Source organism: Streptomyces sp. NPDC041200, from assembly GCF_055591805.1.
Genome location: NZ_JBVIZF010000031.1, coordinates 1 through 57,671, shown reverse-complemented (window position 1 = coordinate 57,671; position 57,671 = coordinate 1). Strand labels below are relative to the sequence as shown.

At 72.0% G+C, this 57,671-nt stretch carries 45 protein-coding genes and 3 pseudogenes (1 of these 48 running past the window's edge); 33 read left to right on the top strand and 15 right to left on the bottom strand.

Annotation, left to right across the window (positions count from 1 at the left end):
- Positions 1-823: the 5' portion of an MFS transporter gene (locus tag ACZ6CL_RS35520; protein WP_468943711.1), read on the bottom strand. The gene continues 728 nt to the left of window position 1, outside the view; only the first 823 of its 1,551 coding nucleotides appear in the window; the start codon lies at positions 821-823; the stop codon falls past the left edge of the window.
- Positions 824-920: 97 nt separating this feature from the next.
- Between ACZ6CL_RS35520 and ACZ6CL_RS35515 the strand changes: the two genes are divergently transcribed.
- Complete coding sequence (locus tag ACZ6CL_RS35515; RefSeq protein ID WP_468943708.1) at positions 921-1,652, top strand: TetR/AcrR family transcriptional regulator; 732 nt, start codon at positions 921-923, stop codon at positions 1,650-1,652.
- A gap of 18 nt (positions 1,653-1,670) precedes the next feature.
- Here ACZ6CL_RS35515 and ACZ6CL_RS35510 read toward each other — a convergent pair whose 3' ends face one another.
- Both ACZ6CL_RS35510 and ACZ6CL_RS35505 read right to left on the bottom strand, forming a co-directional pair.
- Positions 1,671-2,333, bottom strand: coding sequence for a response regulator transcription factor (locus tag ACZ6CL_RS35510; RefSeq protein ID WP_468943705.1), 663 nt, complete (start codon positions 2,331-2,333; stop codon positions 1,671-1,673).
- A 36-nt stretch (positions 2,334-2,369) separates the two neighbouring features.
- Positions 2,370-3,584, bottom strand: coding sequence for a sensor histidine kinase (locus tag ACZ6CL_RS35505; RefSeq protein ID WP_468943703.1), 1,215 nt, complete (start codon positions 3,582-3,584; stop codon positions 2,370-2,372).
- Between the two features lie 107 nt (positions 3,585-3,691).
- On the opposite strand from ACZ6CL_RS35505, the gene ACZ6CL_RS35500 reads away from it, so the two are divergent.
- From ACZ6CL_RS35500 to ACZ6CL_RS35455, 10 genes are all read left to right on the top strand, one after another.
- Complete coding sequence (locus ACZ6CL_RS35500) at positions 3,692-4,618, top strand: ABC transporter ATP-binding protein (RefSeq protein WP_468943700.1); 927 nt, start codon at positions 3,692-3,694, stop codon at positions 4,616-4,618.
- A 14-nt stretch (positions 4,619-4,632) separates the two neighbouring features.
- On the top strand, positions 4,633-5,367 hold the full coding sequence (locus ACZ6CL_RS35495; protein ID WP_468943697.1) for an ABC transporter permease: 735 nt from the start codon (positions 4,633-4,635) through the stop codon (positions 5,365-5,367).
- A gap of 150 nt (positions 5,368-5,517) precedes the next feature.
- Positions 5,518-6,051 carry an EF-hand domain-containing protein gene (locus tag ACZ6CL_RS35490; protein ID WP_468943694.1) on the top strand — a complete coding sequence of 178 codons (534 nt, stop codon included), beginning with the start codon at positions 5,518-5,520 and terminating at the stop codon, positions 6,049-6,051.
- Positions 6,052-6,317: 266 nt separating this feature from the next.
- Positions 6,318-7,949, top strand: a complete 1,632-nt coding sequence (locus ACZ6CL_RS35485) for an acyl-CoA dehydrogenase family protein (protein WP_468943692.1) — start codon at positions 6,318-6,320, stop codon at positions 7,947-7,949.
- Positions 7,946-9,316 (top strand): cytochrome P450, encoded by a 1,371-nt coding sequence (locus tag ACZ6CL_RS35480; RefSeq protein WP_468943689.1) that lies wholly within the window; start codon positions 7,946-7,948, stop codon positions 9,314-9,316. The genes ACZ6CL_RS35485 and ACZ6CL_RS35480 overlap by 4 nt, the downstream gene beginning before the upstream one ends.
- Positions 9,317-9,369: 53 nt before the next feature.
- Positions 9,370-10,299: a cyclase family protein gene (locus tag ACZ6CL_RS35475; protein ID WP_468943686.1), complete on the top strand. Its 930-nt coding sequence runs from the start codon at positions 9,370-9,372 to the stop codon at positions 10,297-10,299.
- A gap of 119 nt (positions 10,300-10,418) precedes the next feature.
- A complete protein-coding gene (locus ACZ6CL_RS35470) occupies positions 10,419-13,274 on the top strand; it encodes a SpoIIE family protein phosphatase (RefSeq protein WP_468943684.1) in 2,856 nt (951 codons plus the stop codon).
- A gap of 82 nt (positions 13,275-13,356) precedes the next feature.
- A complete protein-coding gene (locus tag ACZ6CL_RS35465; protein WP_468943681.1) occupies positions 13,357-14,892 on the top strand; it encodes a sugar ABC transporter ATP-binding protein in 1,536 nt (511 codons plus the stop codon).
- A complete protein-coding gene (locus ACZ6CL_RS35460; RefSeq protein WP_468943678.1) occupies positions 14,889-15,899 on the top strand; it encodes an ABC transporter permease in 1,011 nt (336 codons plus the stop codon). Before ACZ6CL_RS35465 ends, ACZ6CL_RS35460 begins: the two co-directional genes overlap by 4 nt.
- Entirely contained in the window at positions 15,883-17,022 is a 1,140-nt protein-coding gene (locus ACZ6CL_RS35455) for a substrate-binding domain-containing protein (RefSeq protein ID WP_468943675.1), read from the top strand. Before ACZ6CL_RS35460 ends, ACZ6CL_RS35455 begins: the two co-directional genes overlap by 17 nt.
- 94 nt (positions 17,023-17,116) lie before the next feature.
- On the opposite strand, the gene ACZ6CL_RS35450 is transcribed toward ACZ6CL_RS35455, so the two are convergent.
- The gene (locus tag ACZ6CL_RS35450; RefSeq protein WP_468943673.1) at positions 17,117-17,293 is read right to left on the bottom strand and encodes a hypothetical protein; all 177 of its coding nucleotides are present in this window, start codon (positions 17,291-17,293) and stop codon (positions 17,117-17,119) included.
- A gap of 475 nt (positions 17,294-17,768) precedes the next feature.
- Here ACZ6CL_RS35450 and ACZ6CL_RS35445 point away from each other — a divergent pair, with 475 nt between their 5' ends.
- From ACZ6CL_RS35445 to ACZ6CL_RS35420, 6 genes are all read left to right on the top strand, one after another.
- Positions 17,769-17,969: a hypothetical protein gene (locus ACZ6CL_RS35445; protein ID WP_468943672.1), complete on the top strand. Its 201-nt coding sequence runs from the start codon at positions 17,769-17,771 to the stop codon at positions 17,967-17,969.
- A 100-nt stretch (positions 17,970-18,069) separates the two neighbouring features.
- Entirely contained in the window at positions 18,070-19,611 is a 1,542-nt protein-coding gene (locus ACZ6CL_RS35440; RefSeq protein ID WP_468943669.1) for a glycoside hydrolase family 3 protein, read from the top strand.
- A gap of 104 nt (positions 19,612-19,715) precedes the next feature.
- Positions 19,716-20,753, top strand: a complete 1,038-nt coding sequence (locus ACZ6CL_RS35435) for a phytanoyl-CoA dioxygenase family protein (protein ID WP_468943666.1) — start codon at positions 19,716-19,718, stop codon at positions 20,751-20,753.
- Between the two features lies 1 nt (position 20,754).
- A complete protein-coding gene (locus tag ACZ6CL_RS35430) occupies positions 20,755-22,074 on the top strand; it encodes a DUF6271 family protein (RefSeq protein ID WP_468943663.1) in 1,320 nt (439 codons plus the stop codon).
- Positions 22,071-22,634 (top strand): GNAT family N-acetyltransferase, encoded by a 564-nt coding sequence (locus ACZ6CL_RS35425; RefSeq protein ID WP_468943660.1) that lies wholly within the window; start codon positions 22,071-22,073, stop codon positions 22,632-22,634. The genes ACZ6CL_RS35430 and ACZ6CL_RS35425 overlap by 4 nt, the downstream gene beginning before the upstream one ends.
- The gene (locus ACZ6CL_RS35420) at positions 22,634-23,818 is read left to right on the top strand and encodes an MFS transporter (protein WP_468943657.1); all 1,185 of its coding nucleotides are present in this window, start codon (positions 22,634-22,636) and stop codon (positions 23,816-23,818) included. The genes ACZ6CL_RS35425 and ACZ6CL_RS35420 overlap by 1 nt, the downstream gene beginning before the upstream one ends.
- On the opposite strand, the pseudogene ACZ6CL_RS35415 reads toward ACZ6CL_RS35420, so the two are convergent.
- Positions 23,797-24,264 (bottom strand): annotated as a pseudogene (locus ACZ6CL_RS35415) (phosphotransferase family protein); the annotation flags it as partial. The gene ACZ6CL_RS35420 and the pseudogene ACZ6CL_RS35415 overlap by 22 nt on opposite strands.
- A gap of 168 nt (positions 24,265-24,432) precedes the next feature.
- Between ACZ6CL_RS35415 and ACZ6CL_RS35410 the strand changes: the two are divergent.
- Positions 24,433-24,951: a cupin domain-containing protein gene (locus ACZ6CL_RS35410; RefSeq protein WP_468943654.1), complete on the top strand. Its 519-nt coding sequence runs from the start codon at positions 24,433-24,435 to the stop codon at positions 24,949-24,951.
- Here the strand turns inward: ACZ6CL_RS35410 and ACZ6CL_RS35405 are convergent.
- From ACZ6CL_RS35405 to ACZ6CL_RS35395, 3 genes are read right to left on the bottom strand one after another with little or no spacing between them, the layout of a single operon-like run.
- Complete coding sequence (locus ACZ6CL_RS35405) at positions 24,915-25,928, bottom strand: MsnO8 family LLM class oxidoreductase (RefSeq protein ID WP_468943651.1); 1,014 nt, start codon at positions 25,926-25,928, stop codon at positions 24,915-24,917. The two genes, ACZ6CL_RS35410 and ACZ6CL_RS35405, sit on opposite strands and share 37 nt — an antisense overlap.
- 37 nt (positions 25,929-25,965) lie before the next feature.
- Positions 25,966-28,686 carry a caspase, EACC1-associated type gene (locus tag ACZ6CL_RS35400; protein WP_468943650.1) on the bottom strand — a complete coding sequence of 907 codons (2,721 nt, stop codon included), beginning with the start codon at positions 28,684-28,686 and terminating at the stop codon, positions 25,966-25,968.
- A 2-nt stretch (positions 28,687-28,688) separates the two neighbouring features.
- Positions 28,689-29,093, bottom strand: a complete 405-nt coding sequence (locus tag ACZ6CL_RS35395) for an effector-associated constant component EACC1 (RefSeq protein WP_468943647.1) — start codon at positions 29,091-29,093, stop codon at positions 28,689-28,691.
- A gap of 282 nt (positions 29,094-29,375) precedes the next feature.
- Here ACZ6CL_RS35395 and helR point away from each other — a divergent pair, with 282 nt between their 5' ends.
- Positions 29,376-31,541, top strand: a complete 2,166-nt coding sequence (helR, locus tag ACZ6CL_RS35390; protein WP_468943774.1) for an RNA polymerase recycling motor ATPase HelR — start codon at positions 29,376-29,378, stop codon at positions 31,539-31,541.
- Here helR and ACZ6CL_RS35385 read toward each other — a convergent pair.
- Entirely contained in the window at positions 31,538-32,287 is a 750-nt protein-coding gene (locus ACZ6CL_RS35385) for an AraC family transcriptional regulator (protein WP_468943772.1), read from the bottom strand. The two genes, helR and ACZ6CL_RS35385, sit on opposite strands and share 4 nt — an antisense overlap.
- 78 nt (positions 32,288-32,365) lie before the next feature.
- Between ACZ6CL_RS35385 and ACZ6CL_RS35380 the strand changes: the two genes are divergently transcribed.
- Positions 32,366-33,490, top strand: coding sequence for an MFS transporter (locus ACZ6CL_RS35380; RefSeq protein ID WP_468943769.1), 1,125 nt, complete (start codon positions 32,366-32,368; stop codon positions 33,488-33,490).
- Here the strand turns inward: ACZ6CL_RS35380 and ACZ6CL_RS35375 are convergent.
- The 3 genes and pseudogenes from ACZ6CL_RS35375 to ACZ6CL_RS35365 all read right to left on the bottom strand — a co-directional run.
- Complete coding sequence (locus ACZ6CL_RS35375) at positions 33,487-33,711, bottom strand: helix-turn-helix domain-containing protein (protein ID WP_468943644.1); 225 nt, start codon at positions 33,709-33,711, stop codon at positions 33,487-33,489. The two genes, ACZ6CL_RS35380 and ACZ6CL_RS35375, sit on opposite strands and share 4 nt — an antisense overlap.
- Complete coding sequence (locus ACZ6CL_RS35370; RefSeq protein WP_468943767.1) at positions 33,711-34,055, bottom strand: DUF2975 domain-containing protein; 345 nt, start codon at positions 34,053-34,055, stop codon at positions 33,711-33,713. The genes ACZ6CL_RS35375 and ACZ6CL_RS35370 overlap by 1 nt, the downstream gene beginning before the upstream one ends.
- A gap of 6 nt (positions 34,056-34,061) precedes the next feature.
- Positions 34,062-34,865: pseudogene (locus ACZ6CL_RS35365) on the bottom strand (ADP-ribosylglycohydrolase family protein); the annotation flags it as partial.
- Positions 34,866-34,993: 128 nt separating this feature from the next.
- Here ACZ6CL_RS35365 and ACZ6CL_RS35360 point away from each other — a divergent pair.
- From ACZ6CL_RS35360 to ACZ6CL_RS35305, 12 genes are all read left to right on the top strand, one after another.
- The gene (locus ACZ6CL_RS35360; protein ID WP_468943641.1) at positions 34,994-36,388 is read left to right on the top strand and encodes an APC family permease; all 1,395 of its coding nucleotides are present in this window, start codon (positions 34,994-34,996) and stop codon (positions 36,386-36,388) included.
- On the top strand, positions 36,385-36,987 hold the full coding sequence (locus ACZ6CL_RS35355) for a TetR/AcrR family transcriptional regulator (RefSeq protein WP_468943638.1): 603 nt from the start codon (positions 36,385-36,387) through the stop codon (positions 36,985-36,987). Before ACZ6CL_RS35360 ends, ACZ6CL_RS35355 begins: the two co-directional genes overlap by 4 nt.
- 51 nt (positions 36,988-37,038) lie before the next feature.
- Positions 37,039-38,868 carry a flavin-containing monooxygenase gene (locus ACZ6CL_RS35350; protein WP_468943637.1) on the top strand — a complete coding sequence of 610 codons (1,830 nt, stop codon included), beginning with the start codon at positions 37,039-37,041 and terminating at the stop codon, positions 38,866-38,868.
- Positions 38,865-40,535, top strand: coding sequence for a hypothetical protein (locus tag ACZ6CL_RS35345; protein ID WP_468943634.1), 1,671 nt, complete (start codon positions 38,865-38,867; stop codon positions 40,533-40,535). Before ACZ6CL_RS35350 ends, ACZ6CL_RS35345 begins: the two co-directional genes overlap by 4 nt.
- Before the next feature lie 22 nt (positions 40,536-40,557).
- A complete protein-coding gene (locus ACZ6CL_RS35340) occupies positions 40,558-41,325 on the top strand; it encodes an SDR family NAD(P)-dependent oxidoreductase (RefSeq protein WP_468943632.1) in 768 nt (255 codons plus the stop codon).
- A gap of 151 nt (positions 41,326-41,476) precedes the next feature.
- Entirely contained in the window at positions 41,477-42,130 is a 654-nt protein-coding gene (locus ACZ6CL_RS35335; RefSeq protein WP_468943630.1) for a TetR/AcrR family transcriptional regulator, read from the top strand.
- 145 nt (positions 42,131-42,275) lie between these two features.
- Positions 42,276-42,476 (top strand): ferredoxin, encoded by a 201-nt coding sequence (locus ACZ6CL_RS35330; protein ID WP_385437402.1) that lies wholly within the window; start codon positions 42,276-42,278, stop codon positions 42,474-42,476.
- Entirely contained in the window at positions 42,473-43,684 is a 1,212-nt protein-coding gene (locus ACZ6CL_RS35325; protein WP_468943626.1) for an NAD(P)/FAD-dependent oxidoreductase, read from the top strand. Before ACZ6CL_RS35330 ends, ACZ6CL_RS35325 begins: the two co-directional genes overlap by 4 nt.
- A complete protein-coding gene (locus tag ACZ6CL_RS35320) occupies positions 43,681-44,961 on the top strand; it encodes a cytochrome P450 (protein WP_468943625.1) in 1,281 nt (426 codons plus the stop codon). Before ACZ6CL_RS35325 ends, ACZ6CL_RS35320 begins: the two co-directional genes overlap by 4 nt.
- Positions 44,962-46,141: 1,180 nt before the next feature.
- On the top strand, positions 46,142-49,999 hold the full coding sequence (locus tag ACZ6CL_RS35315) for an nSTAND1 domain-containing NTPase (RefSeq protein ID WP_468943622.1): 3,858 nt from the start codon (positions 46,142-46,144) through the stop codon (positions 49,997-49,999).
- 481 nt (positions 50,000-50,480) lie between these two features.
- Positions 50,481-51,731, top strand: coding sequence for an amidohydrolase (locus tag ACZ6CL_RS35310; RefSeq protein ID WP_468943620.1), 1,251 nt, complete (start codon positions 50,481-50,483; stop codon positions 51,729-51,731).
- Positions 51,732-52,009: 278 nt separating this feature from the next.
- The gene (locus ACZ6CL_RS35305) at positions 52,010-53,251 is read left to right on the top strand and encodes an extracellular catalytic domain type 1 short-chain-length polyhydroxyalkanoate depolymerase (protein ID WP_468943764.1); all 1,242 of its coding nucleotides are present in this window, start codon (positions 52,010-52,012) and stop codon (positions 53,249-53,251) included.
- On the opposite strand, the pseudogene ACZ6CL_RS35300 reads toward ACZ6CL_RS35305, so the two are convergent.
- The 3 genes and pseudogenes from ACZ6CL_RS35300 to ACZ6CL_RS35290 all read right to left on the bottom strand — a co-directional run.
- Positions 53,229-53,750 (bottom strand): annotated as a pseudogene (locus ACZ6CL_RS35300) (VOC family protein); the annotation flags it as partial. The gene ACZ6CL_RS35305 and the pseudogene ACZ6CL_RS35300 sit on opposite strands and share 23 nt — an antisense overlap.
- Before the next feature lie 409 nt (positions 53,751-54,159).
- Positions 54,160-54,747, bottom strand: coding sequence for a tellurite resistance TerB family protein (locus ACZ6CL_RS35295; protein ID WP_468943617.1), 588 nt, complete (start codon positions 54,745-54,747; stop codon positions 54,160-54,162).
- A 134-nt stretch (positions 54,748-54,881) separates the two neighbouring features.
- Entirely contained in the window at positions 54,882-55,850 is a 969-nt protein-coding gene (locus ACZ6CL_RS35290; protein WP_468943615.1) for an endonuclease/exonuclease/phosphatase family protein, read from the bottom strand.
- Between the two features lie 206 nt (positions 55,851-56,056).
- Between ACZ6CL_RS35290 and ACZ6CL_RS35285 the strand changes: the two genes are divergently transcribed.
- Positions 56,057-57,671, top strand: a 1,615-nt coding sequence (locus ACZ6CL_RS35285; protein ID WP_468943613.1) for a type I polyketide synthase, incomplete at its 3' end; no start/stop codon positions are given.

Below are 57,671 nucleotides of genomic sequence, written 5' to 3'. Positions count from 1 at the left end.
CCGCCACCGCGAAACTGGCCCCGGAAAACCGCCGGTCCCGGTACAGCCGCAGATCGACCATCGGCGCCGGGGAGCGGGCCTGCCGTATGCCGAAGGCGACGAGCGCCGCCACCGCCACCAGCGCCCCGGTCAGCACCGCGGCGGAGGTGTACCCGTACGCCGGGGCCTCGATCAGGGTCCACACCAGGCCGGTCATCCCCACGGTGACCAGCACGGTGCCGGGCAGGTCCAGCCGCCGCCCGTCCCCGGCCCGCGTCTCGGGCACCAGCCGTACGATCCCCACCAGGGCCACCGCCACGACGGGAACGTTGATCAGGAAAACCCCCGCCCAGCTCCACGCGTCGACCAGCGCCCCACCGAGCAGGGGCCCGGCGGCCATGCCCACGGACGCGACCGCGCTCCACACCGCGAAGGCCCGCGGGCGCTCCGCTCCGGGGAATACCGCGACGAGCACCGCGAGCGTCGCGGGCATCACCAGCGCCGCGCCGACGCCCATGAGGGCCCGCATCGCGATCAGCCAGCCTACCGACGGGGCCGCCGCGGCGAGCGCCGACGCCACGCCGAAGACCAGCAGCCCCACGACGGCGGCGCGCCGCCTGCCGTACCGGTCGGAGAGCGTCCCCGCGGTGATGAGGAGCCCGGCGAAGACCACGGCATAGGCGTCGACCACCGCTTGTAACTGTCCTGTTGAGGCCTCGAAGGCGTCGCCGATGGCGGGCACCGCGACATGCAGAACCGTGTTGTCGACGACGATCACGAGAAGGGCGGCGCACAGCGCCACCAGGATTGCCCACCGGCGCGGATGACCTTCTTCGTTGCTCATGGTCCTCCCTCGTTCCTGTTTCCCCTACAGTGTTGGATAGCACTACACACTGTAGGGGAGCGAGGGGTGTGGGGGCGGCGAGATAGGCTGCGGCCTCGTGAGCGCGAAGCCGGAGAACGGGAACCAGGGGAAGAAGACGCCGGAGAACGCACCGGGATCGGTCTGGTTCCGCACGAAAAAGGCCTCCCGCACCCGGCCTCAGCTGTCGCACGAACGGATCATCGCCACCGCTGTCGAGCTACTGGACCGCGACGGCGTGCAGAAACTGAGCATGCGTCGGCTCGCGGAGCGGCTCGACGCCCATGCCACCAGCATCTACTGGCACGTGGCCACCAAGGACGACGTCCTCGACCTGTCTCTCGACGCGGTCTTCGCCGAACTCGACCTCCCCGAGGAGCACAGCGCCTCCTGGCAGGCGGACGTCGAAGCGTTCATGACCGGGCTGCGTTCCGTCCTGCTGCGGCACCCCTGGGCCGCCGCCCTGGCCAGCTCCCGGCCCCTCATGGGCCCGCACGCCCTGCGCTCCTCGGAGTTCGCCTACACCGCGCTCGCCACCGGCGGTTTCGAGGGGGTGCACCTCTCGTCCGCCGCGGCCACGATCACCCACTATGTGATCGGCTCCGCCTCCTCCGAGGCGGTGTGGCGCGAGCGCACCGACGAGGCGGTCACCCGCTCGGCCGTGGACGCCCACCTCCGCGCGCGTATCGACGCGTACCCCACCCTCGCGGGCCACTTCCCGCTCCTCGACGAGGATGACTGGGACGCCCACTACCACCGCGGCATGCGGCTGTTGCTGGCCGGTCTCACCTCGCCCGAGGCCCGCGGATAGCCGGCCGCGGCCGCCGGGTCACCGGCCCGGTGACACGAAGCCCGACTCGTACGCGGCGATGACCGCCTGGGTGCGGTCCCGCGCGCCGAGTTTCGCCAGCACGGAACCCATATGCGACTTGACCGTCTCGGTGCCCACCACCAGGCGCGCGGCGATCTCCGCGTTCGACAGCCCGCGGGCCACGAGGCGCAGTACGTCCCCCTCCCGCTCGGTCAGCGCGGCGCGCGCCAGGGCCGCCCGGCCCTCGGCGCTGCCGTGGGTTTCCCCGTACGCGGCGGCCAACTGGCGCACCGCCGCCGGGAACAGCAGGGAGTCGCCCTCGGCCACCAGCCGTATGGCGTGCACGATCTCCGCCGGGCGCGCCCGCTTGAGCAGGAACCCATCGGCGCCCGCGCGCAGCGCCCCGTACACGTACTCGTCGTTCTCGAACGTCGTCACGACGATGATCTTCGGCGGGTCCGGCACCGTGCGCAGGACGGTCCGGGTGGCCTCGATGCCGTCCATCAGCGGCATCCGTACGTCCATGGCGATGACATCGGGGCGCAGTTGCCGCACCAGGGGGATCACGGCGGCGCCGTCGGCCGCCTCGCCCACCACCTCGATGTCCGGCTGCGCCTCCAGTACGGCGCGCAGGCCCGCCCTCACCAGAGGCTCGTCGTCGACCAGGAGAACGGTGAGCATCCGGCCAGCATAGGGGGTGCCCAGGAGGTGTCTTGATCACCGCACCGGCAGATCGACACGGACCAGCCACTGGCCGCCGTCCCGCTCCGTGCGGGCCTCGCCGCCGAGCAGCGCCGCGCGCTCGCGGATGCCGCGCAGCCCGCTGCCACGGCCTGTGACGGCCGCCGCGGCCGCCGCGCTCAGGGGGTTGCGCACCTCCAGCCGCAGCCGCGCCTCGTCCACGGCGATGCGCACGCCGACGGGGACGGGGCCCGCGTGCCGCAGCACATTGGTCAGCGCCTCCTGGAGGATCCGGTAACCCTCGCGGGACACCGGGCCCGGCACCCGCTCCAGCGGGCCGGTGACCTCGGCGTCGATCCGCGCGCCCGAGGACCGGGCGGACTCCAGCAGCCGGTCCGCGTCGCCGAGGGCGGGCCGGGCGCCGGGCGGGGGCTCCGTTTCGCGCAGGACCATCAGGACCCGTTCCAGATCCTCCAGCGCGGCCCGGCCCGACTCCTCGATGGTCTCCAGCGCCCGGTCGGTGAACTCCGGCTCGCGGGCCGCCCGGGCGGCGCCCGCCTGCACCACGGCCAGCGTGAGGGCGTGGCCGAGGGAGTCGTGCAACTCCCGGGCGATGCGATTGCGTTCGAGCAGCCGCTCGGTGCGTTCCTCCAGCTCGGCCAGCCGTTCCTTGGCCGACGGGCCGAGCAGCCGCCGGGCGGCCGCCGTCATCAGGGTGCCCGCCCCGGCGGCCAGGGCGACCAGCACCAGCAGGGGCACCGGTATCAGCAGGGCGTTCGCCCAGCCCGTACCGGACCCCAGCAACGGCGAGTCGCTCACATCGGGATCCCCGGCGGCCGCCCCGGCGAGGGACAGGGCCAGGGCCATGAGCTGTCCCGTCACCAGCGCGAAGGCGAGCCCCGCCTCCAGGCGCAGCACCAGCCAGACACCGGTCCTGGCCCGGTCGCTCCACGAGGCGGACACAGCGGCGGAGACCCCCGGATCCTCGTCGCCGCGCACCCGCGCGTTCGGCCCGGGGAACAGCATCAGCCGCGCCTGCAGCCCCTCCGCGCGGCGCGTTTCGGGCACCATGGCCGCCGCCAGGGCCAGGGGGACCGGCAGGACCGCGACCAGGCCCCAGTCGGCCGCCGACGGCCGGACCAGCCCCGGATGGATCATGGCGCAGACGAACGGCACGATCGACCCCACCAGCAGGTGAAGCCAGCGGGTGTACGTGACCGCACGCGTCAGCGGCAGCAAGAGGCCTGGCATGCGGTCATCGTGGCAGAGCGGGCGGTGCGGCGGCTCCCCCGCGCGGGGGAGACGGTCTCCTCCGGCGGGGGATGCCCGCCCCCGGGCCGTACGGCCAGGCTGAAGCCATGACCAGCATCGACGTACATGACCTGACGAAGGAGTACGGCAACACCCGGGCCGTCGACCGGCTCACGCTGAGCGTCGGACCGGGCCGGGTCACCGGGTTCCTCGGCCCCAACGGCGCGGGCAAGTCCAGCACCATGCGCCTCATCCTCGGTCTCGACCACCCCACCTCCGGCACCGCCACCATCGGCGGCCGCCCGTACGCGACCCTGCGCGAACCCCTGCGCACGGCCGGGGCCCTGCTCGACGCGCAGGCGGCCCACGGTTCCCGGACCGCCCGCGACCATCTGCGCTGCCTCGCCGTCAGCAACCGCCTTCCGGTCCGCCGCGTGGACGAGGTGCTGGAGGAGACCGGTCTCGCCACCGTGGCGGGCCGCCGCATCAAAACCTTCTCGCTGGGCATGCGCCAGCGTCTCGGCATCGCCACCGCGCTCCTCGGCGACCCGCCCGTACTCCTGCTGGACGAGCCCGCCAATGGCCTCGACCCGGAAGGGATCGTCTGGATCCGGCAGTTGCTGCGCCGACTCGCCGAGGAGGGCCGCACGGTCCTGGTCTCCAGCCACCTGATGAACGAGACCGCGACGTATGCCGACCACCTCGTCGTCCTCGCCCGGGGGCGGCTCCTCGCCGATGTGTCCACGCGCGACTTCATCGAGCAGCACAGCCAGGCGCGGGTACGGGTGCGCACCAGCGAGCCCGCCCGGCTGAGGGCAACGCTGGTGGCGAGCGGATACACGGTGCTGGGCGGTGAGGACAGCGGATGGGTGGTCGAGGGCGCCAGGGCCGAACAGATCGGTGCGATAGCCGCCCGCGAAGGCATTCCGGTGTCCGAACTCGGCACTGACCGCGCCTCGTTGGAGCAGGCCTACCTGGCCCTCACCGCGGACGAAGCGGAGTTCACCGCCGCCCCCGCGTACCCGACCACCTGACGGGAGACCCGACCATGACCGTCACCACGGTGCTGCACTCCGAGTGGATCAAGATCAGATCCATCCGGGCGAGCTTCGGCTCACTCATCGCGGTCTTCGCCGCCACGCTGGCCATCACCGTGCTCGTCTTCGCCACCGTCGGCGACGCGGAGCTGGACGCCACCGATGACCCTGTCTTCGGCGCCTTCTACGCGCTCAACTTCGCGCAGATCGCCGCCATCGCCTTCGGTGCCACCGCCGTCTCCTCCGAGTACGCGAACGGCGCCCTGCGGATCTCCCTGTGCGCCGTACCGCGCCGGGGCCTCTTCTACGTGGCCAAGACGGCGGCCGTGGCGGGCTCCGGGCTCGCCGTGGGGCTCGCCACCGCCTTCGCCACCTTCTTCGCGGGCCAGGCGTTCCTGGGCGAGGACGCCATCGGCCTGGGCGAACCGGGAGCGCTGCGCGCCTGCGTCGGCGCGGGGACGTACCTCGCCCTGATGGCCCTGTTCGCCGCGGGACTGACCTTCCTGCTGCGCAGCGCCACCGCGGTCCTGAGCCTGCTCATCCCGTTCATTCTGATCGTGGGCTTCGTGATCGGAGACCTCGCCGGGACGGCCGCCGACTATCTGCCGGACCGTGCCGGACAACAGGTGCTGCACCAGGCGCCGGAGGGAGGCGTCGGTCCCTGGGCGGGCCTCGGGGTGACGGCGCTGTGGGCGGGCGCCGCGCTCCTGGCGGGCTGGTGGGCCGTGCGCCGCCGCGATGCCTGACGCCACGTTACGTCACGCCTGATACGCGCTTTTCACTCGAAAGAGAATCCAGGGCGGTCTCATTCTCCTGGCCGCTCTCGGTAATCTTTCATGTGCTTCGGAAAATATTCGAGGCGCGGCGAACTGTCGGCACTGGAGGGTGGGGACCTTATGGGCGCGCTACTGGACCAGAAGTATGAAAAGCTGTTCGCCTTGTTGGACGCCAATGGCGACGGCGTGATCGCCGAAGACGACTTCGAACTGATGGGCAGCCGTGTGCTGGCCGCCGTCGGCGAGGAGCGGACGGCGCCCAAGGGCAAGGAGTACGCCGACGCGCTGATGACGTACTGGCGCGCGCTGCGCGAGACCGCCGACGCCGACGGCGACGGCCGTATCGACAAGGGCGAGTTCAGCCAGGCCCTGAGCCAGGTGAGCGACCACTTCGACATGCTGATCGGCCCGCTCTACCGGGCCGGTTTCCACCTCGCCGACCGGGATGACGACGGCCTGGTCGGCAAGGACGACTTCGTCGCGGTCATCGCCGCCGTCGGGGTTCCCGAGGCGGAGGCCGGGGTGGCCTTCGACCGGCTGGCCGAGGAGGGCGGGCAGCTGACGAAGGACCAGCTGATGACCGCTGCCACGCAGTACTACCGCGACGAGGACCCGGCCAACAGCGCGAGCCATCTGCTCTTCGGCGCCCTGTGAGCTGAATCCGCGGCGGACCGGGGGGACGGGGCGGACGGGGGGAGAGGGCGGAGATGGGTACTGCCGTCTTGGCGGGCCGGGCGCAGGTGTCGCTGCTGACCGAGGTGCTTTTCGACGGGCGATTCGACGAACTGCACAGACCCTGGACGGAGCATTTCCGGCGGGACATTTTCCATTACCGTGATGGATTGTCGCCGTCGGAGCGTTCGGAGCTGGCTTATGAGCGTTTGCGGATCGTTAATGAAGGAATCGACTCCGTCGAGGACTTGGTCACGACAACGGACCGGCTGGTATCGCTGCACGAGTGGCTGGGAGCGGTCGACGGCTCGCTGACCACGCTGGCGACCATCCACTACAACCTGTTCCTCGGCAGCCTCCTCCGCCTCGACCCCCACCGCACCGTGGACCTCTCACCGTTCACCCGGCTCCGCCGGTACGGCACCGTTCTGATCACCGAGCTGGGGTACGGGAACAACGCCGCCGAGCTGGAGACCACGGCGGTCTACCAGCCGGAGGCGGACACCTTCGTCCTGCACACCCCGTCGGCCGGTGCCCAGAAATTCATGCCCAACACCGGCCCCGCCGGGGGCCGCAAGAGCGGTCTGGTCGCGGCCAGGCTGATCGTCAGCGGCCAGGACTGCGGCGTGTTCCTGTTCCTCGTGCCGCTGCGCGATGAGCACGGGCCGCTGCCCGGCATCCGGATACGTCCCCTCTCGGAGACGCCCGGTTCGGCCGTCGACCACGCCATCACCTCGTTCGACCGGGTCGTCCTGGAGCGTGCGGCCCTGCTGGCCGGGGAGCACGCGGACCTGACCGCCGAAGGTGGCTTCCGCAGCGCGATCGGCAGTCGGCGCCGCCGGTTCCTGCGGTCCATCCAGCGCGTCACCACCGGCAAGCTCTGCCTGGCCGCGGCGGCGCTGGGCGGGGCCCGGGCGGCCCTCACCATCGCCGTGCGGTACGCCCATCGGCGGCACACCTTCGCCCCGGCCAGCCGCACCGGTGTCCCGCTCTTCGCCTACCGCTGCCACCAGACCAGACTGATCGGGGCGGCGGCCCGCGCCTACGCGGCGACGTTCCTGCTGCGCGAAGCCACCCACTGCTGCACGGGAAGGGGCGACCCCGAGTCGGCCGAGGCGGAGGTGCTCGTCGCGGCGGCCAAGGGCTGGATCACCTGGCAGGCCAGGGACATCGCGATCGAGTGCCGGGAGCGCTGCGGCGCCCAGGGGCTGCTGTCGGCCAACCGCATCGTCGACCTGATCACGCCGATCGAGTCCACCATCACGGCCGAAGGCGACAACCTGGTCATCTGGACGAAGGCCGCCGCCGACATGCTGACCGGGCGCGGCTACAGCCCGCCCCCGGCCCCCACCGCCCCGCCGGCCAGCCCGTTGACCGCCCCGCCCACCAGCCCGCTGACCGACCGCGCCCTGCTGCTGGACCTGCTCGTACGGCGCGAGCTGCAGTGCCTCCGGCACGCCCGCGACCGGCTCACCCGGCCCAGCGACGGCCCGCTGGACCGCTGGAACCAGGCGGTGAACCCGGCCCTGGACCTCGTCGACGCCTACGCCACCCGGCGCGCCGCCCAGGCGTTCCTGGCCGCGGTCGACCGCGTCGCCGACGACGCCACGCGGAGCCTGCTGGAGCAGCTCTTCCAGCTGTTCGTCCTGGAGCGCCTCGCCCCGCACACGGGGCTGCTGCTGGCGGACGGGCACCTCACCGCCGAAGCGGTCCGCGACCTCGCCGAGGACGCCGTCGACCGCGTCGCCGCCCGTCTGGCGCCCCACGCACCCGCCCTCGTGGAGGCGTTCGCCGTACCGGACCACATCCTCCAGGCGCCCATCGCCACCGACGGTTACGCCGCCGCCTACGACGACCCGGCCGGGCCCTGGCAGCCATGAGCGACGCGTTCACCCGGGAGCCGCCGTGGGACCCCCGATTCTTCCCACCGGCCGCCCGCGCGCCACGGCCCGTCCAGACGGCGCGGATGCTCCGGGACCCACAGGGCTACGCGCGCACCCTGCGCCGGAAGCTGGGGCCGGTCTTCTCGCTCCGCGTCTTCCCGTACCGGGGTGCCCTCGTCTGCGCGGCCGACGCCGCGGCCAACCGTGCGGTGCTGACCGACCACCAGCGGTTCACCGGCGGTGACGCCGCCGCCCTGCTGGCGCCCGCGATCGGATCCGGATCGCTGATCTGCACACCGCCACCCCTGCATCTGACCCACCGCAAGCTTCTGCTGCCCCCCTTCCACGGCGCGCGGATCACCGGCTGGGCGCAGCGGGTGCGGGAGCTGGTGCACACCGGGCTGCCCGAACTGCTGGGCGGCGACGGCGTGCCCGTGCGGCCGTGGGCGCAGCGGCTGACCCTCGACGTCATCCTGCGAGTCGTCTTCGGCCTGACGGACCCGGCCCGGATCGCCGCCTTCCGCCACGCGCTGAACGCGTTCGTCGGCATGGGCAACCTCGCCGTCCTGTTCCTGCCGGGGCCGCTGCGGCGCGATCTCGGGCCGCTCTCGCCGGGCGGCCGCTTCCACCGGCTCCGCGCCGCCGTCCGGGACCTGACCCGCGAGGAGATCGCCGCGCGGCGGGCCGCGCCCGACCGCGCCGACCGCGACGACGTGCTGTCCATGCTGCTGGACGCCCGCGACGACCATGGGGCCGGGCTGGACGACGCCCAGCTCCTGGACGAGCTGACCGGCCTCGTCCTGGCCGGTTACGAGACCACGGCCACCACGATCGCCTGGACCCTGCATCTGCTCGCCCACCACCCCGCCGCCCGCGACGACCTGATCGCCGACCTCGACGCGGGCTCGGACCGGCTGCTCAAGGCCACCGTCAAGGAGTCCGGCCGACTGCGCCCCGCCGTCTACAACGCCATGCGCACCGCGGCCCACGACACGCAGCTCGGCGGCCACCCGGTGCCCCGGCACGCGTTCGTCGCGGCGCTGTTCCCGCTCACCCACCTCGACCCCGCTCTCTGGCCGGAACCGGACGCCTTCCGGCCCGGGCGCCACCTCGGCGCGGACCCGGCGCCCTACGCGCTGACGCCGTTCGGCGGCGGCCTGCGGCGCTGCATCGGGGTGTCGCTGGCCCAGCTGGAGACCGAGACCGTCCTGCGGGAGATCCTCGCGGCGGCCGTCCCCGAGCCCGCCGGGCCGCTGGAACCGGCGCGGCTCGTGGCGGTGACGATCGTCCCCGCCCGGGGCGGCCGCGTCCGCCTCCGCGCACGCCGGTCGTCCCGGGCCGCCGCACACGTCCAGAACTCATAGACTTTTGGCGGAAGCCGTTCCGAACCCACCTGTTCCGAACGGGGTGAGTGCGGATGACCTTCAGCAACGGACCCGCTGTCTCCCGCGAGGACTTCGACGCGCTCTTCGAGGCGGTCCAGGCGTGGGGGCGCTGGACACCGGCCGACCGGGGCGCCTGGAACCGGGTGACCCCGGAGCATGTGCGGCGGGCCGCCGCCCGCGTACGGTCCGGGGCGGCCGTCCCGCTGGCGCGGCCCTGGGACACGGAGCCCGCGCCGGACAACCCCAGGCCCGCCCTGCACCACATGACGGACCTCGGCGACGTGGAGCCACCGGAGCCCGTCGTGCACAAGGACTTCCTCGCCGCCGACTACCACGGCAAGGGCATCAGCCATCTCGACGCGCTGTGCCACGCCGCCTACCGGGGGCGGCTCTACGGCGGCCGGGCCGCGCATGAGGTGATCGACGCCGCGGGCGCCCGCTACGGCGCGGTCGCCGCGCTCGGGCCGCTCGTCACCACGGGTGTCCTGCTCGACCTCCCCGCCGTCCTGGGCACCGCCTGGCTGGAGCCGGGGCAGGCGGTGCACGCGGAGGACATCGCCGCCGCCGCGGAGGCGCTGCGGGTGACGATCGGCGAGGGGGACGCGGTGCTGCTGCGCTCCGGGAGCCTTCGCCGCCGGGAGGAACGCGGCGCCTGGGACACCGGCGCGGCGAGCGCGGGGCTCCATGTGGACGCCGTTCCCTGGCTGGCCGAGCGCGGTATCGCGCTGCTCGGCGGGGACGGCGACAACGACGTACGGCCCTCTCCGGTCGACGGGGTGCACTCTCCGGTGCATGTGCTCGCCCTGACCGCGATGGGGGTGCCGCTGCTGGACAACCTCGATCTCGAAGCGCTCTCCGCCGCCACGGCCGAGGCGGGGCGATACGCGTTCCTGCTGGTCGTGGCGCCGCTGAACGTTCCCGGCGGGACGGGCTCACCCGTCACCCCGGTCGCGGTGCTGTGACGGCCGCCCCGGCCGGTCACCGTATGTGGCAGATCGAACACACGTCTTCTCCTGCTCGCCGCGGTGGCGCCCTTACCCGTTATTGTCGAAGAGTGGGCTTTTGGGGCTAATCACAGGGAATGGCTAGGAGAGGTGTGAATCGGGCCGGTGAGGCAGCGATCCTGGCAGGGCTCGTGACAGGTGGCATCGGGCCCGCGCGTTCGCGTGAGCGGTTCCTCCAGGGGGAGGCGGTCCAGGCGGACGTCCGGAGCCTGATCCTGAACTCGTGGCTGCGCTGCCGCTCCCAGGGTCTGCCGCTGGGAGGCTTCGACCTTCCGTACCGCCAGTTCGATCCTGAGGACCGGCTGGTACGCGCCGCCGGTCCGGTGCTCGACCGGCTGCGGTCCCGGTTCCAGGGCAGCCCGATGAACATCGCGCTCGCCGATGGAGGCGGGACCGTGCTCCAGCGCCGCTTCGGCGACGACGCGTGGGCCAGGACCCTCCCGCCGATCCAGCAGGTGCCGGGGTTCGTCTTCGCCGAGCAGTTCGCGGGTACCAACGGCATCGGCCTCGCCCTGGCGGAGCGGCGGCTGATCCAGGTCTACGGCGCCGAGCACTTCGCCGAGCGCGGCCTGTCGAACGGCTGCAGCGCGATTCCCGTCCGCGACCCGCTCAGCGGGCGCATCGACGGCATCCTGTGCCTCGCCTTTCCCCGCGGCTCCGGCCATCCGATGCTGGACGCGGTGCTGCGCAGGGCGACCCAGGCCATCGAACGGGGGCTGCTGGAGCAGAGTTCGGCGCGGGAGCGCGGGCTGCTGAGCGCGTACCTGGCCGCGGGCGCCGCGTCGCGGACCGGCGAGGGTGGCGAGTACGTCATGGGGGTGGACGCCTTCGTCCAGGGGATGCGCTGCGGTGACCAGATGATGATCAAGGAGAAGGCTGCCGAGCTGCTCTCGCTCGGGCAGCGGGCCGCCGTCGAGGTGCGCCTGTCCGACGGGCGGCGGGTCACCCTCGTGAGCCGCCCGATGACGAGCGCGGCCGGGGTGGAGGGCATGGCCGTCGAGGCCCTGTTCCCCGACCGTGTGTCGCGGCCACCCCTCGCCCTCCCGGCGCACCTCGCCCCGCGCGTCTCCGGCGGAGTGCCCGAACAGGGAACCCCGGCCCACACGACACGGCCCGCCAAGACGTCAGCCGCCAAGACGTCAGCCGCCAAGACCCCTGCCCCCCAGACCCCGGCCCCCCAGACCCCGCCCGCGGAGACCCCGCACGCCACCGACGGTCTCGCCGGGCTGGTGCTGGTCGGCGAGCCGGAGGTGGGGAAGTACGCCCTGGCGGCGCGGCGCCGCATGGAGCTGCTGTCCGAGGCCAGCGCGCGCATAGGCACCACCCTGGATGTGCGCCGCACCGCCGAGGAACTCGCCGAGACGGCCGTCCCGGGGCTGGCCGACTTCGTCACCATCGACCTGCCCGACGCCGTACTGCGCGGCGACGAACCCCTCGACCCCCGGTACGACCTGCGCCGCGCGGTGGTCCACGGCATCCACGACGACTGCCCCTTCTACGCGGTCGGCAAGCGCATCGACTTCCACCCGGCCACGCCCCAGATGCGCTGCGTGAACACCGGGCAGGCGGTGCTGGAACCGGACCTGAAGACCGCCGCGGGCTGGCTCGTCCAGGACCCCGAACACACCACGCGGGTGCTGTCCCACGTCCGCTCGCTCATCGCCGTCCCCCTGGTCGCCCGCGGCACGGTGCTGGGCATCGTCAGCTTCTACCGCGCGCTCGACCCCGAGCCGTTCGGGGACGACGACCGTTCGCTGGCCCAGGAACTGGCCACCCGCGCCGCCCTGTCCATGGACAACGCCCGGCGCTACACCCGCGAACACACCATGGTCCTGGCCCTGCAGCACAGCCTGCTCCCGCACGGCGTGCCCGGTCAGGACGCCGTCGAGGTCGCCCACCGCTATCTGCCCGCCGAGTCGCGGGTGGGCGGGGACTGGTACGACGTGATCCCGCTGCCCGGCTCCCGCGTCGGCCTCGTCGTCGGCGACGTCGTCGGCCACGGCATGCACTCCGCCGCCACCATGGGACGGCTGCGCACCGCCGCGCGCAGCTACGCCGAACTCGACTTCCCTCCGGACGAGGTGCTGACCCACCTCGACAACCTCGTGCTGCGTCTGGACCGGGAGGAGAGCAGCGAGGGCTTCTCCGGCGGAGTCGGCATCATCGGCGCGACCTGCCTGTACGTCGTCTACGACCCGACCTCGCAGCGCTGTGCCATGGCCCGCGCCGGTCACCCCCCGCCCGCGCTGGTCCGCCCCGACGGCACCGTGTCGTTCCCCGAACTGCCCGCCGGGCCCCCGCTGGGCCTGGGCGGTCTGCCGTTCGAGACCGCCGACATCGACGTCCCCGAGGGCAGTCGGCTGGTGCTCTACACCGATGGGCTCATCGAGGACCGGAACCGTGGCATCGACGTAGCCCTCAACCGGCTGCGCGAGGTGCTGGCCCAGTCGGATCGCAGCCCCGAGGACACCTGTCAGGCGGTCCTGGACGACGTGGCGCCCGTCCACCCGTGCGACGACATCGCCGTGCTCGTCGCCCGCACCCGCGCCCTCACCGCCGACCGCATCGCCACCTGGGAGCTGCCCGCGAACCCGGCCGTCGTGCGCGAGATCCGGGCCGCCGCCGTCCGGCGGCTGGCCGACTGGGGACGGGAGGATGCCTCGTTCGTGACGGAGCTGCTGCTCAGCGAGCTGGTCACCAACGCGCTGCGGCACGGCAGCGGGCCCATCCGGGTCCGGCTTCTGCACGGCCGCACCCTGATCTGCGAGGTCTCCGACACCAGCAGCACCGCCCCGCATCTGCGCCGGGCGGCCATCACCGACGAGGACGGCCGCGGGCTGTTCCTCGTCGCCCAGCTGGCCCTGGCCTGGGGCACCCGCCACACCGGGGACGGCAAGGTCATCTGGGCCGAATGCCCCCTCGACGCCCCGTGAGACTGGCCCGTTGGAGTAACGGAGCCATCGAGAGCGGCTGCGATCGGTCAATACCATGATCGATCCCGCTAAGGTCTCGAATGTGAGGTGGGAAGGCGAACCGCTCGTCCGCGTCCGGGGTCTCAGCAAGCGATTCGGCGGGACCCTCGCGCTGGACCGCGTCGACCTCGACATCCACCGGGGCAGTGTGCTCGCGCTGCTCGGCCCCAACGGCGCCGGGAAGTCCACCCTCATCAAGGTGCTCGCGGGATATCACCCCGCCGACGGCGGGACGGTGACGGTGGCCGGGCACCCGCTCGGGACCGAGGCCGCCGCCCGGAACATGTCCTTCACCCATCAGGACCTCGGTCTCGTGGAGTGGATGACGGCCGCCGAGAACATCGCGCTGACCACCGGGTATCCACGCCGTGGCGGGCTGATCTCCTGGCGGCGGACCCGGGAGCGCGGCGCGGAGGTCCTGCGGTCCTTCGCCGGACACCTCCCGGCCCACGCCCGGATCGCCGACCTCGCCCCCGCCGAACGCTCCCTGGTCGCCATCGCCCGTGCCCTCGCCGCACGGGCGCGGCTCATCGTCCTCGACGAGCCGACCGCCAGCCTCCCCGCCGCCGACTGCGCCCGGCTCTTCGACGTCCTGCACACGCTGCGCGACCAGGGCCACGCCATCCTCTACGTCAGCCATCGCCTGGACGAGGTGTACGAGGTCGCCGACGCCTTCGCGGTGCTGCGCGACGGCCGCCTCGTCAGCCAGGGCCCGCTGGCGGCACACGGCGCCACCCGCCTGGTGCGGGACATCGTGGGTGACGAACCGACCGGCTACCGGCCCGGTACCGCCCCCGCCGCGGGCCCGGCCGTCCTCACCCTCGACGGCGTCCGGACCGCCGGAGCCGGACCCGTCTCCCTGCACGTACGGGCCGGGGAAGTCCTCGGCCTGGTGGGGCTCACCGGCGCCGGGCACCGGGAGCTGGGCCGGGCCCTCGCGGGCGCCCGGCCGGTCACCGCCGGGCGGGCGCTGCTCGACGGGCGGCCGTACCGCCCGCGCACGGTCGCCGCCGCCGTCGCCTCCGGGGTCGGCCTGGTCACCGGCAACCGCGTGGAGGAGGGCTGCGCCGCCGAACTGACCGTACGGGAGAACCTGCTGGCCAACCCGCGCGCGGGTGACCGGCCGACGCGGCGCTGGATCAGCCCGCGCCGGGAGCGGGCCGAGGCCCTCGCCCTGATCGAACGGTTCTCGGTGCGTCCCCGCGACAGCGAGGTCCCGATCGCCACCCTGTCCGGCGGCAACCAGCAGAAGGTCATGCTCGGCCGGTGGCTCCGGGGGGACCTGCGCGTCCTGATCCTGGAGGAGCCGACCGCGAGTGTGGACGTCGGCGCCAAGGCCGCGCTCTACCGCCTGCTCGACGACGCGCTGGCGGACGGTCTCGCGGCCGTGCTCATCTCCACCGACTTCGAGGAGGTCGCGGGGGTGTGCCGACGCGCCCTGGTGTTCGTCCGGGGGGCTGTGACGGCCGAGCTGAGCGGCGCGTCGCTCACCGTCGCGGGGCTCACCCGGGCGGCGTCGGCGCTGCCCGAGCCCGGAACGTCCCCCGGACCATCGTCCGGAACGTCCCCCGGAACATGAGGAACCGCGCCCGCCCGGGCGGGCACCTCATCGGCACGTACGGCCTGCTGGCCCTCACCGCCCTGCTGTTCCTGGTCTTCTCCGTGACCCTGCCGCGCACCTTTCCGACCCTGGACAACATCTCCTCGATCCTGGCCAACCAGTCGATCCCGGCCCTCCTCGCGCTCGGCGCGACGGTCCCCATCGTGACCGGCAACTTCGACCTCTCCATCGGATACGGCCTGGGCCTGGCGCATGTGCTGGTGATGCAGCTCATCGTCCACGCCGGGTGGCCCTGGCCGCTGGCCTGCCTGACCGTGATCACCGGCGGGGCGGCGGTCGGCGTGCTCAACGGCGTCATCACCGAGTTCGGCCAGATCGACTCCTTCATCGCCACCCTCGGCACCGGCAGCATGCTCTACGCCATCACCGGCTGGATCACCGGCGGCGGCAGGATCGTCCCCGGCCCTGACGGGCTGCCGGACGCCTTCACCGACCTCTACGACTCCACCTTCCTCGGCCTGCCGGTCCCCGCCTTCTACGTGCTCGCCCTGGCGGTCGCCCTCTGGCTGCTGCTGGAGCGGCTGCCGCTCGGGCGGTATCTGTACGTCGTCGGCTCCAACCGCCGCGCCGCCGACCTCGTCGGCATCCCCACCCGCCGGTACTCCGTCTGCGCCTTCGCCGTATCGGGCCTGGTCGTCGGCTGCGCCGGGGTGCTCCTCGCGGCGCAGCAGCAGCTCGGCAACCCGAGCGTCGGCCTCGACTATCTGCTGCCCGCCTTCGCCGGTGCCCTGCTCGGCTCCACCGCCATCAAACCCGGCCGCGCCAACGCCATGGGCACCCTCGTCGCGGTGGCGGTCCTCGCCATCGGGCTGTCCGGCATCGGCCAGCTCGGCGCCCAGTTCTGGGTGACGCCGCTGTTCAACGGCGGCACCCTGCTCGTCGTCGTCGGCCTGGCCGGGTACTCCGCGCGCCGACGGCTGCGGACCGGCATCACCGCGAGGAGTTCGCGTGTCCGCCCGCCGTAGGGCCGCCCTCGCCACCGCCGCGCTGCTGACGGCGGCCGTCCTCGCCGGGTGCGAGCGCGGCTCGTCGGCCGGGGGAGGGGACTCCACCGCGGGGCCGCGGGGCTGCCCCGCCGTCCTCGCCCGGGCCAAGGCAGCCGTCGGTCGGGCCGAGCGGACCGACGTCCCCTGGAACGGACCCCGTCGCGGCCCCTCGGCGGTGCCCGGCAAGACCATCGTCTACGTCGCGCAGACCATGACCAACCCCGGTGTCGCGGGCACCGCGCAGGGCGTCCGGGACGCGGCGAAGGCCATCGGCTGGCGCGTGCGGGTGATCGACGGCGGCGGCACCCCCGCGGGCATCCAGGCGGCGCTGAGCGAGGCCGTCACCCTGCGGCCCTCGGGCATCGTCATCGGCGGCTTCGACCCCCACTCGACCGCGCGCCAAGTCGCGCAGGCCCAGGCGGCGGGCATCCCGCTCGTCGGCTGGCACGCGGTCGCGTCGCCCGGCCCCAGCAGGAGGCCGAGGCTGTTCACCAACGTCACCACCAGGGTCGAGGACACGGCCAGGATCAGCGCGGACTGGGTGATCGCGCGATCCAATGGCCGGGCCGGTGTCGTCGTCTTCACCGACGCCTCGATCCCGTTCGCGAGGAACAAGTCCGAGCTGATCAGGAAGGAGCTGGCGACCTGCCGGGACGTCAGACTGCTGGCGTACCAGAACATTCCGATCCCGGACGCGGGCAGCCGCACCCCCCAGGAGGTCTCCTCGCTCGTCTCCCGCTTCCGCGACGAGTGGACCTACTCCGTCGCCATCAACGACCTGTATTTCGCGGACGCGGCCCCCGCCCTCCGGGCGGCCGGGAAGCGGGGCTCAGGACCGCCCTTCAACATCGGCGCGGGCGACGGCGACCCTTCCGCCTTCCAGCGCGTCAACCACCGGCAGTACCAGGCCGCCACCGTCCCCGAGCCGCTGTCCCAGCAGGGCTGGCAGATGATCGACGAATTCAACCGGGCGTTCTCCGGCCGGGGCCCCAGCCGGTACAGCGCCCCGGTCCACATCGCCACGGCCGGCAACAGCGCGGGGGCCACGAGCTGGAACCCCCGGGGCTACCGGGCGGCGTACCGGAAGATCTGGGGCTCCTGACGCCGGGTGACGAACAGCTCGGCCACCTGGCCCATGCGACGGCACCTTCGATCACACGCCGTCCCCTCCGGCCACATTCCCGGCCACACCGCGTTCAGCCCGTGAGCCGACCCCGCCACGTCGCCAGCCACTGGACGGCCTTGTCGTAGTGCGCCCTGTCGATGTGCAGACCCCGGTAGCGCACCGCGCCGCTGCCCTCGGCGGCCGCCCGCTCGTAGGCGCGGACGAGTCCCGTGCAGAACGTGGTCTCCTCCGGGGTGGCCGAGAACACCTCGTTGAGGACGGGGACATGGGCCGGGTGGATCGCGACCGTGTGTACTCAAGTCCCGTCACCCCGCCCCGCAGTTCGAAGTGGTCGAGCAGGGTGTCGTAGCGCAGCACGTCCCGTGGCCTGTTCGACCTTCGGCGCGAAGATGCCGGACAGCCCGGGGACGACGACCGCTTCGAGGTCGGCGCCGGTGAGCCGGGTGGCGAGGCCGTTGACCCGCACCAGCAGGCTGACCGACGGATCGAGCGCACGCAGTCGGGTGACGGCTCGGCGGCCTGGGCCCGGGCCGCAGCCTTCAGCCCGTCGGGCACCGAGTCCTCCAAGTCGGGGACGATGGCGTCAGGGCCCGCCGCCAGGGCCTTCTCCGCCCAGGCCGGTTTATGGGCGGCTGGACCACGTCGCGAGCACCCGCGCCACCTTCGACAACTGGCGCCGAGAGTTCGACGGCGACCACCGGTGGGGTCTGTGCTACGTGCTGATGCTGCACCCTCAGGTCATCGGCAAGCCCCAGCGGGTGCGCCTGCTGGACCACATCGGACAACACGACGACGTCTGGTTCGCCACCGCGGGGCGGGTGGCCGAGCGCTGGCGGCGGACGGCGGGCCCGGAGCCGGAACCGGAGGGCCACCGGAGCGGGTGCGAGCGGGCTGGCCGTCGCCGCCGAGGGTTGACGCCTTGACACTCTGAATGGTCTAGGCCAACATCCTGGTGATCTGTGTCGCGCCGTCGAGCTGTCGAGTTCGCAGCGGCGCGCATCATCACGCCTCGGAGGCCCTGCCATGCGAGCGAGCAGCAATCCGGAAGCGGCGCGGCTGGCCCATGCCGTACTGCAACCGGGCTTCGTGGGGACCACCGCTCCGGACTGGGTGCGGCGCAGGATCGGCGAGGGCCTTCAGTCGGTCGTGCTCTTCGGGCGGAACATCGTCGACGGAGAGCAGGTCGCCGCGCTCACCGCGCGACTCCGCGCGGAGAACCCGGACCTGGTCATCGCCATTGACGAGGAGGCGGGGGACGTCACCCGGATCGAGGCGCTGTCCGGCGCCACGCGCCCGGGAAACCTGGCGCTCGGCACGGTGGACGACGTCGGCCTGACCGAGCGCGTGGCCCATGACGTCGGCCGTGAACTGCACGCGGCCGGGGTCTCGTTGAACTACGCGCCGAGCGCCGACGTCAACTCCAACGCGCTCAACCCGGTCATCGGTGTGCGCTCCTTCGGCGCGCGGACCGATGTCGTCTCCCGGCACACCGCCGCGTGGATCCGTGGTCTGCAGTCCGCGGGGGTCGCCGCCTGCGCGAAACACTTCCCCGGTCACGGCGACACGGCCATCGACTCCCACCACGGGCTGCCCAAGGTGGCCGCCGGTGCGGAGGAGATCGCCCGGGCCGCGCTGCCCCCGTTCATCGCCGCGATGGAGGCCGGTGTCCGCGCGGTGATGACGGCACATCTGCTGGTACCGGCGTACGACCCGGTGCTCCCCGCCACGCTCAGCCGCCGGGTCCTGGTGGATCTGCTGCGCGAGGAACTCGGCTTCACGGGCCTGGTGGTCACGGACGCCATCGAGATGGGCGCGGTGGCCGACCGCTACGGCATCGGCGGAGCCACCGTCAAGGCGCTGGCCGCGGGAGCGGACGCGGTGTGTGTGGGCGGCGAGAACGCCGGGCAGGCGGTCACCGAAGGCCTGGTCGACGCCATCGTGCGTGCCGTGGCCCAGGGCGAGCTGACGGAGGAGCGGCTGACCGAAGCGGCCGCGCGGGTACGGCGGTTCGCCACCTGGTCCGGTGGGCGGGCGCGATCCGTCCGGCCCGACGTCACCCGGTCCGACATCGGTCTGGCCGCCGCGCGCCGGGCCATCCGGGTGCGCCGCCGCCCGGGCGCCCCCGAGGTGCTGCCGGTCTCCCGCGATGTCCATGTGGCGGAGTTCTCCCCGGCGATGAGCCTCGCCGTGGACGGCCACACGCCCTGGGGGCTCGCCGCGCCGCTGCGCGGGCTCCGGCCCACGACCACATCGGTCCGCCTGACGGAGGCCGACGTCGACCACGCGGGCCTGGCGCTGGAACACCAGGTGCTGGCCCCGGCCACCGGCCGGGTCCTCATCGTCGTGGTGCGCGACGCGGCCCGCCACCGCTGGGTGTCCGACGCCGTGGCGAGCCTGCTGCGCCGCCGCCCGGACGCCGTCGTCGTGGAGATGGGCTTCCCTCCGGGCGGTGGAAACGACCCCGCCGATCTGGTCACCTTCGGCGCCACCCGGGTCTCCGGCATCGCCGCCGCCGAGGTGGTGACCGGTTCGCTCGCCACCACGCCCATGGTCGGCTCCGCCTGACCTGATTTAGTGGATCATTCCCTAGTCATGCGAGCCACCGCCTGACAGGGCCGGTTGGTCTAGTCCACTTTTGTGCCCAGTGACACCCAGTCTTGGAGCACGACATGAGCACCCCCTGTCTCCACCGCGCCACGTCGGCCGTTCCCTATTTCAGCTCGGACGGCGAGAACTACCTGGCCGCGACACCTCTGCGCGACCTGGAGAAGACCCGCCCCCTCCGTGTGCTGTCGGAGGAGGACTTCGCCCACTGGCAGACCTACGGCTATGTGGTGGTGAAGCAGGCGATCCCCGCCGCGGCCGCCCGGCGCCTGCTGGACTTCGCCTGGGACTTCCAGGGACTCGACCCCGGCCGACCCGAAACCTGGTACGAGGAGCGGGAGTTCCGCTCCGACCTGGACCGGGACCTGCACATCTACGGGTTCGTCGAGGCGTACCACCACCAGCTCATCTGGGACAGCCGCCAGGCGCGGCGGGTGTACGACGCGTTCGTGGACGTCTGGGACTGCGAAGAGCTATGGGTGACCCTGGACCGGCTCAACCTGAACCCGCCCAACGTCAGGAACCGCGACCGGGCGCTGATCGAGCGCACGGACCGGGGCTTCGACATCGAGCTGCACTGGGACGTCGACACCTCGCTGAGTGTGCTGCCGCAGCGCGTCCAGGGCATCATCGCCCTGAACGACACCCGGCCCGACTTCGGCGGCTTCCAGTGCTGCCCCGAGCTGTTCCGGCGGTTCGAGCGGTGGCGGGCCCTCCAGCCCGACGGCCGCGACCCGATCCGGCCGGCCATCGACCGGGCCGACATGCCCATCGTCCGGCCCGAGCTGGAAGCCGGTGACCTGCTGATCTTCAACGGTCTGCTGGCGCACGGAGTGGCACGGAACACCTCGGACACCGGTGTCCGGGCGGTCCAGTACCTGTCGATGATGCCCGCGCTGGAGACCCATCAGGAGCTGCGGCGCTCGCGGGTCGACTCGTGGCGCACCCTCAGCACACCGTCCTGGAACGGGACACTCCTCGGCGACCGCGACAAACCCGAGTCCCTGCGGTACGGCAGCGCCGAACTGACCGATCTGGGCGCCAGACTGCTCGGGCTCGGCTCCTGGCGCGCGACCGGCCCCGACCAGCCCGCAGGGGTCTGACATGCGACGTATCTGCCTGACCCTGCCCACCAACAGGCCGTGCGCCGCGACGATCACCGCCATCGGTGAGGAAGCCGCGTACGCCGCCGCACACTTCGGCACCGAGGTGCGACTGCTGATCCTGGACTCCTGCGACGCGACGGCGTACGCGGAGAACGCCGAGGCCGTCCGGGCCCTGCCCCGGACCACCGGGACCGTCGTCCACCACCTCGACGAGGCGGAGCAGCGGACCTTCCTCCAGCGGGTGATCGGCCACGCCGGAACCGTCAAGCCCGATCTGTTCCTGGACCTGATGCTCCCGGACCGCCTCTCCTACGGAGCCTGCACCAACCGCGCGTTCCTGATCGCCGTCGCGCTCGGCTGCGAGTCCGTGCACCGCAGGGACTCCGACAGCCGCTACCAGACCGTGAACGGCGAGACCGTCTTCCCCGTCCACCACGAACTCATGTCGCTCGGCAAAACCGCCGCCGAGGCCGCTCAGGGCGTCTCCGGGACGGCACTGGCCGCGGAGCACATGGGCAAGCGGGTGGCGATGGTGGGCGGCTCCTTCGTGGGGGAGCTGTCCGTGGACATCGGCGAGATCCACGCCCTCGACCCGGACCTCTACTACGACGTGGTCAGCCTCTGGGCACCCCAGCACTGGTCCGACGAGCGGAAGCGGCAGCTCGTGGACGAGTCCTTCCGGGGAGCCGGAACCGAGGCGTTCACCCGGGACCAGGCGACGCTCACCCTGGTCGACCCCATGCGGGTGGACATGTGCAACATCAGCTTCCACGGTGTGCACGAACACGTCCCGCTGCCACCGGCCACCGACACCATCGGCAGCGACTACTTCCTGACACACCTCGTCCACGACGCCGGGCTGCCAGGCGTCCTCCACAACCGCCACATCGTGAACTACTACACCGGCGAACGCCGGACCGGGCCGGGGTTCCTGGGGTACCAGACGCGCTTCGTCAAATTCCTGCTGTCCATGCGCTACTTCAACGTCATCTACGACGAGATGGCCCGGGCCGGTGCGACGCTGCTCGACGGGCGCGGCCGGGCGAGCGCCGAAGCCGTCGCCCGGATCGCCCGCCGGAGCGCGCGGCTCGACGGAGCGGAAAACATCCAGCGGCTGGACCGTCTGGACGCCGCCTACCGGCAACTGGGCGGCCGGTACGCCACGTTCGCCGACCTCGTGGCGGCGCGCCGCGACCGGCTCCTCGACGAGGCACAGCGCGACATCGAGGACTTCGCCCTGCTCGCCGAGGCCTGGCCCGCCCTGGTGCGCGCGGCCAGGACCACCCCCGTACTCTCGACGCCGCCGGAGCGCCGGTGAACGACAGCGGCACCCAGACGCGCCACAGCGACATCCGCGTACGCCACGACGACATCCGCATCCGTCCCATCGACGACGGCGACTGGGACGGCATCGTGGCGCTGGAGTCCCACACCTACACCGCGCTCGGCCTGTCCGAGGGGCGGGCCGCGCTCCGGTCCAAGGCGGACACCTCGCCGGGCACCTGCTTCGTGCTGGACGTCGGCTCCCGGACGGTGGGCTATCTGCTGGCCCTGCCGTATCCGCCACTCCAGTTCCCCGCCCTGGCACGGGCGGAGGGGGAGGGGACCGCCGCGCTCCCGTCGCGCAACCTGCATCTGCACGACATCGTCATCGCACAGGGCTTCCGCCGCAGAGGACTGGCGCAACGCCTGCTGCACCACCTCACCTCGCTGGCCCGGTCGCGTGGCTACGAGCGGATCTCGCTCGTCGCCGTGGGGCGCAGCGAGCGGTTCTGGTCGGCGCGCGGGTTCGCCGGACACCCCGGGGCCGTGCGCCCGGGCGGCTACGGCCCGAACGCCGTGTATATGTCCAAGGCGCTGCCCGACGAGGTGAGCTGATGCGCGTGTTCTCTCTCCACGACCCCTTTCACCGTGGCCAGTTGGCCATCGCCGCGCTGTTCTGCTCCCTCGGCTTCCAGTACGCCACCTGGGCGTCGCGGATCCCCGCCCTCAAGGCGGACCTCGATCTGACCGCGGCCGAGGTGGGAGTGCTGCTGATGGCCGCGGGGGTCGGTGCGTCGGTGTCGTTCCCCCTGGTGGCGGCGTTGATGCGGCGGATGGGATCGCGGCGGCTCGCGCTGCTTGCCACGCTCTGCCTGACGCTGCTGCTCCCGGCCCTGGCGGCGGCGCCGAACTACCCGGTGGCCCTGCTGGTGCTGTGCGCCGACGGGGTCTTCGTGGGATGCCTGAACACCGCCATGAACGCGCAGGGGGCGGCGCTGGAGGCCACGTACGGGCGCCACGCCATGGCCAGGCTGCACGCCACGTTCAGCGGTGGCTCCCTGCTCGCGGCCCTCCTCGCCTCCGGTGTGAGCGCGGTGACCCCGTCCGTCCCGGCACACTTCGGCGTGGCCGCAGCCGTCCTCGTCCTGCTCGGCGGTTACGCCCGTACCGGCCTGCTGGCCGAGGAGCCCGGCGCTCCCGTCGGCGAAGGGGAGAAGAAGAGTCGCGGCAGCTGGACCGTGCCGTCCCGCATGACGTGGTGGATGTGCTGCGCCATGGTGTTCGGCACGGTGACCGAGGGCGCCATGAACGACTGGTCCAGCCTCTATCTGAAGGACGTCGCCGGGGCGTCCGCGGAACTCGCGCCCCTGGGCATCGCCGTGGTGTCCGGCGCCATGGTGGTCGCCCGCCTCGTCGCCGACCGCTGGCGCGGCCGCTGGGGTGACGGCCGCGTGGTCCTCCTCGGCAGCGCGCTGGCCGGTACGGGGCTGGCCCTCGCCCTGCTCGGCGGCGGCGTGGCAGCGGCCCTCATCGGGTTCGCCTGCGTCGGTCTGGGCATCGCGGCCGTCACCCCCTGCGTCTACGTGGCCGCGGCGCGGCAGGGTACGGACTCCCTGACCCTGGTCGCCACCATGGGCACGACCGGACTCCTGGCCGGACCGCCGTTCATCGGCTTCGTGGCGAACGCGAGCGGCCTGGTCTGGGGCATGGCGGTCGTCGCCGCCTCGGCGCTCATCGTGACGCTGTGCGCTCCGCGCATCCAGTGGGCACCGATGACCGGCGACTCGCACGGCGGGTAGACCCGCGGCCGGGACCCGTCCGGAACCCGCACCCGGTGAATGGCGAGCAACTGGCGCGTCAAGAGCCCGGCCCGCACCCCCGCCCCCTCCTCGTCCAGCCGCACACTGCCCGGCAGCAGCGACATCAGCAAGGACGGGTGCTCGCAATGCGCCGCTGTAGCGTCGACACCCTTGAAGGCGGCCACCGGCACCTCGGTCTCCGCGAGCAGACGCAAGATGTCCGCCTCGCGCGTGAGTAACCTCTCCGCCGCCCGGACGAAGAACGGCTTGACGAACGATCTCAGCACAAGCCACCGCGGCGTTCCGGAACCACTGACGCGCAGCCGCCGCATCTCCGAGGTCCACCCACCGCGCAGCCGCTCCACCCCGTCGACCCGGCATCCCCCGCCCACCCGCTGCTCCACCCAGACACGCGTACCGACCGCTACACCCTCATGTGCGTTCATGCGCACAACCTAGCGGCCGCGTGGCGGCCCCGCGGGCCTCCGCCTAGCATGGAAGTACTAGGTCCCCAGCCCTCAGTCCGGGCCGACCGAAGATCATCCGTGCGTCCGATGCCACCTTTCCGCGGCGGGAGCCACCATGCGGTGGAGACCTGCCGAGAGGAGCGCATCATGTCGTACCCGGAAGACCTCCAGTACCCGGAGCCCCGCTACCACGGCACCAGGGGCGAAGTGAACGCGGCGTTCCGCCCGGCCGACACTCCGCCGGACCTCTCCTCGCCCGGAGGCGCTACGCACTACCTCGCCACCAACCAGTCGACCGGTGGTGAATTCGGCCTGTACAAGGTGGAGATGGGGCCACGGGCCGGTGGGCCCGCGACCCACTTCCACAAGGCGGTGTCGGAGTCCTTCTACATCCTCTCCGGCGAACTGGAGCTGTACAACGGCGAGAAGTGGGTCACGGGCCGCGAGGGCGACTTCCTGTACGTACCGGTCGGTGGCCTGCACGCCTTCAAGAACGTGTCCGACGAGCCCACGTCCATGCTCCTGCTCTTCTCCCCGGGCGCCCCACGTGAGGAGTACTTCGAGCGCCTCGCGGAGATGTCACAGCGCGGTGCCGAGGAACTCAAACAGTTCCGCGTCCGGCACGACAGCTACTTCGTGGAGGACTTCGAGTCAGGGGCGGAGTAGCCCGGCGTGGTGGCGTGCCGCATGACGAGTTCGTACGACCGCAGGCGGGCCGCCAGGGCGTAGACGGGGGTGACCAGCATCAGTTCGTCCGCGCCGGTCGCGTCCGCCACTTCTGTCAGGCGGCGTATGACCGTCTCGGGGGTGCCGTGTGCCTGATGGGCCAGGAAGGCCGCCAGGGCCTGGCGTTCGTCCGCCGTGAAGGGGTGCGCGGCCGCCTCCGAGGGGGAGGGGAACGGGATCTCGCTGTGGCCCTTGAGGAGCCCGGCCTTGACGACGTTCATCGGGCCGCCCAGCCGTACCGCCTCCTCCTGGGTCTCGGCGCAGACCGTCTCCACGCAGACCAGCACCCGGGGCCGCGCACACCACGCGGAGGGGGAGAAGTGGGCACGGTAATGGCCCAGCGCGGCAAGGGTGTTGTCGGGGCGGATGTGGTGGGCGAAGGCGAGCGGCAGGCCGAGTTCCGCGGCGAGCGCGGCACCGGCGGTGCTGGAGGCCAGCAGCCACGGTTCCGGAAGCCGGCCGAGTGCCACCTCGTCGACAAGGAACCGCAGCGTCGCCGCCACGTCGTCCCGGTACGCCTCGTCCGTCGTCGGCCCGGCGCCGCGCCGCAGCGCCCGGGCGGTGGACTCGTCGAACGTGCCGGGACCGCGGCCGATGCCGAGGTCGATCCGGTCGGGGTGCAGCGCGGCGAGGGTGCCGAACTGCTCGGCCAGCATGAGAGGCGAGTGGTTAGGGGCGAGCACACCCCCGGAGCCCAGACGGATGGCCGACGTCGACGCGGCGGCGTGCGCGGTCAGGACCACGGGCGGGAACGCGCCGATGGCGGGGGAGTGGTGGTGTTCGGCGTACCAGAGCCGCCGGTAGCCGAGGGCGTCGAGACGCTGGGCGAAGGCGGTGGTGTCACGTAACGTGTCCACGGCCCGCGTACCAGTCTGGACCATGGCGACTTCCAGCGCGGAGAGCGGCAGGTCGATCATGCGGCCAGCATAAGGAGTTCCGACCGTATCGGGCGGCCTATTTGGCGACGCCCAGCGAGGCGTAGTCGTAGCGGCCTTCCCAGGGCTCGCTGGTGCGGACGTTGGTCAGCCGGGGGCTGCGCCAGATCGTGCTCCGCTGAAACAGGACGGGCAGGTACGCGGCGGAGTCGGAGATCTTCTCATTGATCCGCGCGTAGCCGCGCCCGGCCTTCGCCGGGTCCTGTTCCGCGATCGCCGCGTCGAAGAGGTCGTCGACCGTGGGATCGTCCAGCTCCGCGACATTGGTGTTGTCGGAGGGCTGGATGAAACGGCTGTCGGCGAGCGACTGCAGGAGGCTCTGACCGGTCGAGAAGTCGGCGGACCATCTTCGGACGACGATGCCGTAGCCCTTCTTCTTCACGGTCGCGGGCGATCCTGTCGCCGTGTAGAAGTCCCCGATGGGCATCCGCTCGATCTGGGTACGGATGCCGACCTTCTTCAGCGATTCCGAGAGCGCCGTGGCGACGTCCACGTCGACGGGTTGGTCGCGCACCGCGATGGTGGTCGTGAACCCGTCCCGCTTTCCGCACGCCGCCAACTCTTCCTTCGCCCTGGAGGTACTCGGCTTGCCCTTGTTCTCAAGGGTCTTGTACGGGTCGTAGGAGGGGGAGGAGCCCACGATGGTCGGCGGAAGCATATGGGGCGCGATATCGCCACTCTGCGGTCCGCCCGCCGCGGTCCGCATGCTCGCCCTGTCCGCCGCGTAGATGACGGCCTTACGGCAGTGGACGTTGTTCAGAGGCTCGACGGAGCGCGGAAGGGCCGCGAACAGGACTACTCCGGTGTACGGGTTGTCCAGCTGCTCGGATGTGCTCCGGGCTTTGAGGAGGCCAGCCTCGGTGAGTCCGTTGGATTCCAGGTCGAGGTGGTATTGGCCCGAGAGCAGGGCCTGCGCGTTCGCCTGCTCATTGTTATTGATCTGCACTGTGATCCGGTTGGGGAGAGCGGTGCGGATCGGGTCGGACGACTGCTTCCACTTCGTATTGCGTTCCAGTTCCAGCGACTTGTTCGGTGTGTAGGACTTGAACCTGTAGGGCCCGGAGGAAAACGGACGGTTCTGATACCGGTCTTTGGTGTCCTTGTCCCTCTTGACAGGCGATGCGGTCGGCATCGCGAGCATCCGCTCGAAGTCGCCATTGGGCTCGGGCAGTTTGAAGACGATGGTTTTGCCCGAGGTCTCAATGGCCTTCAGGCCCAGCTTGTCCTTGTACGGCCCCTGGTAGGTGCGCTCGGGGTCCAGTACCTGCGGCAGATGGAGCGGGCCGCCGTTGATCTCCTCCTGGGCCCAGAGTCGCTCGATGCCGTATTTGATGTCCTCGGGGGTGATCGCCGTGCCGTCCTCCCAGGTGAGGCCATCGCGCAGGGTGTAGGTGTACGTCTTGCCGCCGTCGGTCACCTCGGCCCTCTTCTCGGCGAGGTCCCCGACGAGTTCGGTGCCCTCCTCGCCGGGTTCGGTTGCGTAGGTGACCAGTTGGCGGGCGTAGTAGCGGGAGAAGTTCCAGACGAAGCCGTAATAGCTGCGCTGCGGGTCCCAGGAGTCCGCGTCGCGGCTGCTGATGAATTTCAGCGTGCCGCCGCTCTTCGTCGAGGCGTTGACCGTGCCCTTGGTCGCGGCGTTGTACCCGGAGGTGGGGCCCGCCTTCGCTGTGCTGGCCCGCTGTCCGGACTTGTCCGTGGAGGCGTCGGAGTCCTTCATCCAGGACGTCACCAGCGGGATGCCCGCGGCCATCAGGGCAACGGCGAGCGCCCCCGCCAGTCCGAAACGGACCGTCCGGCGGAGGCCCGGTGAGACACCGCCGGGGGAGGGCAGGGGTGTCGGCGACCACGCCGGTTGCGGCGGTGCCGCGGGCGGCGGCTGGAGCACGGGCTCCGGTCCGTACGGCGGCGTGGGTGCGGGCTCCGGTTCGTACGGCGGCGTGGGTGCGGGCTCGGGCCCCGGCTCCTGGTCGTACGGGGGCGGTGGCGGGCTGTAACCGGGCGGTGTCCAGGCCACGTTGCGGGCCAGGGCCAGGCCGCCCGCCGTATTGCGGTCGCGCTTCTGCGGCAGGGGACGCCCCTTCGCCCGCAGCGCCGTGTACACCTGTGCGTAGACCGTGTCCAGGTCCAGCAGCTCCGGCCCGCCCGGTGCCCCGTCGCGCAGCAGCCGCAGCAGCTCACCGGTGAAGGCCGTATGGGGTTCACCCGGCGGAGCGAGCGCGAAGCTGGTGTCGGGGACGGAGGCCAGCAGATACGTGCCCTCGACTTCCACCTGGTCGATCAACGCATCGGCCCCCGGCGCACTCATGAAGCCGAGCACCCGTCCGCTGAAGCAGCAGTCGAGCAGCATCACCTGGCGGCCGGACCGCCCGTCGAGCACGACGTCGCGCAGCGTGCCGTAGGGGAGTCCGGTGTAGGAGCGGTGCGGTACCGATCCGGTCAGCCCCAGGAACAGCTCGCCGCGGCGCGGCTCCACGAGGCCGTGTCCGGCGAAGTACACCAGCAGCGTGTCCGTGGCTTCCTCGGCCGCCGTCCGCACGGCGTCGAGGACTTCCACCGCCGTGGCGGGGTCGGCGATCACCGTGCAGTGCTCGGGCGCCAGCCCCCATGAATGCGGGGCGCATAAGGCCGCGGCCAGCGCGCTCAGGTTGTCGGCCACCGCCGGGATCTGTTCCAGATGGGCATACCGGCTGGTGCCGATGAGCACCGCGCGGGTGGTGGCCCGGTCGGGCAGGACGGCCACGGCTATCGCCCGTCCCCCGCGTCGGCCTCCCGGTCCCGTTCCCCGTCCCCGTCTCCCTCCGGTCCGGGCTCGGCCGGGCGCTGCAGTGCGTCCATCAGACGCCGCAGCTCCTCCTCGTCGCCACCGTCGAGGGAAACCGTGAGGTCACCGCGGCGCACGGTGATCCGATGGGCCTGCGGTCGCGTCTGCCGCCAGGTGGACAGCGCCAGGATGAAGGAAGCCGCGCTCCAGGCGTTGTCGGTGAGCAGCTGCAGCACATCGGTGAGCACGCCCATCTGGCCCGGCGAGGGCGGGGCTTGCACCAGCTCCACCCGGGCGGTGCGGCGTATGCCGGGGTCCCGGCCCAGCCAGTCGTGGAGCGATCGCAGCTCCTCCTCGCCGCCACTCACCGCTACGTCGATCCGCACCAAGCCCCCCTTGTGACGACAACCTGCTCAATTCTGACGTACTCGGGGGTGTCTGCGCAGGATCAATGCGGGAAGGAACGATGCGGGAAGGGGCAATGCGGGGAAGGATCAGCGATCGGGGGCACGGGGTGGACTGCGGGACCCTCTCCGGTCAACCGCACACACTCCCCGCCACTCTTAACGTATAGCGCACCAGGGGCCTTGCGGCAAGGCCCCCACCGTGCCGCAGAATCTCCGGTCTGAGCCAGGACGGACCTGCGAAAACGGAGTCGTGACGTGCGTATGTTGTTGTCGGCGTCTGGGTCGAGCGGACCCACCAGCGCGTTCGGCCTTCCCGACCGCCTTGCCCCCAAGGCGGATCCGGCGCTGATCGCCGGTGATGAGCGGCACTTCGCGGCCATCGCGGAGTGCCTGGATCAGTCGATCGCCGAGCTGTCCGACCGTCTCGACGCCGCGCGCAAGGCGCCCGGTGGCGTCGGCAGGCAGGCGATGGACCGGGACGCGGAGATCTACCGGCTGACCGCCCGTCTGCGCGCGCTGCGCCGCTTCGGCCTGGACCTGTGCCTCGGACACATGGTCGGCGCGGACGGCGGCGAGCCCGTGTACGTCGGACGGCTCGGCCTCAAGGACAGCGCGGGCCGCCGGCTGCTGCTCGACTGGCGTTCCCCCGCGGCCGAGCCGTTCTTCGGGGCCACCCACGCCAACCCGATGGGCCTGGCCAGCCGCCGCAGATATCGCTGGACCCTCGGCCGGATCAGCGACTACTGGGACGAGGTGTTCACCGCGGACGGGTTCGCCGGGCACGCCGCGCTCGACGACCAGTCCGCGTTCATCGCCAGCCTGGGCGACAACCGGTCGGCACGGATGCGCGACGTGCTCGGCACGATCCAGGCCGACCAGGACGCCATCATCCGCGCGGGATCGCGCGGTGCCCTCGTCGTGGACGGCGGCCCGGGTACGGGCAAGACCGTCGTCGCCCTGCACCGCGCCGCCTACCTCCTCTACTCCGACCCCCGTCTCGGCCACCGCCGCGGCGGCGTGCTGTTCGTCGGCCCGCACCAGCCCTACCTGGCCTATGTGGCCGATGTCCTGCCCAGCCTCGGAGAGGAGGGCGTGCGGATCTGCACCCTGCGGGACCTCGTCGCCGAGGGGGCCGGGGCGGCGGTCGAGGCCGACCCGGAGGTGGCCCGTCTGAAGTCGTCCGCGGACATGGTGGCGGCGATCGAGAAGGCCGTCCGGTTCTACGAGGAGCCGCCCGCCGAGGGCATGACGGTCTCGACCGACTGGGCCGACATCTGGCTGAGCGCCGACGACTGGGCCGAGGCGTTCGACGCGCCGGAGCCGGGCACTCCGCACAACGAGGCGCGCGAGCAGATCTGGGAGGAGCTGGTCACGATCCTGCTGGACAAGCTCGATGGCGATGTCTCGCCCGACCTCTTCCGGAGGTCGCTGGCGCACGACGAGGAGCTGGTGGGGGCCCTCAACCGGGCGTGGCCGCTGATCGAAGCGGCCGACCTCGTCGGGGACCTGTGGTCGGTGCCCGCCTATCTGCGGATGTGTGCTCCCCGGCTCGGCGCCGAGGACGTCCGGAAGCTGCGGCGCAAGGCGGACCCCCAGGCCTGGACGGTGTCCGACCTGCCGCTGCTGGACGCGGCGCGGCAGCGGCTCGGTGACCCGGAGGCGGCCCGGCGGCAGCGTCGGCACAAGGCCGCCGTCGCCGCCGAACGCCAGCGCATGGAGGACGTCATCGACAACGTGCTCGCGGCCGACGACGACGGTGAAGGCGCGGTGACGATGCTGCGCGGCCAGGACCTGCGGGACAGCCTGATCGACGAGAGCGCGCTGCCCACCGCGGACCCGGACGTGCTCGCCGGTCCCTTCGCGCACATCGTCGTGGACGAGGCGCAGGAGCTGACCGACGCGGAGTGGCAGATGCTGCTGCTGCGGTGCCCGTCCCGGAGCTTCACCATCGTCGGAGACCGCGCCCAGGCCCGGCACGGGTTCACGCAGTCGTGGCGGGAACGGCTGGCGGGGGCCGGGCTCGACCGGATCACCCTGGCCTCTCTGAGCGTCAACTACCGCACCCCGGAGGAAATCATGGCGGAGGCCGAGCCGGTCATCCGGGCCGCGCTCCCGGACGCCAACGTGCCGACGTCCATCCGTGGCAGTGGCATCCCCGTCGCCCACGGCTCCGTCGCCGACCTGAGCGCGATCCTCGACACCTGGCTCGCCGCACACGCGGACGGGACCGCCTGCGTCATCGGTGACCCCTCCTTCAGCGCCACGTCCCGTGTCCGGTCGCTGACCCCGGAGCTGTCGAAGGGGCTCGAATTCGATCTGGTCGTCCTCGTCGACCCGGAGCGGTTCGGCGAGGGCATCGAGGGTGCGGTCGACCGCTATGTGGCGATGACCCGGGCGACGCGGCAACTCGTCATCCTCACCAGCTAGTCGGACGTCGGCCGATGTGCTCCCGGAGTGTGGCCGAACGTACGGCGGAACACATCGATGAACGCGCTGGCGGAGGACCAGCCGCACCGGTGGGCCACGGTGGTCACCGGGACGTGCTCGGCGAGCAGCACCAACGCGTGGTACAGGCGCAGTTGGGTGCGCCACTGCGGGAAGGTCATGCCGAGGTCGGCCTTGAAGTGGCGGGAGAGGGTGCGGTCGCTGGCGCCGACATCCCTGCCCAGCGCGGCCAGTGTGCGGTGGTCGGCCGGATCGGCGCGCAGGATCTCGCACACCGCCCTCAGTTGCGGCGCGGTGGGGGTGGGCAGGTGCAGCGGCTGCCGGGGCGAGGCCCGCAGCTGGTCGAGCAACACGGCCCGCAGCCGCCCCCGCTCGGGGCTGTCGTCGTGCGGGGTGTGGGTGTAGGCGAGGATCAGCTCACGGAGGAGGGGACCGACCGCGAGGACGGTCGGCTCGTCCAGACCGAGCGGGTTGTCGCTCGCGTCCAGCCCGACCAGGTGCAGTGCGAGTTCGCCGTGGGCCTGGTGGGCGTGCACGGTACCGGCCGGTACCCAGATGGCGCGCGTGGCCGGTGCGATCCAGGTGCCGGTGCCGGTCGTCACGGCCAGCACGCCGCGGCCCGCGTAGACGATCTGGTGGTCGTCGTGGCGGTGCGCGTCGATGGCGCCGCCGGGCGCCAGCCACTGGGTACGGGTCGGCGCCACCGGCTCATGGCGGATTTCCAGCATCATCTGGCAGTTTATCGGAAGCACGACAGGGTGGCCGGTGATGACCATGGCGATGTGCCCAGGAACAAAGCCCTCATCATGCTGTCGGTCGGCCACGCCTGCGTGGACGTCTACCAAGGCGCTGTCGCGTCGCTCGTCCCGTTCTTCGTCGCCGAGCGCGCGTACGGCTACGCCGCGGTCTCGGGCATCGTGCTCGCCGCGTCACTGCTGTCCTCGGTGGCGCAGCCGGTGTTCGGCGCGCTCACCGACCGCTGGGCGATGCCCTGGCTGCTGCCGGTGAGTACGGTCCTCGGCGGGCTCGGCATCGCGCTGAGCGGGGTGAGTGGTTCGTACGCCTGGACGCTGGCGTTCGTCGCGGTGTCCGGTGTCGGGGTCGCCGCCTATCACCCCGAGTCCGCCCGCGTGGCGCGGCGCGTCAGCGCGGGCAGCCACAGCGCGATGGCCTGGTTCTCCCTCGGCGGCAACCTCGGCTTCGCCACCGCGCCGCTCATGGTCACCGCTGTCGTCGCCACCGGCGGTCTGCGGCTGTCGCCCCTGCTCGCCGTACCGGCGCTGGTCGGCAGTGTGCTGTGCCTGCCGGTGTTGCGCGCCCTGAACACTCCGGTGCGCGGCGGCGCGGGCGCCGCGGTGGTGGCGGGCGCCGACGACATCGTCTCGTTCGTGAAGCTGTCGCTGGCCGTGGTCTGCCGGTCCATCGTCTTCATCGGACTGAGCACCTTCATCTCGCTGTACGCGCAAGCGCGTCCGGGCGGAGATACGGCGGCGGGCGCCGCGGCCCTGTTCGTGCTCTACCTCGGCGGCGCGGTGGGCTCCGTGCTGGGCGGCCGCCTGGCCGACCGCTGGGGCCGGGTCACCGTCGCCCGCTGGTCGTACCTCGTCACGGTCGCCGCCGTCGCGGGGATCGTGTGGGTACCCGGCCCGGTGATCTACGCGTTCGTGGCGCTGACCTCCGTCGGCCTGTACGTCCCCTTCTCCCTGCAGGTCACCCTCGGCCAGGACTACCTGCCCACCCGCGCCGGAACCGCCAGCGGGATCACCCTCGGACTGACCGTCAGCATCGGCGGCCTGATCACCCCGCTCCTCGGCAGCCTCGCCCACGCGACCTCCCTGCGGACGGCCCTGACCCCACTGATCCTGATGCCCGCCCTCAGCTGGCTGCTGTTCCGCACCCTGCCCGAACCCACCGCGCCGAGCGCCCCCTAACCGTCGTCCGGCCCGTCGTCGGGCACGTAGCGCAGCACATCGCCGGGCTGGCAGTCGAGCGTGCGGCAGATCGCGTCGAGCGTCGTGAACCGCACCGCCTTCGCACGGCCGTTCTTCAGCACGGCGATGTTGGCGGGCGTGATCCCGACGGCGGCGGCGAACTCACCGACGGACATGTGGCGTTTGGCGAGTTGCACGTCGAGATCGACGATGATCGCCATCAGACGGCCTCGGCGATCTCGGTCTCCAGGTCCGTCGCCTTACGCAACAGGCCCCGCATGATGGCGATGAGCATCGCGAACAACGCCCCCACCCCGGCACTCGCCGTCGCGCCGAACAACGCGCTGGTGACATCCACCCACCGAAAGGCCCGCGTCGTGAAGATGGCCCCGCTCCGGATCATGTCGAGCAGCATCCACGTGGCGACGAGCGCGACTTGAACGCAGGCGATGCCGACGATCGCCACCGTCGCGTAGGGCACGGCGAACGGCTCGTACGGGGGAAACTTGTCGACCTCGTCGGCCGCCGTCGTCGGGATGACGACGATCTGCCCGAACAGACCCATCAGGACAGCGCCGGCGAGGCCACCGGTGACCGCGGCGACGGTATCGGTATCGCCGCCGAGGTCTATCGCGGCCCGTACCGGTTCTTCGTAGGTATTGGTGGTGCGCAGCGCCCATACGGCGGAGCCCAGGCATGGCCAGACGGCGCCGTTGGACTCGGTCGCCCGGTCGGGGTGCCAGCCGGGGGCGAGAACGACCGCGTACCGGTCCCGGTGGTCAGGGTGCACCTGACCCAGGATGGCCGGGAGCGCGGAGAGAGGATCGGAGCCATGGAGTGCGAGGCGTATGAGTTCGTGGAAGACGGCGGTGCCTTCCCACGCGGCGCGGTCGCCGTGGGTGAGGGCCGCGACGCGCCGAGCCGCGTCCATGGTGGCCTGCTGTCCATCGCGGGCGAAGTGGACGGCTGACGTGCACGCTCGCATCAGTGACCCGTTGCCCGCCGCCCGCAGGTTGACCTGGAAGTGGATGGCGGCGGCTAGGTCCCAGGGCAAGCCGTTGGTCAGCACGTCTTCGGTCTGCACGCCGATGTCTTTGGGCTCGGACGCGGCCCACCGCTGAAAGCGGGCGAAGATGTCCGGCAGGTCCAACCCGCCCTGCTCGACCAGGGATTCGGCGACCAGGGCCGCCATCTGCGTGTCGTCTGTCGCCTCCCCCGGATCCCAGCCGCCGCCTCCGCACATCTCGCCGCCGTGCCCACGCACCGGAAAACGGGCGGAGAAAGCCCCCGCGGATCCGAACTCGAACGGGCCTCCCAGGGCGTCTCCCACCGCTGTGCCCACCACCGCGCCAGCCGCGCGTTGCTCCCAGTCCACTGGAACAGACTATCGGGCATCACCCTTTCGGCCGGAGCGCCTCCGGGTGCGGTACGCCGGGGCATCATCTGCCGGCCCACCGGGAAGGAATCACCTTATTCAGCGCAGAACGCCCCAGGGGAGTCGCCGTGCCCGCAGCCGCAAGCGATGCCACCGATGTGCCGGACGGCGGGGGTGACACTCCGCTGCGGCGTGCCATCGGGCCCAAGCTGCTGATTCTCTTCGTCATCGGCGACATCCTCGGGACCGGGATCTATGCCACCACCGGGCAGGTCGCGGGGAAGGTCGGCGGGGCGCTGTGGCTGCCGTTTGTCATCGGGTTCGTCGTGGCCATCCTGACGGCGGCCTCGTACGTCGAGCTGGTGGGGAAGTATCCGCAGGCGGCGGGGGCGGCGCTGTATACGCAGAAGGCGTTCGGGGTGCCGTTCGTGACGTTCATCGTCGCCTTCATGGTCATGTGCTCGGGGCTGTCGTCGGCGAGTGCGGCGGCCCGGGCGTTCAGTGGCGACTATCTGGCCGAGTTCACGGACGTGCTCCCGCCCACGCTCGTGGCGATCCTGTTCATCCTGGCCCTGGCAGCCCTCAATCTGCGGGGTGTGTCGGAGTCCGTGAAGACGAATGTGGTGCTCACGCTCGTCGAGCTGACCGGACTGCTCGTCATCCTCGTGACGGGGGCCTGGGCGGTGCTGGGCGGGGAGGGGGATCCGTCCCGGCTGGGCGAGTTCCGGGCGGAGGGCACTGGATACGCGCTGATCACCAGCGTGCTGGGGGCGACGGCCCTCGGGTTCTTCGCCTTCGTCGGCTTCGAGGACTCCGTCAACATGGCCGAGGAGACCAAGGACCCCCGGCGCACCTTCCCGCGCGCCATCTTCATCGGCGTCGGTGTCACCGGCACGCTGTACGTCCTGGTCGCCCTGGTGTCTTCCCTGCTGGTGGACTACCGGGTGCTGGAGGGGTCGAGCGGGCCCCTGCTGGAGGTCGTGGAGGTCGGCGGGCTCGACTTCCCGCCCAAGCTGTTCGCGCTGATCGCCTTGTTCGCGGTCACCAACTCGGCCCTGATCAACATCATGATGGCGTCCCGCCTCTGCTACGGCATGGCGAACGAACGCATCCTGCCGCGCGCCATGGGCCGCGTACTCGCCGGGCGCCGCACCCCGGTCGTCGGGATCGTGTTCGTCTCCCTCCTCGCCATCGGGCTGGTGTCCACCGGGGAGATCGCCGGGCTCGGCGACACCACGGCGTTCCTGCTCCTGTGCGTGTTCGCCATCGTCAACGTCGCCGTGCTCGTGCTGCGCCGCGACCCCGTCGAACACCGTCACTTCCGCACCCCCACCGCGCTGCCCGTGCTGGGCGCGATCATGGCCCTGGTGCTGGCCAGCCCGCTGGCCGACCGGCCCGCACACGTGTACATCAGGGCGGGTGTGCTGCTGGCCGTAGGGATCGGGCTGTGGGCGCTCAACAAGGTGGTGATGAAGGCACACGGCGAGGCGTCACACCGGGGTCAAGTACGGTCTGGCGAGTGACGAACCAGAGAAAGCCACGGGGCCCGTACCGCAAGAGCGCGGAACGGCGGGAACAGATCCTCCAGGCCGCCTACGAAGCCATCGACGAGCACGGAGAGCGGGCCTCCCTGCAGGACATCGCCGCTCGGGTCGGGGTCACCCAGCCCGCGCTGACGTACTACTTCCCCACCCGCGACGACCTGCTCCTCGCGGTCCTGGAGCGGCGCGATGTGCTGGGCAAGGCGTTCGCCCGGGACGCCGGAGACGGCGAGACCGTGGCCGACGGCATGGTGGCGGGCGCGCGCCTCATCACCGACCACCCCGGTCTCGCCAAGCTGTACGTCACGCTGTCGGCGGCGGCCACCGACCCGGAGAGCCCTGTGCGCGGTCACTTCGCCGCGCGCTATCGAGGCCTTGTGGACGAGGCCGCGCGGGACTTCGAGGAGGGGCAGCGGACCGGCGAGATCCGCGCCGACGAATCGGCCGAGCACCTGGCCCGGGTGGTGCTGGCGGTGATGGACGGCCTGCAGACCCAGTGGATGCACGACCCCACGGTGGACATCGCCGCGGTCGTCGAGACGTTCGCCCGGATGCTGGCGCCTCCGACCACCGACCAATAAATTTTTTGGGTGATAGATTTTCGGCGTCCGACTCCCGGAAAGGGGACGCCGATGTCCGCCCCGCACACCCCCGCCACCCCGCCCCGTCCGCCGCGGGATCTCGATTTCGATCCCGAAGTCTTACGGGCCCGCTACCGCGCCGAGCGCGAGCGCCGCGTACGCCCCGACGGCAGTGCCCAATACCGCGGCACCGGAGGCGAGTTCGGCTACTACGCCGACGACCCCTACGCCGACCCCGAGTTCACGCGAGAGCCGCTGCACGACCGGGTGGAGGCGGTGATCGTCGGCGGCGGATTCGGCGGTCTGCTCGCCGCCGCCCGGCTGCGGCAGGCGGGCGTGGAGTCGATCCGGGTGATCGACAAGGGCGGGGACTTCGGCGGCACCTGGTACTGGAACCGCTACCCGGGCATCCACTGCGACATCGAGTCGTACATCTACATGCCGCTGCTGGAGGAGGTCGGCTACGTCCCCAAGTGGCGCTACGCGCCGGGGGAGGAGATCCGGCAGCACGCGCGGGCCATCGCGCGCCACTTCGGCCTCTACGCCGACGCCTGCTTCCAGACCCAGGTGAGCGAACTGCGCTGGGACGACGCGGAGTCCGCATGGGTGGTCGGCACCGATCGCGGCGACCGCATACGGGCCCGCTACGTGATCACCTCCACCGGAACCCTGAGCCAGGCCAAACTGCCCGGCATCCCCGGCATCGAGAGCTACCGGGGTCACACCTTCCACACCAGCCGCTGGGACTACGACTACACCGGCGGCGACGCGAACGGCGGCTTGCACAAACTGGCGGGCAAGCGCGTCGCCCTCATCGGCACCGGCGCCACCGCCATCCAGGCCGTGCCCCATCTCGCCGCGGGCGCCGGACACCTGTACGTCTTCCAGCGCACCCCCTCCTCCGTCGACCTGCGCGACAACCGCCCCACCGACCCCGCGTGGGCCGCGTCGCTCCAGCCGGGCTGGCAGCGGCGCCGCATGGAGAACTTCCTGAGGGTCGTCACCGGTGTGCGCACGGACGAGGACCTGGTGAACGACTCCTGGACCAGCAGCGCCCGGCTCCAGGAGAAGCTGATCCCGACCAACGCCTACGCGGATGTCCCGCCCGAGGACCGGGAGCGGCTGTACGAGATCGCCGACTTCCAGAAGATGAACGAGATCCGCGCCCGCGTGGAGAACATCATCGAGGACCCGGCCACGGCCGAGAAGCTCAAGCCCTGGTACCGCTACATGTGCAAGCGGCCCACGTTCAGCGACAGCTATCTCCAGGCCTTCAACCGGCCGGACGTCACCCTCGTCGACACGGCGGACACCCACGGCGTGGAGCGGATGACGGAAACCGCGGTCGTGGTCGGCGACACCGCGTACGAGGTGGACTGCGTCATCTTCGCGACCGGCTTCGAGGTCGGGGTCTCCGGGATCCTGTCCGGACAGCTCCCGGTGTACGGCAGAGGCGGCGTCGCGCTCTTCGAGGCCTGGGCGGACGGGCCGAAGACGCTCCACGGCTTCTCCACCCACGGCTTCCCCAACCTCTTCCAGCTGGGCCCGCTGCAGAACGCCTCCTCCGTGAACTTCGTCCACGTCCTCGACGAACAGGCCCAGCACGTGGCCGAGATGGTCGCCGAGGCCCGCAAGCGCGGCGCCCGGTACGTCGAACCCACCGCCGAGGCGCAGGACGCGTGGCTGGAGGCCCTCGCGGAGAACGCGCCCGACCTGCTCGCGTTCCAGGCGGAGTGCACCCCGGGCTACTACAACAACGAGGGCAGGCCGCGGAAGCGCAACGCGTACGCCGACGGGCCGGTGGCCTTCCACGACCTGCTGCGGCACTGGCGCGCGACCGGCGGCATGGACGACGTACTGGTGGAGGCGGAGGACGCGTGAACACATCACGCCACAACCGGTTCGGCGACCGTGCGGAGGTGTCCGTCTCCGGCTCCCGCCCGCGGGCGCGGCGTCTCAACCCCCCGAGCCCGCTGTGGGGTTCGAACGGCGTCGCCTTCGGCCCGGACGGGCGGCTGTACGTCGCCCAGTACCTCGCCGGGCAGATCAGCGCCGTCGACCCGGCCACCGGGGACGTCGAGGTGGTCGTGCCGATGGACGGCCCGGTGCAGTCGCCGGACGACCTCGCCTTCGGCGCGGACGGGTCGATGTACATCGCCGACCTGATCCCCGGCCGCGTATGGCGGCGCGGCCCGGAGGGCGCGTACACCCTGGTCTCGGACGCGGTGAAGGTGGTCAACGGCATCACTTGCGTCGGCGACCGGCTCTTCGTCAACGAGATGCGGCCGGACGGACGGCTGCTGGAGCTGTTCCCGGACGGTGGCGAGCCCGTGGTGCTCACCGAAGGGCTCGCCCTCGGCAACGCCATGCAGCTCGGCCCGGACGGCTATCTGTACTACCCGCACATGATGACGGACCAGGTCTGGCGGATCCCGCCGGACGGCGGTGTGCCCGAGGTGGTCGCCGAGAACGTGCACCAGCCGGTCGCGGTCCGCTTCGACCAGGGCGGGGTGCTGCACGTCCTCTCGCGCGGGGTGGAAGGCATCGTCACCCGGATCGACCTGCACGGCTCCGGCTCCCGCACGCTCGTCACCAGCGGCCTGGTGGGGCTGGACAACGCGGCGTTCGACGCGGAGAACCGCATGTTCGTCTCCAGCTACGCCAGCGGTGGCATCACCGAACTGCACCCCGACGGCCGCACCCGCGAGATCGTCCCCCGCGGCCTCGACGGCCCCTACGGAGTGACGGTCGACCTCGGCGGCACGGTGTACGTGGCCGACCACTACCGGCTGGCGAGCCCGGCACTCACGGATGAGGGCGACCCGGTCGCCGTAGACGGGGCGGACGGGTCGGGCGGCGTCACCTCGCTCACCCTGATGCCCTTCGTCCACGGCGTGACCACCGCGGACGGACTCGTGCACTTCACCTCCCAGTACGGCGACGTCCACACCCACGACCCCGGCCAGCGGTCCACCCGCCAGCGGGCGACGGGTCTGAACGAGCCGGTCGGCATCGCCGTGGGCCCGGACGGCTCGCTGGTCGTCGCGGAGGCGGGCGCGGGCCGGGTCGTGTCCATCGGCGATGGCGGCGATGGCGGCGATGGTGACGGTGGCGACACCGTCACCGTCCTCGCCGAAGGGCTCGGCCACCCGGTGGACGTGGCCTTCGACGACCAGGGGCGCTGCCATGTGAGCGACGACCGGCTCGGGGCCGTCCTGCGGATCGGCGAGGACGGGACGACGGCAGTCGTCGCGGACGGGCTCGGCGCGCCCCAGGGACTGGCGGTCCTCGGCGACACGCTGTTCACGGTCGAGACCGGGCCGCGCAGGCTCACGGCGATCTCGCTGAGCACGGGGGAGCGCCGGACCGAGGCCGAGGACCTGCCGGTCGGACAGCCCCCGGGCACCGCGCCCCGCACCCCGCCCGCGCTCTTCGCCCACGGCATGGTCGGCGCTCCCCGCCCGTTCGCCGGACTCGCCACCGGCCCGGACGGCTCCCTGCTCCTCGCGGCGAACGGCGAGGGCACCGTGTGGCAGCTGAAGACATGACACAGAGAGGAAGGGATGTCACATGAGCGGTACGGGTCTTGAAGGCCACGGTGTCATCGTCACCGGCGCCGCGTCCGGAATCGGCCGGGCCACGGCCCTGAAATTCGCGCAGGAAGGCGCGAAGGTGCTGGTCGCGGACGTCGACCAGGATGGCGCCGAGGAGACCGTGGCGGAGATCGAGGCCGCCGGGGGAGCCGCCGTGGCGGTCGTCGGCGACCTGAGCGACCAGCGGGTGGTGGACACGGTCGTCGAGCGGGCCGTCGACGCGTTCGGTGGCGTGGACGTCCTGGTGAACAACGCCGGGATCATGGACCGGATGTCCGCGCTCGGCGAGACCGAGGACGCCGAGTGGGAGCGGGTCATCCGGATCAACCTGACGGCGCCGTTCCAGCTGACCCGGGCGGTGCTGCCGCACATGCTCGCCGCCGGGCGCGGGTCGATCGTCTTCACCGCGTCCGAGGCGAGCCTGCGCGGCAGCACGGCGGGCGCCGCCTACACCGCCTCCAAGCACGGCATCGTCGGCCTGGTGAAGAACCTGGCCGTCATGTACCGGGGGCAGGGCATCCGCGCCAACGCCATCGCCCCCGGCCCCACCCTGACCAGCATGCGGGTGGACGCCGCCCAGGCAGCCCACGGGCCCGCTCTGGTAAGCCAGTTGAGCGCGGCCATCATGGGCCGGTACGGATCGTCGGAGGAACAGGCCGCCGCCATTGTCTTCCTGGCCTCCGACGCCGCGTCCTTCGTCAACGGCGCCGTCCTCCCGGTCGACGACGGCTGGGCCGCCGTGTGACGCAAGGACGTACGGGTTGACGATGGTCCGGGTCGGCCGGGTGATTGCGTACGCTTTCCCCGTCCGACCTCGCCGACCCGGCCGAGGATCCGCGGTGGCCTGGGGGACGGGCCCCCGCGGACCAGTGTGATGTCCCGAAGTGGTGGTGGCGATGCCCGGCAGGGTGCGGCGGGACGAGCAGGTCAGCGCGACACGCGAAGCGCTCCTGGACGCGGCGGAGCGGCTGTTCGCCGAACACGGTGTGCACGCGGTCGCCAACCGCCAGATCAGTCTGGCCGCCGGGCAGGGCAACAACGCCGCGGTCAGCTATCACTTCGGCGCCAAGACCGACCTGGTGCGCGCCATCGCCCGCAGGCACGCCGAGAAGATGGAGGCCGGGCGGCTGCGCATGATGGCCGACATCGGCGACTCCACCGATCTGCGGGACTGGGTGGCCTGCGCGGTCCGCCCGGTCACCGGGCATCTGGAGGCCCTGGGTGCCCCCAGCTGGTACGCCCGGTTCATCGCCCAGGTCACGGCCGACCCGGCACTGCGCGCGATCACGGTCGAGGAGTTCGCGGCCGGGTCGCCGTCGATGCTGAAGCTACGGGAGGGCATGGAGCGCTGTCTGCCCGACCTTCCGGCCGGGGTGCACGCCGAGCGCGCCGCCATGACACTTCACCTGATCACGCAGATGTCCGCCGAGCGGGAGCGTGCGCTCGCGAACAACGCGCCGACAGCCAGGACCAGTTGGCGGGAGGCGGCGAACGGTCTGATCGATGTCGTCGTCGCCCTCTGGCAGGCGCCGGTCACGGCGGACGCGTAGGCGGTACGGGCAGGTAGCCGGTTACCTGGCCGGGGATTGGCTCGATCGAGGGGGTGGATCGAGGTCGTTTAAGTCATTCGCTTGACTGGATTAAATCATCGGGTTTACTTGTGTGGGTCAACGGATCAACGAAGGAGCGTCGGCGATGAAGGTCACGGTGGACGACGAGAAGTGCTGTGCCGCGGGCACCTGCGTCATGATCGCGCCCGAGGTGTTCGACCAGCGCGAGGAGGACGGCATCGTCGTCCTGCTCGACGCGACCCCCTCCGCGGAGCAGCACGAGGCGGTGCGGGAATGCGTGCAGGTGTGCCCCGCGGGCGCGATACACGTGAGCGAGGACGCGTGAGCGACCCCGCCGCTGTCCTGGTCGTCGGAGCCTCGGCGGCCGGGCTCTCCACCGCCGAAGCCCTGCGGCGCAAGGGATTCGAGGGCGCCCTCACCGTGCTGGGCGCCGAGCCGCACCAGCCCTACGACCGGCCGCCGCTGTCGAAGCAGGTCCTCTCCGGCGCCTGGGAGCCGGACCGGGCCACGCTGCGCGGACCCGAGCAACTGGCCTCGCTGGACGCCGAGTTCGTCCTCGGCGATCCGGCGGTCAGCCTTGACGCGGAGGCGCGTACCGTCCACGCGGCGTCGGGCCGGGTGTTGCGGGCCGACGCGATCGTCGTCGCGACCGGTCTGCGGCCCCGCACGTTCCCCGGGCAGGACGGCCTGGCCGGGGTCCATGTGCTGCGTACGCTCGACGACGCGCTGGCGCTGCGCGCCGGACTGCTGACCGCCTCGCGTGTCGTGGTGGTGGGGGACGGGGTCCTCGGCACGGAAATCGCCGCCACCGCACGGACCATGGGCCTGTCGGTCACCCTGACCGGGCCCCAACCGGCGCCGCTGGAAAGCCAGTTCGGCCCGGTCGTGGCGCGGCGACTGGCCGAACTGCACACCGAGCGCGGCGTCGAACTGCGGCTCGGCGCCGCGGTCACCAGCCTCGCCGAGCGACACGGACACGTCACGGGGGTGCACCTGGCCACCGGCGAGGTGCTGCCCGCCGACCTGGTCGTGGTGGCGTTCGGCTCCACCCCGGCGACGGACTGGCTCGCGGGCAGCGGCCTCAAGGTCGACAACGGAGTGGTGTGTGACTCCTCGTGCCGTGCCGCGGACGGCGTCTACGCCGTCGGAGACGTGGCCCGCTGGCACCACGACGGCCTGGGCACCCTGCTGCGCCTGGAAAACCGCACCAACGCCACCGAGCAGGCGGCCCACGTGGCGGCCGCCATCCTCGGCGAGCGGCGGCCCTTCACCCCCGTTCCGTACGTCTGGACCGACCAGTTCGACGTCAAACTCCAGGTGTACGGCATGCCGTCGGCCGACGCCGAGGTGACCGTCGTGGAGGGAGACATGGCGCAGGGCCGGTTCGTCGCGCGGTACCGCCGTAACGGCACCACGACCGGCGTGCTCGGCTGGCGCATGCCCAAGCAGACCCGGCTGCGTCGGCAGGAAGTCGTGGACGCGTTCCAGGAGTCCATCAGCTCCCAGGAATCCATCAGCGGAGGCACGTCATGACCAGCGGCGCAGCGCATCCGCCCGCCGAGGATGCCGAGACGGCGGAGTTCCCGGAATTCCCCATGCCCAGGGCGCGGGGATGCCCCTTCGACCCGCCCCCGGCGTTCCACGCGCTGCGGGAGGAGGGGCCGCTCACCCGGGTCCGGCTGCGGGACGGCAGTACCCCGTGGGTGGTGACCCGGTACGCCGAGCAGCGGACCCTGCTGGCGGACCCGAGGCTCAGCGTCCTCCCCGCCCACCCCGGCTTTCCGCGCCCGGAACGGGAGTACGCCGACGCCGACACCGGCCACGGGGATGGCGACGAGGCGTCCGCCGAAGCCCATGGCCTCAGCTTCATCAACATGGACGACCCCGAGCACGCCCGGCTGCGCCGGATGGTCACCGCACCGTTCACCATCAAGCGGATGGAGGCCATGCGCCCGGCGGTGCAGAAGATCGTCGACGATCGGATCGACGACCTGCTGGCCGGGCCGAACCCGACGGACCTGGTCGAGGCCTTCGCCCTGCCGGTGCCCTCGCTGGTGATCTGCGAACTGCTCGGCGTGCCCTACGGCGACCACGCGTTCTTCCAGGCCAACAGCAAGGCCATCATCACCCGCTCCTCGACGCCCGAGCAGCGCGCCGAAGCACACCGCCGACTGGGCGGTTACCTCGGCGGCCTGCTGGACGCCAAGCACGACGAGCCCGGTGAGGACGTGCTGTCCGAGCTGGCCGCGAAGGTGAAGGACGGCGCGCTGACCCGCCAGGAAGCGACCTCGATGGCGGTCCTCCTGCTCTTCGCCGGACACGAGACCACGGCCAACATGATCTCCCTGGGCACCCTGGCCCTGCTGGAACACCCCGACCAGCTGGCCCGCCTCCGGGAGAGCGACGACCCGGCATTCGTCGCGGGCGCGGTCGAGGAACTGCTGCGCTATCTGCACATCCCGCACCTCGGGATGCGCCGGGTCGCCCTGGAGGACATCGAGGTCGCGAGCCGGACCATCCGCGCCGGAGAAGGGATGCTGCTGCTCAACGAGATGGGCAACCGCGACCCCGACGTCTTCCCCGACGCCGATCGGCTGGACCTCCACCGCGACGCCCGCCGCCACGTCACCTTCAGCTTCGGCGTGCATCAGTGCCTGGGCCAGCCGCTGGCCCGCATGGAACTCCAGGTCGTCTACAGCACCCTCTATCGGCGCATCCCCACCCTCCGTCTGGCCACGGGCCTGGAGCAGATCCCCTTCAAGCACGACTCGTTCGTCTACGGCGTCCACGAACTGCCCGTGGCCTGGTGAGACCGGACCGCTACGGCAGGTCGTAGACCCGGGCCCAGTCCACTTCGTAGACGGCGCTCTGCAGGCCGTCCCCGTGGAAGTTGTCGAGCTGGATGGTCTGGTGCATGGACGGCGCGCACTGGACGCGGTCGCGGTCCTGTTCGCGCCATCGGCGAAGCGGAACCACTCCTCGCCGTCGATGAATCCGCGCAGCTGGTCCGGGGTCCACTCGATGGCGACGTGGTGCCACTGCGACAGGTCCACACCGCACTTCCGGGCGAACTCCTGCTGCACGGGCACGCCCTCCCGGTGCGGGTAGTGCAGGAACGCCTCGGCGCACTGCTCGCCCGGGGCGCCGTTCTCCAGGTAGTCGTACTCGCCGTCCCGAGGGTGCTCGTCCGGGTCCGGCCACAGGGTCAGCAGCGGATGGTACGGCCGCCCGTTGCCGGGGGCGGTGGCGCGGGAGCGTACGCGGGCCTCCCAGCGGCCGTACTTCCTGCCGTACGGCGAGGCGAGCCAGCCGGTGTCGCCGTTCCTCGCCCGTCATGCGCAGGACGCCGCCGACGACCCGGGTATTGGCGTCGCAGCGGCGGCCGTTGCCGCCGTGGTCGGGCCAGCAGCTCCCTGGGCCACCGCCCGCCAGGCGCCACTTGTCGCGGTCCGGTACGGCGGGGTCGGCCTCGGAGCCGTAGCCGAACTCGTCCGACCACTCGGGCGGCGGGTCGCCCCAGCCGTACCGTTCGGCGGCGGTCGCGGGCGGGGCGGGGGTGGCGTTCACCGTGGTCGCCATGAACGTCACCGTGAGTGCCGCCGCGCGCCACCCCGTGGCGAGGTGGCGGGTGCGATGTCGTCCGTACATGGCTCTCCTTCGGCCTGGCGCGCGCGGAGGCGGGATGTGGGTGCGGATGCGGGATGTGGCCGCGGCCCGAACCCTCCCCACGCGGGGTTCGGGCCGCGCTGTATTCCACCGCCGTACGGGGTTGTTCAGCAGGCCTCCGCCCCGCACCGAACAACCCGGGGGCGCGGCCCGGGCGAACGGGCCGGGAAGAGCGTGAAGATGGAGTGAACGCCCCTTGCCCGGCCTCGGGAACACCGGTAGTTCGATTGCGGCCACCCCGGCGACTGCCTACCGTGGGCGCCCGGGTGGCCGCGCTGGGTGAAGGCCCGGCGGTGACACGGTGAGCGAGGGGCGGGCGGGCACGTGGCGGGACGACCAGGGCCGGGACAGACGGGATCGGGGCGAGCGGGGCCGGGACGCGCCGAGGGCGAGCTGGACCCGGAGGCCGGGACGGTGCCGCGGTTCGCCGCCGAGCTGCGCGCGCTGCGCGAGTCCGCGGGGAAGCCCACGTACCGGGCGATGGCGCAGCGGACCCGGTACGGGGTGACCACGCTGTCGCAGGCGGCGGCCGGGAAACAGCTGCCCACCCGCGCGGTGGCGCTCGCCTACGTGAAGGCGTGCGGCGGCGACGTGACCGAATGGGGGCGGCGCTGGAGCGAGGCGTCGGCCGAGCTGGCCGCCGAGGCCGCCGCCGACGAGACGTCCCGACCGCCGTACCGTGGCCTGACCCGGTTCGAACCGGGCGACGCCGAACTGTTCTTCGGCCGGGACCGGCTCGTCGAACGGCTCGCCGAGCTGAACCGCAAGCACCGTTTCACCGCCGTCTTCGGACCCTCCGGCAGCGGCAAGTCCTCACTGCTGCGCGCGGGCCTGATCCCCCGGCTGCGGACGGCCTCCGGCGACGATGCGCCGCCCGCCGCCGTACGGATCCTCACGCCCGGCGCGGACCCGCTGCGCACCCACGCCGACCGGCTGCTGCCCATACCGGGCACCGACGCCGACACCTGGCTCATCGTCGACCAGTTCGAGGAGCTGTACACCCTCGGCGCCGACCCGGCCGACCGGGACAGGTTCATCGACCGCCTCATCGCCGCCACCGCCCCCGACAGCCGGTTGCGCGTCGTCATCGCGGTGCGAGCCGACTTCCTCGGGCGTTGCGCCGAACACCCCGGCCTCACCGCCGCGTTGCAGGACGCCACGCTGCTCGCCGGGCCGATGAGCAGCGCCGAACTGCGGCAGGCCATCGTCCGCCCGGCCGCCGCGGATGGCCTGATCGTGGAACGCTCCCTGACCGAACGCCTCCTGGGCGAGGTCGAGGGCGCCCCGGGCGGACTGCCGATGATGTCGCACGCCCTGCTGGAGACCTGGCGCCACCGCAGCGGCCGCGCCCTGACCGAGAGCGCGTACGAGGCGGCGGGCGGGCTGCGCGGCGCCGTCGTCCGTACGGCCGAGCAGGTGTACGGCGAACTCACCGCGCCCCAGGCCGAGGTGGCCCGCCGTGTCCTGCTCAGACTCGTCGCCCCCGGGGAGGGCACACCGGACACGCGTCGCCCCACCGACCGCGCGGAACTCGACTTCGGCAGCCTCGCCGACACCCGGGTGGTCCTGGAGCGCCTGGTCCGGGCCCGTCTCATCACCTTCGACGACGGCACGGTGGACCTCGCCCACGAAGCCCTCATCACGGCATGGCCCCGGCTGCGTGCGTGGATCGACGCCGAACGCGACCGGCTGCGGGTCCACCGCTCGCTCTCCGAGGCGGCCCGCACCTGGCAGGCGCTCGGGCAGGAGAACGCCGCGCTCTACGCCGGTTCCCGGCTGTCCGCCGCCCGCGACGCCTTCAGTACCGAAGGGGAGAGTGGCGAGGCGCGCCGGGGCGATGAACTCACCACGCTGGAACGGCAGTTCCTTTCCTCCTCGCTCCGGCGCCGCCACCGCGCCGCGCGACTGCGCCGTACGGTGGTGGCCGTGCTCGCCGCGCTGGTCCTGCTCGCCACCGGCACCGCCGTCGTCGCCCTCCAGGCGCGCGCCACAGCGCAGGCCGAACGGGACAACGCCGTGTTCGGCCGTCTCACCGCCGAGGCCGACAGCGTCCGCGAGACCGACGCGGGCCTGGCGGCCCGGCTCGATGTCGCCGCGTACCGCATGCGCGCCACCCCGGACCTGCGGACCCGGCTGGCCTCGGACGCGGGCCGGGTGCTGGCCACCCGGCTGCCCGGCCACGGCGGTCTGGGCAGCGCGGTGGCGTACGCGCCCGATGGCCGCACCCTCGCGAGCGGTGGCCATGACGGCCTGGTCCGGTTGTGGGACACGGACACGCACCCGGGTCCGGGCACGGGCAAGCCGCTGGGCGCACCGCTGCGGCTGCGGACGGGAGGGGTCGGCGCGGTGGCCTTCTCCCCTGGGGGCGGCGATCTGCTGGTGGCCACCGGGAAGGGCGGTGGCATCCAGATGTGGGACGTGCGCGACCGCTCGCGGCCCCGCACCCTCGGACGGCCGATGGTGAGCCACGACGAGCAGAACGTGGTGTCCGTCGCGTTCGCTCCGGATGGCCGCAAGCTCGCCACCTCGGGCGACGACGGGACCGTACGGCTGTGGGACCTGAGCGACCCGGCCAGCCCCGCGCCGCTCGGCGAGCCCGCCGAGGCGGACGGGTCCGAGGCGGGCAGCGTGCGCGCGGTCGCGTTCGCCCCGGACGGAGACACCCTGGCCACCGGCGGCTACGACGGGACCGTACGCATGTGGCGGATCGGCGGGGACGACGGGCTCGCCCCGCTCGGCAAGCCGCTGCGCGAACACACCTCCTCCGTCTGGACGGTGGCCTTCTCCCCAAACGGCCGGACGCTGGCCACCGGCGGTTTCGACGAGACCGTACGGCTGTGGGACGCGTCCGACCCGGGGCGGGTCCGGCCGCTGGGCGAACCGCTCACCGCGCACACCGCGCCCGTCATGTCGGTGGCCTTCACCCCCGATGGCGAGACCCTGGCGACGGCGGGCGAGGACGACGCGCCCCTGCTGTGGAACGTGGCCAACCCCGGCTGGTCGCAGCGGCTGGGGGAGCCGCTGACCGGCCACACGGAGGCCGTGTGGGAGGTGGCCTTCAGCCGTGACGGCCGCACCCTGGCCAGCACCGGAGCCGATGGCAGTGTCCGCCTCTGGCGGCGTCCGCCGACCGTCCTCACCGACTTCACCAACCCGCTGACCGCCGCCGCCTACAGCCCGGACGGCCGTCTGCTCGCCGTCGCCAGCACCGACGACGGGCTGATCCGCCTGTGGGACGTACGCCGCCCGGACCGCCCGCGCCGGATTGGGCGGACGCTCGCCCACGAGGACGCGGTGGCGGCCGTGGCGTTCTCCCCGGACGGCCGTACGGTGGCCAGTGGCTCGAAGGACGGCACCGTTCGGCTGTGGGACGTGTCCGCGCCCGAACGTCCCGTCCCGCTCGGCGCACCGCTGGACGCGCACGAGGGCGGCACCCTCGCCGTCGCGTTCTCCCCGGACGGCCGGCGGCTCGCCACCGGCGGACAGGACGCCAGGGTGCGGCTGTGGGACGTACGGCGGCCGGGCCGGGCGCGGCAGCTCGGGGCACCCTCGCGCGGCCACGCGGAAGCCGTCACCTCCGTGGCCTTCGCGCGGAGCGGCCGCACTCTTGCCACCGGCAGTGAGGACGGCACGGCGCGGCTGTGGCACGTGGGCGACGGGGCGCGCCCACGGCCTGCGGGCGCCGCCCTCACCGGGCACGACCAGCAGGTCAACGCGGTGGCGTTCGCCCCGGACGGCGAGACCCTGGCGACGGGCGGCGACGATCGCACGGTGCGGCTGTGGGACGTGGCACGGGCGGACCACGTACGGCAGCTGGGGGAGGAGCTGGCAGGGCACCGCGGGCCGGTCAGGTCCGTGGCGTTCGCCCCGGACGGGAAGACCCTGGCGACGGGTGGCGGCGACCATATGGTGCGGCTGTGGAACGTGGCCGACCCGGTCCACGCCGAGATGGCCGGGCAGGAACTCACCGGCCATCTCGACACCGTCACCTCCGTCGCGTTCAGCCCGAAGGGCGACACCCTCACCTCCGTCGGCTACGACCTGACGGCCCGGGTGTGGACCCTGGACGCGGACCGCGCGGCGGACTCCGCCTGCGACCGCACCGGCGGTGTCCTCACCCGCGCCACCTGGGAGGAGCACCTGCCGCGCCTCGGCTACCGGAAGGTGTGCGCGGCGGGGTAGCGGCGGGCGGTGCTCAGGGGACGGTGCTCAGGGGGTGGTGAACCTCAGCACGGCGCCGTCCGTGTTCTGCGCGACGACGGACGCCTTCAGGGCGTCGCCGAACTTGGCGACGCCGCCCTGGCCACCGAGGTTCACGATGGTGCTGGGCGTCTGGAAGGTGACGGAGCGGTCCCCGCGGTGACGTGCACGCTCAGCCCGTTCGCCGTGATGTCCGCTTCGGAGGTGATCAGAACCTCGCACCGTCCGACCGAACACGCGGACGTGTTCTTGATGTGATGCCGATCGCGCGGCCCGGGCACCGGCGCCGCAGGCCCAGTTCAACGCGCTCCGCGATTGTTCGGTCACCCTCTCCGCAGCCGTGAACAACGCCGTTTTCCCGGTAGGCGGTACGCGGCCGTCGATCGCCGTGGCCGGGGCGTCTAACCTCGGCGTCAGGCGGCCGAACGGGCGGCCGGAACACCGAGGGAAAGAGAGACCACAGGTGGACTTCGAACAGCTCGTCGCGCTGCGCCGGGAACTGCACCGGAACGCCGAGCCCGCGTTCGTGGAGATCGGCACGGCGGCCCGGATCGAACAAGCCATCGAGGGGCTGCCGATACGCGTCCTCACGGGGAAGGCCGCCCAGGACCTCTCCCACGTCGTCAACTTCCCGTCCCCCGAAACCCTGGACGAATGGGCTGCCCGCGCAGTCGATTCGGGTGCTCCGCGGGAGCGGGTCCGGCACTTCCGGGAGAACGGCACCGCGCTGGTCGCCGATCTGGAGGGCACCCGCCCCGGGCCGCGCTGGGGGCTGCGCGTGGACATCGACGCGCTGCCGATGCGCGAATCGGCCGATGCCGCCCACTTCCCGGTGGCGAACGGGTTCGCCGCGACGAACGGAGCCATGCACGCGTGCGGTCACGACGCCCACGCCACCATCGGCGTCGGCCTGCTGCACCGGCTGGCGGACCGCGACTTCGCGGGCTCCCTGCGGGTCCTTTTCCAGCCCGCCGAGGAGGGCGTACGGGGCGCGCAGACGATGATCGACGCCGGGGTGGCCGACGAGATCGACCACATGCTCGCCCTGCACATGGCCGGGGACATGGCCGTCGGCGGGGTCGTCGGGAGCTTCACCGGCGGTCTGGCCACCCGCAAGCTGAAGGTCGACTTCGAGGGCAAGGCCTCGCACGCGGCCGGTGCGCCGGAACGGGGCCGCAACGCGCTGCTCGCGGCAGCGACGGCAGCGCTGGGCATCATGGGCATCCCGCGCTTCAACTCCGCGGACACCCGGCTCAACGTCGGCACGCTCGTCGCCGGTGACGGCGTGAACATCGTGCCCTCCTCCGCGGCCATGACCTGCGAGGTCCGGGCGACCGACGACGAGGTCGTCGATGAGCTGGTCGACCGGGTCCGCTCGGTCGTGGAGGGGGCGGGCCTGGCCCAGGGGGTCGGGACGAGTGTCGCGGTGATGGGCCAGTCCGCCACCGTCGCACCGGACGACGAGATGATCGACCGCATCGTGGAGGTGGCCACCGCTCATGAGGAGGTCACCGAGGTCATCCGCACCCGGGCGTTCTCGGGCAGCGATGACGCCAACCTCCTCATCCGGCACGTCCAGCGGCGCGGGGGCAAGGGCGCCTATCTGATGGTCGGCGCGGGCAGCCCGGGGCCGCATCACAGCGAGACGTTCGACATCGCGGAGGAAACCATCCCGACCGCGATCGACATCCTCGCCTCGCTGATCCGCGGATAGCTCTGGCAGCTGCTGGGTGCCACCGGCCGTGGGAGCGCTGTGGGAGCGCCGTGGGAGCTGTGGGAGCGCTTCCATGACGGTCGTGTTCATGCCACGATGCTGGGCGGGCAGCCGCGCACGGGGGCGTTCTTCAGCGGCATGTCCTGATCACGAACGATCCGCACACGCGATCAGGAAGGGATGAGGACGTGTCCCCATCGACCCGCACCACCCCGAGCGGACCACGGCGTTCGGTGCTCGTCGCCCTCGTCGGAGCGCTGATTTCGTTACTGGCGGTCATGCTGCTGGGCGCGCCCACGGCGGCGGCCCGTACGAAGGCCCCCGGCGCGGCCGACACCAAGGCCCCCGCCGCGGCCCTGACCGAGATCAAGAACTTCGGCACCAACCCCAGCAACCTCCAGATGTACCTGTACGTCCCGGACAACGTCGCTCCCAACCCGGCCGTGGTGGTGGTCGTGCACTACTGCACGGGATCCGGGCCCGCGATGTACTCCGGCACCGAGTTCGCCTCGCTGGCCGACCGGTACGGCTTCATCGCCGTGTACCCGTCCGTCACCCGCAGCAGCAAGTGCTTCGACGTCTCCTCACCGCAGGCGCTGCGCCGTGGCGGGGGAAGCGATCCGGTGGGCATCAAGTCCATGGTCGACTGGACGGTCCGCACCTATGGCGCCGACACCAAAAGGGTCTTCGCCACCGGCACCTCCTCCGGCGCGATGATGACCAATGTGCTGCTGGGCGACTACCCCGATGTGTTCGCGGCGGGCTCCGCGTTCGCCGGTGTGCCGTTCGCCTGCTTCGCCACCACCAACGGATCGGAGTGGAACAGCGAGTGCGCGAACGGCACCATCACCCGCACCCCGCAGCAGTGGGGCGATCTGGTCCGTGACGCCTACCCGGGGTACAGCGGGCCCCGGCCGCGCATGCAGCTCTGGCACGGCACGCAGGACGACATCCTGCGTTACCCCAACTTCGGGGAGGAGATCAAACAGTGGACGAACGTCCATGGCGTGAGCCAGACCCCGGCCCGCACCGACTCCCCCCAGTCCGGCTGGACCCGCACCCGCTACGGCTCCACCAGTGACCGGGCCGACGTCGAGGCCATCAGCCTGCAGGGCGTGGGCCACAACCTGGTCACCAGCGGTATGGCGGCCCGTGTGATCACGTTCTTCGGTCTGGACGGCAACGGCCCCGCGCCCCAGCCCCAGCCGGGCGCCTGCCGGGTGTCGGCCACCACCAGCGCCTGGAGCACCGGCCTGACCGCGTCCGTGACCGTCACCAACACGGGCACGACCACGCTGAGCGGCTGGCAGCTGGGCTTCACCCTGCCCTCCGGCCAGACCATCACGGGTGGCTGGGGCGCCACGTACAGCCCGTCGAGCGGATCCGTGACCGCCACCAACGCGGCCTACAACGGCACACTCGCCCCGGGCGCTAGTGTCGCCATCGGCTATCAGGCCAACCACACGGGCACGACCAGCGCTCCGGGAGCCTTCACGCTCAACGGAAAGACCTGTACCTGACGTCCTCGGGGCGGACGAGCGAACGGGCCGCCGTCCGGAACTGGCCGAGCGTGTCCACGATGGTCCGGCCGACCGGTGTGTGGCCCCAGTCGCTGATGCTCCGGTAGGAGGTGGGCTCCCAGGTCCTCTCATCGATGACGAGGGGATTCCAGCCCACCTCCCACTCGAAGCCCGAGGGGGTGCGCGCGTAGTAGGACAGCTCCTTGTCGTGGGTGTGCCGGCCGACGGAGAGGGCCATGCCGAAGCCGAGTTCGCGGACGCGCTGATAGCTCCGGGCGACGTCGTCGACGGTGGCGGCCTGGATGTTGAGGTGCTGGACACGGGTGCGGATGGGGTCGACGGGCAGCCCGCGGACGGCGGCCACGGCGACCGAGTGATGGCGTTCGTCGACCCGCAGGAAACGGATCCTCAGCCTGGCGCCGCTGATGGTCTCGTCGACGTAACCGGTCAGCCGGGCGTCGAAGATGCTGGCGAAGTAGCCGCGGCCGTGGCGGGGCCGCCACGGCCATGGTGTCCGTGTCCACCCCCGGCACCGGCTTCCTCGCCGACCCGGCCGAAGCCGTGGCCCTGGCCCGGCGTCTCAACGACTTCTCCGCGTCCCTCGCCGCCGAACACCCCGGCCGCTTCGGGTGGTTCGCCACCCTGCCGATGCCCGACAACGTCGTGCGGCGCCATCCGCACACTCGGTTCATCCTCGGCCACGCGGGCGGCTTCGGCAGCGACTGGCCGTACGCCCCCACCCACCCACCCGTCCGCCGGCCCCGGTGCGTCTGCGTCAGGCCGCGCGGCGGGCCGTCGCCCGCATGGCTTCCGGCTCGTCCAGCCGGAGTGACGGCGGCCGGGGACGGGAGGGGCAGATTCCTTCAGACGCCTCAGACTCAGACGCCTCAGAGTCAGGCTCAGACGCCTCAGATACCGAATTCCGTGGGCGCGATCCCGAGGGCGGCGCAGGCCTCGCGGATGGCCTGCTGCTCGGACGGCTCGATGTATCCGTCGGCCCCGGCGATGACGATGCCGGTCTGGATGACCGCGCGGGCCTCCGTCGGCTTCTTGGCCGCCTTGGCGATCTCCTGCATCACCTCGGTCTTGCCCAGCTGGAAGTTGGCCATGAGCTGGTCCAGGTTCTTGTTGAACCGCTGGCGGAGCTGGTCCGCCGGGAAGTTCTGCAGGACGTCGTTGGTGGTGATCAGCTCCTCGACGCGCTGCCGCTCCGCGGGCTCGACATGCCCGTCCGCCGCGGCCACCAGCGCGCACATCGCCATCGAGGCATCGCGGTAGGCGCCGCTCTTCAACTCGGTCTTGACCGACGCGAGCTGGGACTTGAGGAGCCCGACCAGCTGGGCCTTGGAGCCGCCGGAGGACGAGCGGGACCCGTGGCCGCCGTGCTGCCCCTGCCCGAAGGAGCCGTGCCCCTGCCCGTGCCCGGCCCCTCCCCGGGAGCTCTGGGACTGCTGGAGGTTCTTGGCCTGGTCCTTGAGCCGGTCCCACATTGCCATCGGTGCCACCTCGGCTTCTGTTGCTGCTTGTCCGGTTCTGCTCGTCTGTCGCGCTGAATCGCGGTCTGCCTCAGGTGAACGCTCCTGGCGGCGACCGGGTTCCCGAACAGCAAAGCAGACGTAAAGCCCGCGCGTCAGCCCCGGGTGATCCGGGCCGTGACCGGGAGGTGGTCGCTGCCGGTGGCGGGCAGGGTGCGGATGTGGCCCACGGTCGCCGAGCGGGCCATGACCTGGTCGATCCGGGCCAGCGGGAAGGCGGCCGGAAAACTGAACGCGAAGCCACGCTCCGCCACATTCATCCGTGAGGTCAGAGGGGACAGCCCGCGGTCGTCGACCGTGCTGTTCAGATCACCCAGAAGAAGCACGCTCTTCACCCTCTCGGCGGCGACAGCCTTGCCCAGCAGACCCGCGCTCTCATCACGCCACGCTGACCCGAGCCCGCCCGCCCCGATCCGTACCGAGGGCAGATGCGCGACGTACGCCGCCATCCGGCCCCGCGGCGTGTGGACCACGGCCCGCAGCCCGCGGCTCCAGTCCTCGGTGATCGCCCGGGGCTTGATGTCCAGCTGGCGGGTACCGCTCAGCCGATGCTTGGACCAGAGCCCGACCGTGCCGTGGACCGTGTGATACGGGTACTCCCGGGCGAGGGTCTTCTCGTAGACCGGCAGCGCCCGCGGAACCAGTTCCTCCAGCGCGATGAGATCGGGCCCGGCGTCGGCCAGGGCACGGGCCGTGCCCTCGGGGTCGGTGTTCTCGTCGCTCACGTTGTGCTGCACCACGACCAGATCGCGCGCCGCGGGCCCCGCACCGGGAAGGAACAGCGGGCCGAAGACGTACGCCCAGACGGCCGCCGGAAGCAGCAGGGCCACCAGCGCCGTGGCCGAGCGGCGCAGCAGCGCCAGGCCGAGCAGCACCACGACCGCCAGCCCGAGCCAGGGCAGGAACGACTCCAGCAGACTGCCCAGCCGGACCCCGGCGTTGGGCACGATCCGCGGAAAGGCCAGCAGCACGGCCGTCAGCACCGCGAGCGCGGCGAGCACCCGCCCCCGCCGCCAGTCCCACCGGCGCCTCGCGTCGTCGCCGCTCTCCGCCCGCTCCACCATGTCTTTCCTCTCTCCTTGGCCTCGTCGCCTCGGCCTCGCCTGCCTAGACGAGCGAGCAGGTGGATCAGGTTCTGTGGCTCCGGAGCCGCTTTGCCGTCGGTCACGTTAGGGGCGATCAGGGGTTGGGGCCCCTTATCACCCTGCGTAGCGTTCCCGGCAAGCGCGCGTCGCAGTGTCGGGCGCCTTTTCGACCCGGGGTGGCTGTGGTGGGCAACCAGGAGAAGCTTCTTGACTACCTCAAGCGCGCGACCACGGACCTGCGCGCTGCCCGCAAACGCATCGCGGAGATGGAACACCGCGACCGGGAGCCGATCGCCATCGTCGCGATGGCGTGCCGCTATCCGGGCGGGGTGGATTCGCCCGAGGGGCTGTGGCGGCTGGTCGACGGGGGCGTGGACGCGATCTCGGAGTTTCCGGCCGACCGTGGCTGGGGTGTCGAGGACATCTACGACCCCGAGCCCGGCACACCCGGGAAGACCGCCGCTCGCGAGGGCGGATTCCTCCATGACGCGGGCGAGTTCGACGCCCAGTTCTTCGGGATCAGCCCGCGTGAGGCCACCGAAACCGACCCGCAGCAGCGATTACTGCTGGAGGTGTCGTGGGAGGTGCTGGAGCGCGCCGGGATCGACCCGCTGTCGCTGAAGGGCAGCCCGACGGGCGTGTTCGCCGGGGTCATGTACCACGACTACGCGCGCGGCAGCAACGGTGGCAGCATCGTCTCGGGCCGGGTGGCCTACACCCTCGGCCTCGAAGGCCCCGCGGTGACCGTGGACACTGCGTGCTCGTCATCGTTGGTCGCCCTGCACATGGCGATGCGGTCGCTGCGGTCCGGGGAGTGCGCGCTCGCGCTCGCGGGTGGGGTGACGGTGATGTCCACCCCCGAGATGTTCATCTACTTCAGCGAACAGCGCGGCCTGGCGACGGACGGCCGCTGCAAGTCGTTCGGCGCCGGCGCCCATGGCGTCGGCTGCTCCGAAGGCGCCGGAATGCTGCTGCTGGAACGCTTGTCGGACGCGCGGCGCCACGGCCATCCGGTGCTCGCGGTGGTCCGGGGCAGCGCCCTGAACCAGGACGGCGCCAGCAACGGCATGTCGGCCCCCAACGGGCCCTCCCAGCGGCGCGTCATCCGGCAGGCGCTGGCGAACGCGGGCCTGTCGGCGGGCGATGTGGACGTGGTCGAGGCGCATGGTACGGGGACGACGCTGGGCGATCCGATCGAGGCGCAGGCGCTGCTGGCGACGTACGGGCAGGACCGTGCGGAGCCGCTGTGGCTGGGGTCGATCAAGTCCAACGTGGGCCACACCCAGGCCGCTTCGGGCGTGGCCGGGATCATCAAAGTGGTGCAGGCGCTGCGGCACGGTGTGTTGCCGAGAACGCTGCACGTCGAGGAGCCGACGCCGCAGGTGGACTGGTCGGCGGGCAACGTCCGGCTGCTGACCGAGGCGAGGGCGTGGCCGCGCGGTGAGCGCCCGCGCCGCGCGGGCGTCTCCTCGTTCGGTATGAGCGGGACGAACGCCCATGTGATCGTCGAGGAGGCGCCACCGGTCGAGGACGAGCCCGGGGAACGCCATGAACTCCCGGTGGCGCCCATCGTCGTCTCGGCGAAGACGCCTGACGCGCTCCACGCCCAGGTGGAGCGGATGCGTACGTTCGCCGCGGACCACGATGTGCTGGATGTGGGGTTCTCGGCGGCGACGGGGCGTGCTGCGCTGGAGCATCGCGCGGTGCTGGTCGGGCCGGCGGAGGCGATCAGCGGTATTGCGGCTGGTGGGGGAGGCAAGCTGGCGTTTTTGTTCACCGGGCAGGGGAGTCAACGCCTGG

Bases quoted from the DNA above. Each gene is read 5' to 3' on its own strand.
- ACZ6CL_RS35320 (WP_468943625.1), top strand. From the start codon at position 43,681: ATGACCAGCGGCGCAGCGCATCCGCCCGCCGAGGATGCCGAGACGGCG.
- ACZ6CL_RS35330 (WP_385437402.1), top strand. From the start codon at position 42,276: ATGAAGGTCACGGTGGACGACGAGAAGTGCTGTGCCGCGGGCACCTGC.
- ACZ6CL_RS35475 (WP_468943686.1), top strand. From the start codon at position 9,370: ATGACCTTCAGCAACGGACCCGCTGTCTCCCGCGAGGACTTCGACGCG.
- ACZ6CL_RS35480 (WP_468943689.1), top strand. From the start codon at position 7,946: ATGAGCGACGCGTTCACCCGGGAGCCGCCGTGGGACCCCCGATTCTTC.
- ACZ6CL_RS35335 (WP_468943630.1), top strand. From the start codon at position 41,477: ATGCCCGGCAGGGTGCGGCGGGACGAGCAGGTCAGCGCGACACGCGAA.
- ACZ6CL_RS35420 (WP_468943657.1), top strand. From the start codon at position 22,634: ATGCGCGTGTTCTCTCTCCACGACCCCTTTCACCGTGGCCAGTTGGCC.
- helR (WP_468943774.1), top strand. From the start codon at position 29,376: ATGTTGTTGTCGGCGTCTGGGTCGAGCGGACCCACCAGCGCGTTCGGC.
- ACZ6CL_RS35405 (WP_468943651.1), bottom strand. From the start codon at position 25,928: ATGATCGACCTGCCGCTCTCCGCGCTGGAAGTCGCCATGGTCCAGACT.
- ACZ6CL_RS35440 (WP_468943669.1), top strand. From the start codon at position 18,070: ATGCGAGCGAGCAGCAATCCGGAAGCGGCGCGGCTGGCCCATGCCGTA.
- ACZ6CL_RS35340 (WP_468943632.1), top strand. From the start codon at position 40,558: ATGAGCGGTACGGGTCTTGAAGGCCACGGTGTCATCGTCACCGGCGCC.
- ACZ6CL_RS35305 (WP_468943764.1), top strand. From the start codon at position 52,010: ATGCTGCTGGGCGCGCCCACGGCGGCGGCCCGTACGAAGGCCCCCGGC.
- ACZ6CL_RS35495 (WP_468943697.1), top strand. From the start codon at position 4,633: ATGACCGTCACCACGGTGCTGCACTCCGAGTGGATCAAGATCAGATCC.
- ACZ6CL_RS35430 (WP_468943663.1), top strand. From the start codon at position 20,755: ATGCGACGTATCTGCCTGACCCTGCCCACCAACAGGCCGTGCGCCGCG.
- ACZ6CL_RS35375 (WP_468943644.1), bottom strand. From the start codon at position 33,711: ATGGCGATCATCGTCGATCTCGACGTGCAACTCGCCAAACGCCACATG.
- ACZ6CL_RS35290 (WP_468943615.1), bottom strand. From the start codon at position 55,850: ATGGTGGAGCGGGCGGAGAGCGGCGACGACGCGAGGCGCCGGTGGGAC.
- ACZ6CL_RS35470 (WP_468943684.1), top strand. From the start codon at position 10,419: ATGGCTAGGAGAGGTGTGAATCGGGCCGGTGAGGCAGCGATCCTGGCA.
- ACZ6CL_RS35410 (WP_468943654.1), top strand. From the start codon at position 24,433: ATGTCGTACCCGGAAGACCTCCAGTACCCGGAGCCCCGCTACCACGGC.
- ACZ6CL_RS35380 (WP_468943769.1), top strand. From the start codon at position 32,366: ATGCTGTCGGTCGGCCACGCCTGCGTGGACGTCTACCAAGGCGCTGTC.
- ACZ6CL_RS35490 (WP_468943694.1), top strand. From the start codon at position 5,518: ATGGGCGCGCTACTGGACCAGAAGTATGAAAAGCTGTTCGCCTTGTTG.
- ACZ6CL_RS35370 (WP_468943767.1), bottom strand. From the start codon at position 34,055: ATGGGTCTGTTCGGGCAGATCGTCGTCATCCCGACGACGGCGGCCGAC.
- ACZ6CL_RS35505 (WP_468943703.1), bottom strand. From the start codon at position 3,584: ATGCCAGGCCTCTTGCTGCCGCTGACGCGTGCGGTCACGTACACCCGC.
- ACZ6CL_RS35350 (WP_468943637.1), top strand. From the start codon at position 37,039: ATGTCCGCCCCGCACACCCCCGCCACCCCGCCCCGTCCGCCGCGGGAT.
- ACZ6CL_RS35435 (WP_468943666.1), top strand. From the start codon at position 19,716: ATGAGCACCCCCTGTCTCCACCGCGCCACGTCGGCCGTTCCCTATTTC.
- ACZ6CL_RS35445 (WP_468943672.1), top strand. From the start codon at position 17,769: ATGCTGCACCCTCAGGTCATCGGCAAGCCCCAGCGGGTGCGCCTGCTG.
- ACZ6CL_RS35500 (WP_468943700.1), top strand. From the start codon at position 3,692: ATGACCAGCATCGACGTACATGACCTGACGAAGGAGTACGGCAACACC.
- ACZ6CL_RS35295 (WP_468943617.1), bottom strand. From the start codon at position 54,747: ATGGCAATGTGGGACCGGCTCAAGGACCAGGCCAAGAACCTCCAGCAG.
- ACZ6CL_RS35510 (WP_468943705.1), bottom strand. From the start codon at position 2,333: ATGCTCACCGTTCTCCTGGTCGACGACGAGCCTCTGGTGAGGGCGGGC.
- ACZ6CL_RS35460 (WP_468943678.1), top strand. From the start codon at position 14,889: ATGAGGAACCGCGCCCGCCCGGGCGGGCACCTCATCGGCACGTACGGC.
- ACZ6CL_RS35385 (WP_468943772.1), bottom strand. From the start codon at position 32,287: ATGCTGGAAATCCGCCATGAGCCGGTGGCGCCGACCCGTACCCAGTGG.